The organism is Pseudomonas sp. MDT2-39-1 (assembly GCF_054898085.1).
This window is the reverse complement of the sequence record NZ_CM142716.1, coordinates 1470201-1526307: the sequence shown is the minus strand read 5'-3', so window position 1 is coordinate 1526307 and position 56107 is coordinate 1470201. Positions and strand designations below refer to the sequence as shown.

The window sequence follows — 56107 nt, the reverse complement described above, 5'->3', positions numbered from 1 at the left end:
GCGACAACGTGCGAGTGCTGAGCATGGGCGGTGATTTCTCCGTCGAGCTGTGCGGTGGCATCCACGCCAACCGTACCGGGGACATCGGCCTGCTGAAAATCATCAGCGAAGGCGGTGTGGCCTCTGGTGTGCGTCGTATCGAAGCAGTCACCGGTGCCGCGGCACTGGCTTACTTGAACGCTGCAGAAGAACAACTCAAGGAAGCGGCCAACCTGGTCAAGGGCAGCCGCGACAACCTGATCGACAAGCTGTCGGCTGTGCTGGAGCGCAACCGTCTGCTGGAGAAGCAACTCGAGCAGTTGCAGGCCAAGGCTGCCAGCGCGGCGGGCGACGATCTGTCGGCTTCCGCGCTAGACGTCAAAGGCGTAAAAGTGCTGGCCGTGCGTCTGGACGGTCAGGACGGCAAGGCGCTGCTGGCGCTGGTCGATCAGCTGAAAAACAAACTCGGCCGCGCAGTGATCCTGCTCGGCAGTGTCCATGAGGAAAAGGTCGTTCTGGTTGCAGGCGTAACCAAAGACCTGACTGGCCAACTCAAAGCCGGTGATTTGATGAAGCAAGCCGCTGCGGCAGTAGGCGGGAAGGGCGGTGGTCGTCCAGACATGGCGCAAGGCGGTGGTACTGACGCAGGCGCACTGGATGCGGCACTGGCCCTGACTGTTCCATTTGTAGAGCAGGGTTTATAAGGCAGAGTGTCCGGCCCGCAGTCTAGTGGCGGGCCAGAACGCTGTTTGAGTGATTATTTTGGGCGCCCTTCATGGGCAGAGGCGGCTTTGAAATGGCTTTGATCGTACAGAAATTTGGAGGCACCTCAGTCGGCACTGTCGAGAGAATCGAGCAGGTCGCCGACAAGGTTAAGAAATTCCGCGATGCCGGCGATGACCTGGTGGTTGTGCTGTCTGCAATGAGCGGCGAAACCAACCGTCTGATCGATCTGGCCAAGCAAATCAGTGGCGACGGCCAACCGGTTCCTCGTGAGCTGGATGTGATCGTCTCCACCGGTGAGCAGGTGACGATTGCGCTGTTGGCCATGGCGCTGATCAAGCGCGGCGTGCCAGCGGTGTCCTACACCGGTAATCAGGTGCGGATTCTGACGGACAGCGCGCACAATAAAGCGCGTATCTTGCAGATTGATGACCAGAAGATTCGCGGTGATCTGAAGGCAGGTCGTGTGGTGGTTGTCGCCGGTTTCCAGGGCGTCGACGAGCACGGCAACATCACCACCCTCGGTCGTGGCGGTTCCGACACCACCGGCGTGGCGCTGGCAGCAGCCTTGAAGGCTGATGAATGCCAGATCTACACCGATGTCGATGGCGTCTACACCACCGACCCGCGTGTGGTGTCCGTGGCTCAGCGCCTGGACAAGATTACCTTTGAAGAGATGCTGGAAATGGCCAGCCTCGGTTCCAAGGTATTGCAGATCCGTGCGGTGGAATTCGCCGGCAAGTACAACGTTCCGCTGCGCGTACTGCACAGCTTCAAGGAGGGTCCGGGCACCCTCATTACTATTGATGAAGAGGAAACCATGGAACAGCCGATCATTTCCGGCATCGCTTTCAATCGCGATGAAGCCAAGCTGACCATCCGTGGCGTGCCAGACACCCCGGGCGTTGCATTCAAGATTCTTGGCCCGATCAGTGCCGCGAACATCGAAGTCGACATGATCGTGCAGAACGTTGCGCACGATAACACCACCGACTTCACCTTCACCGTGCACCGCAATGACTTCCAGGCCGCACAAACCGTGCTGGAAAACACCGCTCGCGAGATCGGTGCCCGTGAAGTGGTGGGTGACATCAAGATCGCCAAGGTCTCGATCGTCGGCGTCGGCATGCGTTCCCACGCAGGCGTGGCCAGCCGCATGTTCGAATCCCTGGCGAAAGAAAGCATCAACATCCAGATGATCTCGACGTCGGAAATCAAAGTCTCCGTTGTGATCGAAGAGAAGTATCTGGAGCTGGCTGTGCGCGCTCTGCACACGGCTTTCGAACTGGACGCACCGGCCCGAACGGGCGAGTGATGCGTTTGCCAAAGGGCGCGGTCTGACCGCGCCCTTTGTCTTTTTTGAATAGCGCGACCCAGGAACTGTTCTTTTGCTCGCGCTGGTCAATACTCAGGCATGTAGGGTTGCGATCGTTCCGGTTGTAGGTCGAGTGCCTTTTTTTTGCAGACTGTTGTCCCTGAAATGAAATGCGTGAGGAGAAAGGTATGCTGATTCTGACTCGTCGGTGCGCAGAAAGCCTGATTATTGGTGATGGCGAAATCACCGTGACCGTGCTCGGCGTCAAAGGAAATCAAGTGCGTATTGGCGTTAACGCACCTAAAGAGGTTGCGGTTCACCGCGAGGAAATCTACTTGCGGATCAAGAAAGAGAAGGACGACGAACCAAGCCATTAATTTTTATCGTTTTTTATGTTTGCAAACGGGGAAGAAGCTGGTTAATATACGCCCCGTGTTGCGGAGAGCTGGCCGAGTGGCCGAAGGCGCTCCCCTGCTAAGGGAGTACACCTCAAAAGGGTGTCGGGGGTTCGAATCCCCCGTTCTCCGCCATTATTTGCGTAGTACGTTGTAATCTGGCTTTTTCGGTAAGTGTTTGAAATTACTAGAAAAAGTGCTTTACATAGAGATTAGACGGCCTATAATGCGCGGCAACAAATGCACTCGTAGCTCAGCTGGATAGAGTACTCGGCTACGAACCGAGCGGTCACAGGTTCGAATCCTGTCGAGTGCACCATTTAAGAGTTGTTTGCAGTAATGTGAATGACTTGGCTTCAGCCAGTTGTGATCTGGTATAAAAACACAAATGCACTCGTAGCTCAGCTGGATAGAGTACTCGGCTACGAACCGAGCGGTCACAGGTTCGAATCCTGTCGAGTGCACCAAACACCAAAAAGCCCGCGTTTAACGCGGGCTTTTTGCCGTCTGGGATTTGGCTTTTCCCTTGGTACATCCTTTCTCATCGAACTCGACGTGTGCGCTACGACCTCGCTTGATGTCGTAGCGGTAGCTCGTTGCTGAATTCCTGATACTGATCTTGTCGGGCTTGCCCAGAGCACTCTCGACGTCCTGTTGTGTCATGCCGGCGACTATCCGTTGATTGATGATTGCTTCGCGACGTTCCTTGGCAGTCATCAGGTTTCCACACTTGTCCTCAGACTGGCCGACAACGGTTGGCTCCTTCCTTTTGATTTTCATTACGGGTGTTTCCCGGGCGTTAGCCTCCGGCATGAGCGCTACCGGGTTGCCGGGCATGAAGGTGCGCACATCCTGGAGAGAGAGACTTTCATCGTCCGTGCAGCTCAAGGTCGTGAAGGTGAGGCGGCCGTCGGGTGCTTCGCAGCGGTGAATGGTGGCTGCATGCAGCCGGGGCGAAAGGCAGAGCAGGCCAAGCAGTAAAAAATAAACAGTAATCGATGGCATCAAACGTCCTCCATGACGGTCCATGTCAGGGTAGCCGCTACATTTTTCGACGGGGGTGTGTTTTCTTTTCAGAATGAGTCGTCGCAGTTGGAGAGATCAGGACTGCACTCGGCTTTGTCTTGCAACCGCTTGTTTCAGCCACGATTTTTTAACGTTTAAAACCGTCGGGCGGTGTATCATTGCGCCCGTCAGCCCCGCCGGGGCTTGTGGAATACCTCCATGGACTTACCCAGTAGTTACTCAGTATCCCGTTTTTCCAATCATGAATTGACTGATTGATCCTTCCGGCGTGCCCCGCTGCTGGGAGTGGAGTTCGCCTATGTCTGAAGTTGAAGTAAAGAAAACGCAGGAAAGCTTGCAGGACCGCCTCGCTCAAGTCGTTGAGCTGCTGCAACGCCAGCGGGTGGTCGAAGACCTGACTCATCGTCAGGAAGGTCCGCATCACGAACGGGTCGAGAACCTGGTTCACCGGCAAAACCTCGTCGAGCTGCAACGCAAGCTTGATGATCTGCACTCCGCCGACGTTGCCTACATTCTTGAAGCCTTGCCGCTGGACGATCGTCTGACGCTCTGGCAATTGGTCAAGGCTGATCGCGACGGCGACATCCTCCTCGAAGTATCCGACTCGGTTCGTGAAACCCTGATCGCCGACATGGACGATCATGAGCTCCTGGCGGCGGCCAAGGACATGGACGCCGACGAACTTGCTGACCTGGCTTCCGAGCTGCCGCGAGACGTCGTCCACGAGCTGATGGAAACCCTCGATGGTCAACAGCGTGAGCGCGTGCGCTCCGCGTTGTCCTATGACGAGGAGCAGGTCGGTGCGCTGATGGACTTTGAGATGGTGACCATCCGTGAGGATGTCAGTCTCGAAGTCGTTCTGCGTTACCTGCGTCGTCTCAAGGAGCTGCCGGGCCACACCGACAAACTGTTTGTGGTCGACTACGACGGCGTGCTCAAGGGCGTGCTGCCAATCAAGCGTTTGCTGGTCAACGACCCGGAAAAACAGGTTTCGGAAGTCATGGCTAGCGACCCGGTGAGTTTTCACCCGGACGAGGACGCTTACGACGCCGCTCAGGCCTTCGAGCGTTACGACTTGATCTCGGCGCCTGTGGTCGACAAGAACGGTAAGCTGATCGGCCGCCTGACCATCGATGAAATGGTCGACCTGATTCGTGAAGAGAGCGAGAACGAAGTTCTCAACATGGCGGGTCTGCGTGAAGAAGAAGACATTTTCGCCTCCGTCTGGAAATCCCTGCGTAACCGTTGGGCCTGGCTGGCGGTCAACCTGATCACCGCATTCATCGCATCCCGGGTGATCGGCCTGTTCGAAGGCTCCATCGAAAAACTGGTTGCGCTGGCGGCATTGATGCCGATCGTGGCCGGTATTGGTGGCAACTCCGGCAACCAGACCATCACCATGATCGTTCGAGCCATGGCTCTGGACCAGGTAAGCACCGGCAATACGTCACGACTGATGCGCAAAGAACTGGCCGTCGGTTTGATCAATGGCTTGGTCTGGGGCGGCGTGATTGGCGTCGTGGCCTATCTGCTTTATGGCAGTTGGTCCCTGGGCGTGGTGATGACCGCTGCGATGACGCTTAACCTGCTGCTTGCGGCGTTGATGGGTGTTTTGATTCCGATGACCCTGGCGCGGCTTGGACGCGACCCTGCGATGGGGGCCAGTGTGATGATCACCGCCATGACCGACAGCGGCGGGTTCTTCATCTTCCTCGGGCTGGCGACGATTTTCCTGCTCTGATTTCCAACTGAAACCCGCTAATCGATTGGTAAAAACGACACTGTAGGAGCCTGGCTTGCCGGCGAAGGCGATCTCAAGCACGCCTTCGCCGGCAAGCCTGGCTCCTACAAGAGCAACTAACCCGCCCAATTGGCGGGTTTTTTATTGGCAAATTTCAGGCAAAAAAAAGCCAGCGATTATGCTGGCTTGAGCGTTCGGGTTGAATCAGGAAGCGTCTGCGGCCATTTCGGCGTCATGGGCAATCAGCGAAACAAGAGCATTTTGCTGACGGTGGGAGAGTTGGCGGAAGCGCTGCAGCAGTTCACGTTCGTGCAATGACAGCTCCGGGCTGTCCAGGCGCATGCTCAATTCTTCGCCCAGTGCACCTTCCTGAATAAGACTCTGCTCAAGGCGCGCAATGATTTCGGAGTTCATGCTGCGATGATGATTGCGAGCCACCTCGGCAATGCGTTCACGCATTCCGTCTGGCAGACGTACGACGAACTTGTCAGCCGTACGGCTGGAATAAATTGCCTGTTTCAATGGGCGCATATATTTAACCGGTTAGTTCAGGGGAGCGGTTCTCGGGATTGGCCGCAGGATGTCTGATACGACAAGGTCTCTGGCCAAATGTTCAACCTGAATTGATAGAGGCTCGCATCATGCCTCAAAGCAGCCATATCATTGGCGTCAATTCTGTGACAAATATTGAGCCGGGTAAAGGCGTTATGCCAGCACAATTTTCAGAAATGAGGACTGGTTTGAAAACTTTTCCCCACATCCGTATCGCTGACCGCGTTCTCTGTCCGTCAGGAGATGCCCGTAGACGCCTGAAGGTGCATGCTATGCGGATTCGATCTTTGGTCCTTACCTTATACAGGATAGTGGCAAATGGCCGATTTACTAGGGGCGGACCCGCAATGAGGGATGATTCAGGATGGATGGCAGGTTGATTTACTTGATGGGGCCTTCCGGATCCGGCAAGGACAGTCTCATCGAAGCGGCACGACTACCTTTACGCTCCATGAGCGGCGAAGTGGTGCGACGTGTCATCACGCGTTCCGCCGAATCCGTGGGCGAAGACGCCATCGGAGTTTCCCCCGAGGAATTCGCGCAACGTCGAGACAAGGGTGACTTCGCGATGTCGTGGCACGCCAATGGCCTGGATTACGGTATTCCGATCCAGATCGACCATTGGCTGAAGGACGGCCGTCATGTGTTGGTCAACGGTTCTCGGGGCCACCTCGCGCAGGCGCTACAACGCTATCCCACGCTGTTGCCGGTGCTGTTGACGGTCAAGGATGAAGTGTTGCGCGAGCGCTTGCTGCGACGTGGCCGTGAGAGCGTTGAGGAAATCGAAGCGAGATTGCGCCGTAACGGGCTATTTGTGGCTGACGACTCACTCGGTGACACGAACATCCATCAACTCGACAACTCTGGCGAACTTGCTGTCACCGTTGAACATCTTCTGAATGTGCTGAAGCTCAGCGTAAAACCGGATCGAATTTGATTTTGCGCCCGACAATCAGCGCCAGCACGAACAGCGCGCCGAAAACGCCGCAGGCAATCAGGGGCGGGGTGGCGACCGCATCCGGGACCCATGACAAATGAACAATGCCGCTCAATAGGGCAAGGATCAAAAATCCTGCGGCTGATTTGGACATGCTGTGCTCCTGATAGGGTGATTCAAAATACCAAGCGTTCCGAAGACTGCGACACCAGCGGGTAATTGTGCTGACTTGCATCCTGGCCAACAAAGCCGCGCTGATCGTTCATGACGGCCAATTGCGGGGCTTTTTGCAGCTGGAGGTAATGGGGCATCCGTTGCGCAACCTGCACAGCGCCATTCTCGGGAGCAAAATGAGAACCGAGCAGAACGGTAAGCGCGATCGCATTCGAGAGTAAAAGGACGCTGTTCATGAGGCTGGCCTCGGTTGTTCGTGAGAACAGCTAAAGCAGCCCGCGTGCCAAGAGTCTAACGGCTATTAAATCCTTTAAAAACAAAGAATTAACTTATTATTTAAAGAGGCCGTCGTTGCAAATTGCAATGGTGGGATTTTGAGAGGGTGCAATTTGCACGGTAAATTAAGCCACGGTGATGAGGGGCGTCTGCCTACACTTAAAAAGCACTACGGACGACATGACAAAAGCAGGCCTGCCCGTTAACATGCACGCCGTCCATCGCACTGCATTCCTTGCGGGCGATTTGTGTCTCAGTAGCTCAATTGGATAGAGCATCCCCCTCCTAAGGGGAAGGCTGGCAGTTCGAACCTGCCCTGGGACACCATTTAAATCAATGAGTTAGCGGTTTTCTAGTTTGGTTCTTTGCTCATGCTTTCCATTTAGCCCCCACTTCTTTACGTGTTCAGCTTTACATTTGAGGTTGAGCCTCTTTCGTTCTCCCAAACTGGAGCCTTGCTCTTTCTCACGGTCATCTGCACCTTCCCCGCGAGCAACATCACTGACGTATCGATTTTTCCGACAAGCAGATGTATTGGAAATGACCGGTACGGCAAAACGTGACGGTCATTTACGCCGCTGCTGTTTTACTTTTTGATGGTCACAATTGTGGCTTTGCCGCCCTCTAGCCGAAACGAAAATGTCACGCGATCTCCCGTCGTCAGCCCTGTTAGCTGTTCTTCCGTTGCAGAAAAACCCATGGTCATCGGTGGCCATTGAACAGCTGGAACAGCGCCGTGAGAGATAGTCACCGTATGCTTCGTAGAATCGATAGCCTTAATCGTTCCGTCGGCGGTAGCGACTGGAGCCTGCTTTGTTTCCTGCTTCATCTGCATGCCCTCCATTTCGTCCATTTTCATGCCAGGCATATCCTCTGCGTGCGCCGAAAGAGATAACGTGAATAGGGTGCTTGCAACTGCAATCAGGGTCAGTTTCATACGACTTTTCCTTGAGGGTTGACGGGTTCAGATGAGAGGTGCCGGCGACGCATCAGGCGATAGGCTGCCGGAATGACAAACAGGGAAAGCAAGGGTGCCGTGATCATGCCGCCGACCATCGGCGCGGCGATGCGGCTCATCACTTCGCTACCAGTACCGCTGCCTAACAAAATGGGTAGAAGGCCGGCAATGATCACGGCCACGGTCATGGCTTTGGGTCGAACACGCTGCACGGCGCCTTCTCGAATGGCCTCAACGAGCCCGCGCTCAGTGTTGTCGCCGAGGTCTTCACGTTCGGCCCAAGCGTTCTTCAGGTAGAGCAGCATAATCACGCCAAATTCGGCAGACACTCCGGCCAGTGCGATAAAACCGACCCCGGTGGCGACTGACAGGTTGAATCCCAACAGATAGAGGAACCATGCTCCGCCAGTCAGTGCGAATGGCAGAGTGGCCATGATCAGCAGGGCCTCATCGAAGCGAGCAAAAGTCAGGTAGAGCAACACGAAGATGATCAACAGCGTGGCAGGCACCACTAGTTTAAGTCGTGCGTTGGCCCTTTCGAGAAACTCGAACTGCCCTGAATAACTCAGGCTCATGCCGGGCTGCAACTTGACCTGTGCATTGACGACCTGGCGTAGATCGGCGACTACCGAGGCAATGTCCCGGCCACGCACGTCGATATACACCCAGCCTGAAGGTCTTGCGTTCTCGCTCTTGAGCATCGGTGGACCGTCCGTGACCTTGACCTTCGCCACGGTGCCGAGGGTGATCTGGCTCCCCAGAGGGGTATAGATCGGCAATTGCTCCAGGGCGCCGAGTGAGTCACGCCATTCCCGTGGGTAACGTACGTTGATCGGGAAGCGTGCGAGCCCTTCAATGGTCTCGCCGACGTTTTCACCGCCGATAGCGCCGGCCACAATGGATTGCACATCGGCGATGTTCAGTCCGTAGCGGGCGGCGGCTTTGCGGTCGATATCCACATCGATATAGCGGCCACCGGTCAGTCGCTCGGCCAGAGCCGAACTGACACCGGGCACGCCCTTGGCCACTCGCTCGACGGCCTGAGTCGCGGCATCGATCTCCGATAGGTTGGTGCCGGCAACTTTTACTCCGATAGGACTCTTGATCCCCGTGGCAAGCATGTCGATACGGTTGCGAATCGGTGGTATCCAGATGTTCGTCAGCCCAGGGACTCGTACCACTCGATCCAGTTCTTCCACCAACTTTTCCGGGGTCATGCCTGGACGCCACTGCTCATGTGGTTTGAACTGGATCGTGGTTTCGAACATTTCCAATGGTGCCGGGTCGGTGGCGGTTTCAGCACGCCCCGCTTTACCGAAGACATGTTCGACCTCTGGAACGGTCTTGATCAGGCGGTCAGTCTGTTGCAGCAGTTGCGCGGCTTTCTGCGCCGATAATCCCGGCAGAGCAGAAGGCATATAGAGCAGGTCACCCTCGTCCAGCGGGGGGAGAAACTCGCCACCCAGTTGAGACATTGGCCATAGCGCACTGACAAAAACCAATAGCGCCACCAGCAGCGTGATCTTTGGTCGACGCAAGACTGCGTCCAGGGCTGGCTGATAAATCCGAATCAACCACCGGTTCAACGGGTTCTGTTGTTCACTGGGGATGCGCCCTCGAATCCAGTAGCCCATCAGCACCGGCACCAAGGTCACTGACAATCCCGCCGCTGCGGCCATGGCGTAGGTCTTGGTGAAGGCCAAAGGACCGAACAGCCGTCCCTCCTGAGCTTCCAGCGTGAACACCGGAATGAACGACAGGGTGATGATCAACAAACAGAAGAACAGCGCCGGGCCAACCTCTGCGGCCGCTTCGGTCATCACGTGCCAATGACGCTCACCTTTCAGTTCTTCCCCCGGATTGGCCGCGTGCCAAGCCTCAATCTTCTTGTGGGCGTTCTCGATCATCACTACGGCCGCATCGACCATGGCGCCGATGGCGATGGCTATCCCGCCCAAGGACATGATGTTGGCGTTGATGCCCTGGTAGCGCATGACGATGAAGGCAATCAGCACCCCCACCGGCAGCGAAATGATCGCCACCAGGGATGAGCGCAGGTGCCAGAGAAAGATCCCGCAGACCAGCGCGACAACGATGAACTCTTCGATGAGCTTGTGGCTGAGGTTTTCCACGGCGCGGTCGATCAGCTTACTGCGGTCGTAGGTGGTGACGATTTCCACACCAGCCGGCAGACTGCTTTTCAGTTCGTCGAGCTTGGTCTTGACCGCTGCAATGGTCTCGCGAGCATTCTTGCCGCTGCGCAAAATCACCACGCCGCCGACGGTCTCGCCTTCGCCGTCGAGTTCAGTAATGCCACGCCGCATTTCCGGTCCCAACTGAATCGTGGCGACATCGCCAAGGGTTACCGGTACACCGCCCGAACCCAGCTTGAGTGGGATCGCCCGAAAGTCATTGAGCGTCTTCAGGTATCCGGAAGCACGCACGATGAATTCGGTCTCTGCCATCTCCAGCACGGCACCACCGGTTTCCTGGTTGGCCTTGCCGATAGCTTCAGTCACCTCAGCCTGAGTGATACCGAGGCTGGCCAATTTGAGCGGATCGAGCTGCACCTGGTACTGCTTGACCATGCCGCCCACGGTGGCCACTTCCGCAACGTTTGGCAGGGTCTTGAGTTCGAACTTGAGGAACCAGTCCTGAAGTGCGCGAAGCTGTGCCAAATCGTGTCCGCCACTGCGATCCACCAGTGCGTACTGAAAGATCCAACCCACTCCAGTTGCATCCGGCCCCAACGCCGGCTTGGCACTGGAAGGCAACCGACTTTGTATCTGACTCAGGTATTCCAACACCCGCGAGCGGGCCCAATACAAGTCTGTGCCGTCCTCGAACAGCACGTAAACGAAGCTGTCACCGAAGAAGGAATAACCACGCACAGTCTTGGCGCCCGGCACTGAGAGCATGGTGGTGGACAACGGATAGGTCACTTGGTTCTCGACAATCTGCGGCGCTTGTCCCGGATAAGGAGTACGGATGATCACCTGAACATCGGAGAGATCCGGCAGCGCATCGATGGGCGTGCTCCGCACCGACCAAATGCCCCAAGCTGTGACAAACAGCGTCGCCAGTAGCACCAGGAATCGGTTGGCCACTGACCAACGAATCAGGGCAGCGATCATGGCTGGCTCCCCGATTTATCCAGACGCTCAACACGCAAACCATCATCGGTCTGGCTCACCGCAATCCGAACCTTATCGCCCGTTTTGAGGCCCTGCATCAGCGCCGGACTAGCGAGTGGGAACGTCATCGTCATACCCGGCATGCCCAGCGTCTTGAAGGGGCCATGGGCAAGTGTGACTTCTTTATCGTTGATCTCAACGATCTGCCCATCTGCTTCATGAAAGCTGGAGGCTGCTACACGGGGTGGTGACTCTTCCTCTGAGCGGGCAACAATGCCCTTTAGACTGGCCTCCGAATCGAGCAGGAACTGGCCAGAGGTAACCACCTTCTGTCCTTCTTCCAGACCTTTCAATATCGCCGTCTTGCCATCGCTTTCCTGCCCGAGTTGCACTTCCACGGGACTGTAGCGACCCGCATCTTCGGCGAGCATCACCAAGGCACGTCGGCCAGTGCGAATGACGGCCTCGCTCGGAACCCACAACACACTTTGCCCGGTCGAGCGGTTCAGGCGGACCTGCGCCGTCAAACCCGGCCTGAGGCGCCCGTCCGGATTGGGTAGTTCCACCCGCACACGAAGGGTGCGGCTGTCCGGATTGGTCTCGGGCAAAATCGCGCTGACCTTGCCATTAAGCATTGTCCCTGGGAAGGCCGGCAGACGCGCTTCGACCGCCTGTCCCACGGTGATCGATCCGGCATCCGATTCTGGAACAGCCACGGCTAACCAGACACTACTCAAGCCATTGACACGTGCCAGGGTGTCGCCGGTCGCCACGGTCATACCCGCGCGTACGTTCAGCTCTTGCAGCACACCGGCAATGGGACTGGTCAGAGTCAGGTACGGCTGAACCTTGCCGCCACGCTCCACCTGAGTAATCAGTGCTGCCGGCATCCCTGTGAGCCGCAGACGCTGACGCGCCGCAGCCAACAGGTCAGCATCACCGTTGCGCCTCAGGGCAAGAAACTCTGTCTGAGCAGCGGCCCACTCCGGCACCAGGATATCCGCCAACGCCGCATTGGCTTTGAGCACATCACCGGGAGCATGGGCATAGACCCGCTCCACAAAGCCAGTGGTGCGGGCCTGAATCACCGCGACATCACGTTCGTTGAACGTCAAGGCACCGGTCACGTCGAGGCTGGAATCAAAGATCCCACGGGTAACTGTCGCAAAACGCAGTCCGAGGTTTTGGGTGAGACTTGGATCGATACTGACGGCCGCCCGGTTCCCTGCGCTGCTGGCGTACTGAGGGACTAGTTGCATGTCCATGAAGGGGGACTTACCCGGCTTGTCGAACTTTTGTTGCGGGTACATAGGGTCGTACCAATACAGAGCCTTGCGGTCGTCCGGTGAATTGAGGCTCTGCTTCGGGGCGGTATTGGGTTCTTTGCTCATGCGCTGGTGAGCGAACCAGTAACCACCAGCAACACCCAATGCCAGCGAGATGCCTACCAGCAATGACCCGGTCCATTTTTTACCGATCATTGGCTGAACTCCCCATAAGCAAAATACAGACGCGCACTGGTCAGTGCTCGCTGCTCTTCGACGTCGATCTGTTTGAGGCGGGCTTCGATGAGTTCACGGCGGGCGGCAACAACAGCGTATAAATCGCCTTTGCCCGAGCGATAACTGGCCATGCTGAGTTCGACCTTTTCCTTGGCCAGCGGCAACAGACTTTCCTGGTTGCGACGCACGGCGCGATTCAGGCGCTCATAGTCAGCCAGTTCGTTTTCCAGTTGCTGGGTATGCTCACGTGACAGCGCTTCGCGCTCGGCCTCAAGCTGACTGAGTTCAGCCTGTTTGGCTGCAATTTTGGGGTTTTGGCGGGAGTCAGGAAACAGCGGCAGGTCCCAGGAAAATTGCACGCTGACCATATCGCCAAACTCCCGGCCTCGGCGCTGGTAATCCAGTTCCCAGCTCCAGTCCGACTGTTTCTCCGACACGGCTTCATGAACCTTGGCTTGCGCCTCTCGGGTCATCGGCGCAAACGCTGCCAACTCAGGGTGGTGTTGCAGTTTATGGAAGTAGCTTGAGGCATCGACGGGCCATTCTGGCAAGCTACCCACAGGCTTGTTGTTGGCGGCGGAGCCAATCCAGCGTTTGAGGGCTGCCCGGGCCTGCGCTCTCTGGAGAATCAGATCGTCCTGTTGCCCCGCCAGTTGTGCTGCTTCTTGCTTAGGTGTTACCGCGTCGGCGGGTTGAGCGCGGCCACCGGCAATCTGGGCCCGGACGATATCGCTCAGCAGGCGGTTTTCTTTGTAGAAGTCCTGGAACAGCGCATCTTTGCGCTCAATCGAGTAGCTACTGATCCAAGCTAACGCCGTGGACTGGCGTACCTTCAGACGTTCGACTCGACGCTCCGCAGCAGCGCGATCAACGGCCGCATCGGCGATCTCAATCCGTGCTTTGCGCTTGTCGCTGTTGGGCATCTCTTGCCTGACCCCGACCATTTGCATGGTCATGAAGTCCTGGTCAATGCTCCAGCGATCCGGACCGCCGATGGGGTAATTCTGCACACCCAGCAGCAGCTTGGGGTCAGGTAGCTCACCGGCCGGAATAGCTGCGCTGCTGGCAGCCTGAATTTTGGCGTCTTGTGCGGTCAGTGACGGTGCATTGTTTACGGCCAGCCGCAACGCTTCATCGAGTGTCAATGCGGCAGCGAAGCTTGGCAATGCCAGTACGCTTGCCGCCAGACCGGCCACGAGGGACCAGCCTGTGCAATAGCACTTAAAGTTCATGTTTACGATTCCTGTGATCATCCACTGCGTGCGTCAAAAGACATGCGCGCAGCTAGTCCATCCCGCTAATGCGGAATGAGGCTCAATGTGGGACAGGAATCAAACGCGAGGCGGGCGCCATACCCCGGACGGGGTCTGTACGGGCAGGGAATCACTAAAGAAGGAAAGCACTACGGGGCTGAATAAGGTTACAGGAGGTTTGAAGATCGAGACTTGCAGCATGCCGCCAGTCTTGCACTCCTGGCCCGGCTTGCAAGGTTTGCCGTGCTCGGAAGGGCTTTTCATATCGTTGCAGCAGTCCATCTCCATGTCGTCCATCATCGCCATGCCCATCGTTTTCATTGGGCAAGGTTCTGTCGGTGCCTGAACGCCCGCCATCCCGCTGAGGGGAAGCGCCAGGCTGATCATGAAGATGAGGCAAAACCGCAAATAGCGTTTCATGGGCTGGAGTGTAGTCGCTGAAAATGGCTCATACAATTGGATGCACGGCATAAACAATCTGCCGAAAGGAAGCTTGCTTAGCGCCAATGGCCGCCGCCGCACCGACGGATACCAATGTAAGCGCCAAACCAAGGCTGAAACACAGTACCAGCATGCCTCCCAAAGCAACTTCCTTGACCTGAAGGCAGAGCAGCAAAACGGTGATAGCCGCTGGGCAAGGAATCAGCCCCCCGGTCAACCCGAACATAATGATCTGGCCAGTGGTGACCTCACGATTGGTGAAGCGCTTACGGATATCGTGGCGGGTACGACGGCGCTCGGTGTGCTGGTGTCTGTCGCCAGCATGGTAATGATGGCGAGCGCCATGAGCGGGGAGTCGGACTTCGCTGAGTTGCGTCCGCATATTGAAATGATGGTATTTGAGACGGACGTAGGGCTGGCCTGGGTCGTGCGAATCATCGCGTTAGTTGTTGGCGGTTTAGCGGTGATGCTCAACCAGCGTGCGCCTGGCTTTAGCTTGGTGGTCGCAGCTATTGCTGGCGGGATCGCCCTCGCCAGTCTGGCATGGAGCGGTCATGGGGCGATGGATGAAGGCAGTCGTCGTTATTGGCATTTTGCGATGGACATATTGCACCTGCTGGCGGCAGGCGCCTGGCTGGGTGCATTAGTCGCTTTTGCCAGGATGGCAATGCTCGACACACTGCAAACCGAAGAGAGCATCAGTTTGCTGGCCCGGGCCGTCAACCGATTCGAATCGGTGGGCGCTTTGATCGTAGTCGTCATCACGGTCACAGGCGTCGTGAACTACCTGTTCATCGTGGGCCCAAAACTCGATGCCGTGCTTCTAAGCACCTACGGGACTTTGCTGATCATCAAAGTGGTGTTGTTTGCCGGGATGCTGGTGCTGGCCGCACTGAACCGATTTCACCTTGGCCCGCTTTTGGAGCGGTCGTTGCGGGAGGGGGAATATCGAGTGGCGGCGAATGCGTTAAGGCGCAGCGTGTTGGTCGAGTTATCGACAGCGGTTTTGATTGTGGGGCTAGTGGCTTGGTTGGGAACGTTAAGTCCTGATATGGAGATAACATCCAAATAGCGTTGCCAAAATTCGTTCATCATCGCTATTGCGAGCGAGCAGGAGCTTGACTTCCTGATTGGCCATGGGTACGTCGGGCTCATCCATGAAACCAAAGTGCAGGACAATCCCGTTTCTGAATAACACCTTCAAATATTTAGAGACACTTGAAAGGCGGGATTTCTCAAGGGAACTGCACTACTGGCCGATAACCCGAACGGTCATGGTCTTCTTCTCAAAATTGCCTGGAAATCTTCGATGCTGTCGTATCACCAAAAGAGTTTTCTGATCGTCGATGATTTCTCGGATTTCCGCAGTTCCGTCAGGTCCATGCTGCGTGAACTGGGGGTCAAGGACGTCGACACCGCGGATACCGGTGAGCAGGCGCTGCGCATGTGTTCGCAGAAGGCCTACGATTTCATCCTGCAGGATTTCCACCTCGGCGACGGCAAGAAGAACGGCCAGCAAGTCCTCGAAGACTTGATGATCGAGAAGCTGATCAGCCATGAAAGTGTGTTCGTCATGGTTACCGCCGAAACCAGCCAGGCCATGGTGCTCAGCGCGCTGGAACACGAGCCCGACGCTTACCTGACCAAACCGTTCAACCGTTCCGGCCTGGCCCAGCGCCTGGAGCGTCTGGAACAACGCAAGAATTTGCTCAGGCCGATCCTGCAAGCGCTTGATCGTGGCAAACCGCTCGAAGTACTCAATGCCTGCATCGAGCTGTGCAAGAAGGACATCCGTTATTCGCCGCTGTGCCTGCGTTACCGCGCGGACGCCTTGCGCGACCTGAATCAGAACGAAGCGCTGGAACGCCTCTACGACAGCATCATTGCCGATCGCCCCTTGCCGTGGGCGTTTGCCGGGCTGGGCAAGTTGCTGTTCAAGCGCGGCCAGGTTAGCCAGGCCAAGGGCATCTACGAAAAAGCCCTGAAAGTGTTTCCGATGATGCCGGCGCTGTATGACGGCATGGCCGACGTGCTGGTGGTCGAAGGGGATAACAAGGGCGCGCAGAAAGTATTGGAAGAGGCCATTCGCCTGTCGCCGCTGGCCGTGCGCCGGCAAGCGCTGCTGGGCAAACTGGCGATGGCCAACGAAGATTTCGACACGGCCTCCAAGGCGTACCGCCAGGCTGTGTCCCAAGGCGCTCAATCGCGTTTCAAGGATGCCGAAAGCAACCTCGGCCTGGCCCACGCCTTGATCAGCAAAGGCAGCGAGAAAGGTCTGGATACCCGCACTCGACTGGAAATCAACACGACCCTCAGTCTGGTGGCCAAGGAAAACCCCAGCGATCCCGGCTTGCAGATTCGTGCGCGCCTGATGAAAGCCACCAGCCTGTTGCTCAACGACGCAGAAACCGCCGAGAAGCTCACCGAGCAGGCGATGATGCGCCTCGATGGCATGGAGCAGTTCATGAGCGCCGAAGCGGCGCTGTTAGTGGCCAAGCAGCTGCAAATGCTTGGCCAGGCGAGCGCCGGCGCGTCGATGCTGAAAAACTGTGCGGAAATCTACGGTGACGATCCGGTGGTGATGCAAGGCATCGCCAAACTGACCGATGACCCGACGATTCTCAACCAGAGTAACGCGGCCTCCGACCTCAACCGTCAAGGCGTGCAGGTGTACAAGACCGGCAACCTGGTCGAAGCTCGAGCGGTGTTTCGCAAGGCCCTGCACATGCAACCGAAGAACATCAGTATCGCGCTGAACATGGCGCAGTCGCTGCTGCACGGCACGGACACTAGCGTACCGTCGGCCGAACTGGATGAATGCCGGGCCTGCCTGAAACTCGTCGGCATGATGCCCGACACCGACGCGCGTTATCCGCGCTACCAGAAACTGAAAATCAAGGCGTTCAGCGGATGAGCCAAGACAACTCTGCACTGGATTTTTCCACGGTGATTGCCTCCACCGTCCACGACATGAAGAACTCGTTGGCCATGCTGATGCAGGCTCACAGCCAATGGCTGGCGCGCTTGCCGGATCCCGAGCAGCACAGCCCGGAGCAGGGTGTCATCGAGTACGAGTTCGCTCACCTTAACGGCATGCTTGTGCAGTTGCTGGGGCTGTACAAACTGGGCGTCAATCAGATGCCGTTGCAACCGGCCTACCATGATCTGGATGACTTCCTCGAAGCGCAGTTGGCCTGTCATCAAGAGGTGTTCGCCAGTCGCGGCATTGTCGCGACCTACGAAGTCGACCCGTTGAGCCCCCTGGGTTTCTTCGACCGGGAGCTGGTGGCCTCGGTGCTGGCCAATACCATCACCAACGCCATTCGTTACGCCCGCCAGTCGCTGCTGATCAGCGTCAGCGATGAGGGCGGTCAACTGGTGCTGACCATCAACGACGATGGCGACGGTTATCCACCCGCGATGATCGAGCTTCAGTCGGATTATGTGCAGGGCATCAACTACAGCAGTAGCAGCACCGGTCTGGGCCTGTACTTCGCCGGACGGATCGCCGCGCTGCACCAGCGTAATGGCGTCGGCGGGCGCACCAAAATCAGTAACGGCGGCCCGTTGGGCGGCGGCCTGTTCAGTCTCTATCTGCCCTGACGTTCTTTTTGTGTGGCGCTGCTTGATATTCCGAACAGGCGGAGCCTATTTTGTACGGGTCGCCGTTCGCGGCTCCCACAATTACAAAGGATTGCGTCATGACAACCGATGGCCAGCGTTCACTCGCGCAGCGATTGACGGGCATTGATGAGATTGAATGTGTTACGCCGGATTTGAACGGCGTGCCTCGTGGCAAGGTAATGACGGCCGAGGGGTTTCTCGAAGGGCGGCGTTTGCAGATGGCGCGGGGTGTGCTGCTGCAATGCATCATGGGCGGATATCCGCCAGCACGTTTTTACGGCAGCGATGATGGCGACCTGGCACTGGTGCCTGACCCGACGCACATCCACCGCTTGCCCTGGAGCGATCAACCGCGGGCATTGGCCATTTGCGACGCCGATGAACTGACCGGTGAGAGCTCGAAGCTGTCGACCCGCGGCCAACTTAAAGCGGTCATCGCGCGTTACGCGGCCCTGGGCCTGGCGCCAGTGGTGGCGACCGAGCTGGAATTTTTCGTGTTCGCGCCCAATCCCGATCCGACGCAACCGTTCCAGCCGCCGCTGGGCCTGGACGGTCGGCGTGAGGAAGGGCATTCGGCGTTCAGTGTCAGTTCCAATAACGGCTTGCGGCCGTTCTTCAGTGAAGTCTATGCCTGCATGGCGGCGCTGGGCTTGCCCCGGGACACGTTCATGCACGAGATGGGCGTCAGCCAGTTCGAGATCAACTTGCTGCACGGCGATCCGTTGCTGCTGGCCGACCAGACGTTCCTGTTCAAGCATCTGCTTAAAGAAGTCGCGCTCAAGCACGGCCTGATCGTGGTCTGCATGGCCAAACCGCTGGCGCACACGCCGGGCAGTTCGATGCACATTCACCAAAGCATCGTCGAGATCGGCAGCGGGCGGAATGTGTTCAGCGACGAGATCGGTCAGCCGACGGCGACCTTCCGGCATTTCATTGGTGGTCAGCAGGCCGGGATGGCGGATTTCACCGCGCTGTTTGCGCCGAACGTGAATTCCTATCAGCGCTTGTGCCATCCGTTTGCCTCGCCGAACAATGCCTGCTGGTCCCACGACAACCGTGCCGCCGGATTGCGCATTCCGGCCAGTTCGCCGGCCGCTCGTCGGGTCGAGAACCGCTTGCCGGGTGCCGACGCGAATCCCTATCTGGCGATCGCCGCCAGCCTTGCCGCCGGTTTGCATGGTATCGAAAACGAACTGGAGCCGAGCGAGGCGATCCAGGGTGAATTCGACGTCCCGGATAATCTTGCGTTGCCGTGTACCTTGCATGCCGCTCTTGAACGTCTGAAACGTAGCCAATTGGCGAAGGAACTGTTTGGCAAGGAGTTCATCGAAGGCTACGTCGCTTCGAAGACCATGGAGTTGACCAGCTTCTTTGATGAAATTACTCCCTGGGAGCGCCGTGTCCTGGCCGCCCAGGCCTGACGACCTGTCGTCTTCGGGCTATCTTTTCGGATAGCCCGTTTCTCACCGCAAGGAGCCGCTCGGAACGCCGATGCGCCAAATCTGGAAACCTTTTCGAGCGCTTTATTTTGCCTCGCTGATGATGTTGATCGGCTCAGGCTTGCTGAGTACGTATCTGGGCTTGCGCCTGGCGGCGGATAACGTCGACAGTTTGTGGGTCGGTGCGTTGATGGCGGCCAACTATTTTGGCCTGGTACTGGGCGGCAAGATCGGTCACCGACTGATCGCCCGGGTCGGGCATATTCGTGCTTATTCAGCCTGCGCCGGGATTGTCGGCGCGGCAGTGCTGGGTCATGGCCTGGTCGACTGGCTGCCGGCCTGGATATTCCTGCGGGTGATCGTCGGCCTCGGCATGATGTGCCAGTACATGGTCATCGAAAGCTGGCTCAATGAGCAGGCCGAAGCCTCGCAGCGCGGCACGGTGTTCAGCGGCTACATGATCGCTTCCTACCTGGGGCTGGTGCTGGGTCAGCTGATTCTGGTCATGCACCCGGCCCTGGGCCTGGAGTTGCTGATGCTGGTCGCTTTGTGCTTCGCGCTGTGCCTGGTGCCGGTGGCCCTCACACGTCGTATTCACCCGGCACCGCTGCATCCTGCGCCAATGGAACCGCGATTCTTCATCAAGCGGGTGCCGCAGTCGTTGAGTACGGTGCTGGGAGCGGGGCTGATCATTGGCTCCTTCTACGGTCTGGCGCCGCTCTATGCCTCGCAGCAAGGGTTATCCACGGAGCAGGTCGGTCTGTTCATGGGTAGCTGCATTTTTGCCGGGTTGCTGGTTCAGTGGCCGCTGGGCTGGCTGTCCGACCGTTATGACCGGGCGTTGTTGATCCGCTGTTTTGCGGTGATCCTGGCCCTTACCGCGTTGCCGCTGGCAATCATGCAACAGGTACCGCTGGAGGTATTGTTTGTCACCGGGTTCTTCTGTTCGCTGGTAATGTTCTGCCTGTATCCGCTGGCGGTGGCGTTCTCCAATGATCACGTCGAAGGCGATCGTCGCGTGTCCCTGACCGCGATGTTGCTGGTGACCTACGGCGTTGGCGCCAGTATCGGGCCGTTGGTGGCCGGGGTGCTGATGAAGCTGTTTGGCAGCCACATGCTGTATGCCTTCTTCAGTTTCTTCGCGTTGGTGCTGGTGTGGCGGATTCGCCCGAAAGCGGTCACCAACCTGCATCAGGTCGACGATGCGCCGCTGCATCACGTGGCCATGCCGGACAGCATGTCGAGTTCGCCACTGGTGGCGTGCCTTGACCCGCGGGTCGATGAGCAGGTGGTGCAGGATCAGATGCAGAACCCGATCAACCCAGAACCTGCGCCTGAACCCGAACCGGAACCCGAAACCGATCCACCGCCCGAAGACCCGGGCGCGGGCCGCGAGCAAAGTTTTACCGAAGCCAGGCCTTAAAACCGGCGTATAAAAAACGGGCAGTCACCGCAAGGGACTGCCCGTTTTTTGTTGAAGCGTTGTATCAGATGTCGTCTTTGTCGAAGCGGCGCGCTTCACGCTGAAGCTGATAGACGAACCGTTCGACCTGGCGCTGCACCAGTCCGCTCATGTTGTGAAAGCGGATGCCGGCGAAGGTGGTGGAGATTCTTTCTTCGAAGTGCAGGTAACGCAGTTCCACCGGCGCGGTCATGCTGCCGAATGGCAGATTGGCAACAAAGCGGTCGTAGACCTGACCCAGTTGCAGCTTGGCGGTGATGTCACCTTCAAAGCGCAGCTTGCAGCCAGTGGCCGAGATGTCCAGCAACTTGCCCCTGATCGGGAACTTGAGCTTTTCACCGCCCAGTTCGACATCGATCAGTTGCGCCAGCTTCAATGCCGCCCGAAAAGCATTGCGGCGCTGGTGGTAGACCACTTCATCAGGGAGAGTGCCACGGTAGCAGCGATCACCGGATTCATCGATGGTCAGCAGGCCATTGCTTTCCCAGGCAATGCGCACGCCGTCGTGGAAGCCTTCAACGCGAAATGGCTCGCCGGCCAGCAGATAACGTTCGCCGTCGCGAGGCACCATTTCGTCCAGGGCAATGCTGTTGCCGTCACGGTCGACGTCCACCAGATAACTCTGGAAGCGCTGGCTGCGTTCGTGGAACGTTATGATCAGCGGGTCATGGCTCTCTTGCAGCTGCCGCAGGTTACCGGCGATTTCCATCGGCGTGGATAGCACCTTGGGTGGCTGCGGAGCATCTTCCGCGTTTAAGGCATTGAACACGGTTCATCATTCTCCAGACAAAATATGACTGCGACTTGCCAGCATACTGCCAGCATGTGAGGCGTCTTCATAGAGCGTGCTCATTAACAGGCTCAAGCCTGACTAAGCGGGCGCGGCTTCGCTAGCATGGAGGTTGATCCGCGGGCATCGTAAAGCGCTGGCGGTTCACCGCCGTTGAGGATTTTCAGCTGATTGGCCGTGGCGGCCTGCTGGACCAGGATCGACTGGCCATTTTTGATGTTGGCCACCTGGCATTGAGCCAGGAGATCGGTCAGTTTGTCGCTCTGCTCCCGCAATTGATCGCCGATGCTCGACTGGCTGGCAAGTTGTTCCAGGCCGTTGCGATTGGTCGGCAGATTGAGGCTGGCGAGGATTTCACTGCGCTTGCGGCCATGCTGATCGAGCAAAATGATCAATGCCTGTTTCTGCGCCAGAATCTCTTCGAGCAGTGGCATGTCGCGACCGTGCAAGGCGAGGGACTCGGTTTGCAGTAACTCCAGCAAGTGCTGTGCTGGGGCGAAATCGTCGGTGATCAGTTGCAGTAAATTAGTGTCGTGCATGGCTGGCCTTGGGGTTTAAGCGTCCAAAAGCCTGGCGCGGGCCTTGGCCTAGCGCTGGGCTTCGAAGTTGAGCAGTTTGTTGGCTACACGGTTGCTGTCGACTTTATAGCTGCCATCGGCAATAGCTGCTTTCAACTCGGCCACGCGGGCGTTGTCGACGGCAGGCTGATCGCGCAGCTTGTCAGTGACCTTCTGCAACTGTTGAGCCTCATTGCTGAGGTGTACCGATTCCCCGCTTTTGGCGGTACTGGCCTGTTCGGCCGGGGTATTCAGCGGCGCGGATTTGCCGGTTTCGGCAGTTTCCTTCGCGGTGCTGGTACGCGTACTACCGGTAAGTGACGAGGAGCTGTTCAAACGGCTGAAATCGATGACCATGATAAAAACCTCTGGGTATTTGGACGCTTGCCATGTTTTCGGCTATCCCTGCGAAAACTTTAGGCCCATTTATCAATGAGCTTGCATGCGCCAGCGCTAGTCCTGCCTGCGGCACAGTTTAGGGAACAGCCGGGCGGAGCGCCATCTCTTCACCAACAGATCGCTCTACATGGCCACTTCCACCTGGCCCGGCGCTGTGACTTGCGCCTTGATGACCCGCTGGGAGTTAAGGTTTTTCACACGAATCTGTTCACGCAGGCCGCCGTTGGACAGGGCTTCGCCCGGCATACGCACACTGAGCGTACCACTGCGGGCGGTAATCACCACTTGATCGCCCTTGCTGATGACTTCCGCCTGTTCGAGATGAACCAGCGTCAGCACCTGATTGGCGACCGTTGGTCGGGTAAGTTTCTGCCCGACGGCCTGATCCATGGAGGTGAAGTAACCCTGGTTGATCAGGCTGATATCCCGCTCGCGCAACATGACGTCGCCGGGCTCGATGACCCCGGCGCGTTTAAGCGGGCGCGTGGTCGTGACAACGTCTCGAAACAGGCGGACTTGAGCGGGCACGAAGACTGTCCAGGGGGACGTACTGTCGCAACGAACCTTGACCGTCACCCGCCCGATCGGGGTCGCCGGGCTCTCGAGGGTGGCTGTCAATTCCTTGTCGCACATGGGCATGCGCAGTCGCGGATCGAGCTGGTTGACCTCGATTTCGTAGCGTCCCTCCGTTTGACTGGTAGCCAAATAGTCTTCTACGGTGAATTCAAGAAAGCCCTGAGTGACGCCGATAAGCATGTCAGGCAAGGTAACCGCGTCAGCAAGGGCAGGGCTGCCAGCGTTGAACAGGCAAACGGCCGACATCGCGCAAAGCAATTTGCGGGAAGTTGATGTCAGGCGTCGGAAAAATGTCGGTTCTGTGTTCATAAGAGTTAAAAAGCAAGCGCCGTGCCGTTTAGCAATGAATGTGCGTCGCAACACACTTAAGCGTTGGTGTAGGAGTCTATGCATGGCTGGTGTAATGGATGCGGTAAACCAGCGCACGCAACTGGTTGGGCAGAATCGCCTTGAGCTGCTGTTGTTCCGTCTCGACGGCCAGCAGCTGTATGGGATCAACGTGTTCAAGGTTCGGGAAGTGCTGCAATGCCCCAAACTGACCGTGATGCCCAAGTCCAGTCCTGTCGTGTGCGGTGTGGCAAATATCCGGGGGGCGACCATTCCGATTCTTGATCTGGCAATGGCGACTGGCTCCGGCGCACTTAAAGATCAGAGCAATCCCTTCGTGATCATCACGGAGTACAACACCAAGACCCAGGGTTTCCTGGTGCGATCGGTGGAGCGCATCGTCAACATGAACTGGGAGGAGATACATCCGCCACCCAAGGGCACGGGACGCGATCATTACCTGACGGCTGTGACTCGGGTCGACAATCAGTTAGTCGAAATCATCGACGTCGAGAAAGTGCTGGCGGAAGTGGCGCCGACACCGGAAGCGATTTCGGTCGGCGTGGTGGATGTCGAAACCCAGCACAAGGCGCTGTCCCTGCGCGTATTGACGGTCGATGACTCGTCGGTGGCGCGCAAGCAGGTGAGTCGTTGCCTGCAGACGGTCGGCGTCGAAGTGGTGGCGTTGAACGACGGCAAGCAAGCGCTGGATTACTTGCGCAAGCTGGTCGACGAGGGTAAGAAGCCGGAAGAAGAGTTCCTGATGATGATTTCCGACATCGAGATGCCGGAGATGGACGGGTACACCCTCACGGCTGAGATCCGCAGCGACCCTCGCATGCAAAAGCTTCACATCATCCTGCATACTTCGTTGTCGGGTGTATTCAATCAGGCGATGGTCAAGAAAGTCGGTGCGGATGACTTCCTTGCCAAATTCCGTCCTGATGACCTGGCATCCCGGGTAGTCGACCGGATCAAAGCAGCAGATATCAGCTAGGGGCCTTCTGTCCCTGGTGGTTAACACGATTTAAGAGGCGGCATCTTTGTCTACGGGTAATTTGGATTTCGAACAGTTCCGGGTATTTCTGGAAAAAGCCTGTGGCATTTTGCTCGGTGAAAACAAGCAGTACCTGGTCTCGAGCCGTCTCAACAAACTGATGGAGCAGCAAGGCATCAAGTCCCTGGGTGAGCTGGTTCAGCGCATCCAGACCCAGCCGCGCAGCGGTTTGCGCGAGATGGTGGTGGATGCCATGACCACCAACGAAACCCTGTGGTTTCGTGACACCTATCCGTTTGAAGTCTTGAAGAACAAGGTGCTGCCCGAAGCGATCAAAGCGGCCCCCGGCCAGCGTCTGCGGATCTGGTCGGCGGCGTGTTCGTCGGGGCAGGAACCGTATTCGCTGTCGATGTCCATCGATGAGTTCGAGCGCGTCAACATGGGCCAGCTGAAGATGGGGGCGCAAATTGTGGCCACCGACTTGTCCGGCACCATGCTGACCAACTGCAAGACTGGCGAGTACGACAGCCTGGCCATCGGCCGTGGTCTGTCGCCCGAGCGCCTTCAGCGTTACTTCGACCCGAAAGGGCCGGGGCGCTGGGCCATCAAGGCGCCGATCAAGAGTCGCGTGGAGTTTCGCTCGTTCAACCTGCTGGACAGCTACGCGGCCCTGGGCAAGTTCGACATCGTGTTCTGCCGCAACGTGCTGATCTACTTCTCCGCCGAGGTGAAGAAAGACATCCTTTTGCGCATTCACAGCACGCTCAAGCCGGGCGGTTATCTGTTCCTCGGCGCCTCCGAAGCGCTGAACGGTTTGCCGGATCATTACCAGATGGTCCAGTGCAGCCCGGGGATCATTTACCAGGCGAAGTGATTTGTTGTCGTCATCCAAAAACGGGAGCCCTCATCGGCTCCCGTTTTTTTTGTCCTGATGAATTCCCACGAGCGCCGCAATCCCTGTAGGAGCGAGGCTTGCCCGCGAAGACGGTGTGTCAGTCAATGATGATGCTGTCTGACACACCGTCTTCGCGGGCAAGCCTCGCTCCTACAGTGGTCGGTGTTGCCAGTGATAAGCGGCAGAAAAGCGGCAGGCGGCGGAAAACGGTTGCCGCTTTTCTGGCATTGCCGCCTTGCCACTGCCGGCAAAGCCCCGGTTTACGGGCTTTTTTGAATTGGCACGCCGCTTGCTATGTCTCTGTTACGAAAAATCAGGTCACCCGAAGGTTTCCCGACATGAGCATCAGCTTCGAAAAAGCGCTCGGTATTCACGAACAAGCCCTGGGCTTTCGCGCGCAGCGTGCCGAAGTCCTGGCCAACAACATCGCCAACGCCGACACCCCGAACTACAAGGCTCGGGACCTGGAATTCTCCAAAGTGCTTGCCGCACAGAACGAGAAATCCAAGGGCGGCACTTTTGCCTTGAACATGACCAACAGCCGTCATATCGAAGCCGAAGGCCTGGGCAATGGCGACGAGTCGCTGATGTATCGCACGCCGATGCAGCCGTCGATCGACCAGAACACCGTGGATGCTCAACTGGAACAGTCGAACTACGCGGAAAACGCGGTTGGCTTCCAGGCCAGCTTCACCTTGCTCAACAGCAAATTCAAAGGGCTGGTATCAGCCCTGCGCGGAGAGTAATTCATGTCTCTATCCAGTGTTTTCAACATTGCCGGTAGCGGCATGAGTGCCCAGACCACTCGCTTGAACACCGTGGCTTCGAACATCGCCAACGCCGAAACCGTCTCTTCGAGCATCGACCAGACCTATCGCGCCCGTCACCCGGTATTCGCCACCATGTTCCAGGGCGGCCAGAGCGGCGGCAGCGATTCGCTGTTCCAGAACCAGGATGCCGCCGGTCAAGGCGTGCAGGTGCTGGGCGTGGTCGAAGACCAGAGCAACCTTGAAGCGCGTTACGAGCCGAACCATCCGGCCGCCGATGGCAAGGGCTACGTCTACTACCCGAACGTCAACGTCGTCGAAGAAATGGCCGACATGATTTCCGCCAGTCGTTCGTTCCAGACCAACGCCGAAATGATGAACACCGCCAAAACCATGATGCAGAAGGTCCTGACCCTCGGTCAGTGATAAGGGGCGACTCAGATGAGTGTTACCGATACCACCATCGGCGTAAGCATCAAGGACGTCTTGGCCAATTCTTCGGTCAAGAAAAACACCAGCGCTGACGGTCTGACGGTGGCGACAAACAGCGCCACTGGCAAGAAGGCGTTGGGCAAGGATGCGTTCCTGCAATTGCTGGTCACCCAGCTGAAGAACCAGAACCCGCTTGAGCCGCAGGACAACGGGGAATTCGTGGCTCAGCTGGCACAGTTCAGTAGCCTGGAAGGCATCACCACGCTGAACACTACGGTCAGCGGTATTGCCGGCAACTACAACTCCTCGCAGGCGTTGCAAGCGTCTTCGCTGGTGGGTCGCTCGGTGGTCGCGCAGACCGGCACGGCGGTCGTCGATACCTCCAAGAGTTTCAACGGCACGGCCGTGGTGCCGGCATCGGTGGATCCGGTCATGGTCAAGATCACCGACGCCGATGGCAAAGTTGTGCGCACCCTCAACCTGGGCAGCCAGAAAGCCGGCAACGCCAGTTTCATCTGGGACGGCAAGAACGATGCGGGCGAAGTGGCCAAGGCAGGCACGTACAAATTCGCCGCCACCGCGACTTACGACAGCAAGGCGACCTCGCTGGTTACTTACCTGCCGGCAACCGTCAACAGTGTGACCATCAGCCAGACCGGCGGTGAGTTGATGCTGAACCTCGCAGGCCTGGGCAGTGTTGCTCTGTCCAAAGTACAAACCATTGGTATATAGAGCCGGCTAACACGGCACAAAGGAGTGGAGTATGTCTTTCAATATCGGCCTTAGCGGTCTCTATGCAGCCAATAAACAACTGGACGTGACCGGCAACAACATCGCCAACGTCGCGACCACCGGTTTCAAATCGTCCCGTGCAGAATTCGAAGACGTGTACTCGGCCACTCGCCTGGGTACCGGCAGCAAGACCATCGGTAACGGCGTGCGTCTGGCCAACGTTTCCCAGCAGTTCGGCCAGGGCGACGTGAACAACACCGGCAACGTGTTGGACATGGGTATTCAAGGCAACGGTTTCTTCCTCCTCAGCGATAACGGTTCCCTGAGCTACACCCGTGCGGGTGCGTTCAAGACTAACGCTGAAAACTTCGTGGTCGACAACAACGGCAACCGTCTGCAAGGTTACGGCGCTGATGACAACGGCAAGATCATCAATGGCGTGCTGACCGACCTGAAAATCGACACCTCGAGCCTGTCGCCAAAGGCGACCACTCGCGTCGACCAGACGATGAACCTTAACTCCTCGGAAACCCTTCCGACCGTTACGCCGTTCACCCCGGCCGAGCCATTGAGCTATAACAAGCCAATCTCCACACCGATCTACGATAGCCAGGGTAACCAGCACACTCTGGATCAGTATTACGTAAAAACCGGTACTAACGCTTGGACCATATACTCCTATGTGGACGGTCGTTCGCCTTCCAACCCGGCCACCGAGCCACCGGTGCCAGTGACTGCCACCGTGACCTTCAACTCTGACGGTACCGTCAACACCATGACCGGCAGTGCCGGTTTTGCTGTGACCGGCAAAACCTTCAAGCTGACTGGCTGGGTGCCAGGCGTGGTAACCAATGCCAGCGTGACACCGAAAGTCTGGGGTCCTAACGGTTCGGTTCCGGCCACCGGTGGCCTGACCTTCGACATGACCAAAACCACCTCTTTCAACTCGGCGACTGCCCGTACCCAGCAGTATCAGGACGGCTACGCCACTGGCCAGATTTCCAGCCTGACCATCGACGAAAGCGGTGTCATGACCGCCAACTTCAGCAACCAGCAAACCAAGGCCATCGGCCAGGTAGCGGTCGCCAGCTTCGCCAACGAGCAAGGCCTGCAGCCAATCGGTGGTACCCGCTGGAAAGAAACCTTCGCCTCCGGCGTGGCCGGTGTCGATGCACCGAAAACCGGTACGCTGGGTGCGGTGGTGTCCAACTCCCTGGAAGAGTCCAACGTTAACCTGACCAACGAACTGGTTGATTTGATCAAGGCGCAGAGCAACTACCAGGCAAACGCCAAGACCATCTCCACCCAGAGCACCATCATGCAGACCATCATTCAGATGACCTGATGCTGGTTAGCTGAAAGCGCTGCACAAGGAGCCCCTCGCAAGAGGGGCTTTTTTGTGGTCGGGATTTTGTCAGGAGCGAAGGTGCTGGTTGTCTGTGCTGGCCTCTTTGCGAGCAAGCCCGCTCCCCCATTTAATCTGCTGTGAACACAAAACCTCTGAACACCGCAGACCCAATGGGGGCGCGGGCTTGCTCCGGGCGGCGTTCCGACGAAGGCGTCAGACCGACCACCACTTTCCTTCGGGCAAAAGAACCATATTTTTGCCTTCTCTGAACCAGTTCAGTTGTCGCAAGCAGCGACTGTAGCGATGATCGATCTGCAATATACTGTTAGGCAGCTATCTAAAAGAGATCCGTCATGTCTAAACTCGCAGAATTCCGCCAGCTCGAATAACACCTGGCCGAGCAACTTCAAGCGCTCGAAGCCCTGAAAGGCGATGCTGGCTTCAAGAAAGAAATCGAATTCGAGACCAAGCTGCGTGCTCTACTGGCCGAGTACGGCTACAGCCTACCGAACGTGATCAATCTGCTTGACCCGCAAGCGAGCCGTCGTGCTCCAGCTGCCGATTCCAGAACCGGTACCCGTAAGCCACGCCAAGTGAAGGTCTATAAAAACCCTCACACCGGTGAAGTCGTCGAAACCAAAGGCGGCAATCACAAGACTCTAAAGGCATGGAAAACTGAGCATGGCTCCGCGAGCGTTGAGTCCTGACTTACCAAGTGATTTCAGTTTGAGTACAAGCAAGGGCTCCTGCACTGGGCTCTTGTTGTTGGCGTGGTAGGGAACGCTTGGAAATCTTGAAATCAGAGAGACTGAAATCGCATCAGTTTGATGGGATCACGCGCTTTAGGCTTGATTCAGACCCTCAAGCGCTTCTTTCACAGCAACGTAGGATACTCATCGGGCGGCGTGTGATTACTTTCCGTCTGGTTGGCAGCGGCAATCTGGCTGAACTGCGATTGAGCAGAACCATAGATTCGTCTTGTTGTGATAGGCCGTGGCTGGTTAGCCCTAACGTAGTCGTCAATGGCTAGGATAATCAGCGACTACTTGATCGGTACCCGTTAGGGGCTGACCTATCACCTGATACGGCTGTTTGGTTTGGCCGTACTCCATTCCAGGCGATCCAGCGGGCATACCCGGCACCGCAACTCCGACGAGGTCGGGGTGATTCTTCAGGTCGAGGATCTGTGCTACCGGTACATGGCCTTCGACAAATTTTCCGTCAATCATCGCGGTATGACAGGAGGCCGAGCGCGGAGCGACGCCGAGGCGCTGTTTGACTTCGCTCATGTTGGGCTCGACATGGTCGCGCACGCTGAAGCCATTAACTTCAAGATACTTTATCCAGTCCTTGCAGCAGCCGCAGTTAGGATCGCGGTAAACGTCGATGACTTCAGCGGCTTGTGCCGCTCCGGTCATGAGTAGTGTCGTGAACGCAGCGATACGCAGACTGGTATTCATGGGAGTTCTCCAGTTTAAAAAGAATACTTACCGACAGCAGCAACCGCCGCCGTTCCCGCCACAACCTGAGGTTTTCTTACTTGCTACGCTTTCCACTGTCGCCAGCTGTGCTGGATAGCCCGCGTCCTGCAGGGCGGCAAGCAGCGCATGGTTGTCCGAATCGCCGCTGACCTTCACCCGTCCTGCTTGTAGATCCACTGTTACGTCACTGACTCCTTCAAGTGGGCGCAGCGCTTCGGTGACATGTTTGACACATGAACCACAGCTCATGCCCTGGACTTGCAGTTCAACAGTTTTCATTGGTGACTCCTCACAACAACGTTGATCGTGGAAAGACGGACGCATGAGGCTTTTCTGCGACTTTGGCTTATCCTCAACCTTGCTGCCATGGCAAGGTCAAGCAGTCGTTTCATTCAATCAATGGAAGCTTGGCGCAGACGCAAGGCGTTGATTACCACCGACGCCGAGCTCACGCTCATGGCCAGTGCGGCAATTAGTGGTGACAGAAGGTGACCGGTAAGTGGGAAGAACAAGCCGGCGGCCAGTGGGATGCCCATGGCGTTGTAAAGAAAGGCGAAGGTCAGGTTCTGGTGCATATTTCTCACCGTTGCTACTGACAGGCTGCGAGCACGCAGGATACCGAGCAGATCGCCCTTAACCAGGGTGACCTGAGCGCTGTTCATGCCACGTCAGTGCCTGTGCCCATGGCGATACCTGAGAGCCACCAGACGTTCTTTACCTTGTGGTTTGACCTCACCATGCACCTCCTCGATGCCCAACTGGCGAGCTACCGAGCGAGCGGTGGTAAGGCCGTCGCCAGTGGCCATGATGACCTTGATGCCATCCGCCTGCAGACGCTCGACGGCCAGCTTCGTGGTGGGTTTGATGGGGTCGGCAACAGCCAGCAAACCCGCGAGGGCGCCATTGACTGCCAGGTACATGATGCTCGTACCGTCGCCGCGTAGCTTCTCGGCATGCACTTGCAGGCTCTCGGTGGAAACGCCCGCCTTCCTGCATCAACGCGGTATTGCCTAGCATCAGGCGGCGACCCTCGACCTGACAGCTAACACCGATACCTGAGGCTGACTCGAAGGTTTCAGGTGTCACCAGTTTTAGCCCTGCGGCACGAGCCTGCTCGATGATGGCGTGGGCCAACCGATGCTCACTGCCCTGATCGAGACTAGCGGCCAGGCGCAGCACATCATCCGGAACAAATCCGGGTACGGCCTCGACGCTATGGAGCGCTGGTCGACCTTCAGTGAGGGTGCCAGTTTTGTCGACTATCAAGGTGTCTATTTTGCGCAGGTTTTCGATGGCGGCGGCATCGCGAAACAATACGCCGCTGCCAGCAGCCTTCCCGGTGGCGACCATGACTGACATCGGTGTCGCTAGGCCAAGGGCGCAGGGACAGGCGATGATCATGACCGCGACAGCGTTGATCAGTCCGAACACCCAACTTGGCTCGGGCCCCCACAGCCCCCCAACCGAGTAGAGTCAGCGCGGCGATAGTAATCACCACAATCACGAAGTAACTGGCAATCACGTCTGCCAGTCGTTGCATCGGCGCTTTTGAGCGTTGTGCCTGCACAACCATCTGTACAATCTGTGCGAGCAGGGTCGCCGACCCTATCTTCTGCGCCTGTATCACCAGACTGCCGTGGATGTTGAGGGTGGCTCCGATCAGCGCGTCCCCGGCCCTCTTCATGATCGGTATTGGTTCGCCGGTGAGCATCGACTCATCTACAGCGCTTTCGCCTTGCAACACCTGACCGTCGACAGGCACTTTTTCGCCCGGTCGCACACGTAACGTGTCGCCGCTGTGTACGTGGGTCAATGGGGTGTCTTCTTCGGTGCCGTCGGCATTGATCCGCCGGGCGTTTTTGGGTGCCAGTCCGAGCAGCGACTTGATGGCAGCCGAGGTTTGCGTGCGAGCCTTGAGTTCAAGCATCTGGCCGAGAAGGGTCAGTGAGATGATCGCAGCCGCTGCTTCGAAGTACACACCGATGCGGCCCTCCATCATGAAGTTGCTGGGGAATACATCGGGGGCCAGGGTGGCCACGACGCTGTAAAGGAAGGCCGCCGCCGTGCCGAGGCCGAGCAGCGTCCACATGTTCGGACTTCGCTGAATCACCGAACGCACACCACGCACATAAAACGGCCAGCCAGCCCAAAGCACCACGGGTGTGGCCAGTCCCCGCTCGATCCAGTTTTGCGTGGGGCCGTGAAACAGCACCAAGGCATGGCCGCCCATGGCCAGAACGGTGACTGATTATTGTCAGTGGCAATGTCCACCAAAAGCGCTGGGTGAAGTCCTTGAGTTCTAAGTTCTCTTCTTCCTCCAATTCGGGAATCACCGGCTCTAAGGTCATGCCGCACTTAGGGCAGACGCCGGGGCCGATCTGGCGAATTTTCCGGATGCATGGGACATGTGTATTCAGCGGCACCCGTTAACGGTTCTACTGTTGTCTGATGGACGTGTTCGATTTTCAGTTGAGATATTCGATAACGCTCGGGCGCTGCCCTGAAGATCGTTTGGCATTTCTGGCTGCAGAATTGGTAGGTTTGCCACTCATATTTCGTGCTGAACTGGCTGTCGTTACTGACGGTCATGCCACATGCCGGGTCATGGGAGCCGGTGAGTTGGGGTTCAGACTTCTGTAATGGGTCGTGCTCTGAACGAAGCTCAGGGGCGGGCATGAGCTAACTCCTGTTCGCATCCTTGGTTGAGGCTGAGGTTTCGCCGTGATGACTGTGACCACCGTGGTGGTGTCCGAAAAAATGCATCAGCGGGCACAACAGCAAAATCATGTAAGGCAGTAAGCCCAGCATATGGCCGTAGTGTTCTCTTGCCAGATAGAACAGCACGATCACCAGCAGCATGCCCAGCGCTATGCCGGGTTTGCTCCTCCAAAATGTTGGGGAGGTGTTAGCGGAATGTGGTGAATTCATCATGGTTCTGTACTCCTGAGGGACGTGCTGTTAGTGATACGTCGTATTGGTCAACGGGCGGAGGTTTTACCCTTGGCATATTGGCAAAGGTAAAACCGACGTTGCATTGCCTACAGGCTTGTACGCGTTACTTGCTCATCGGCATCTTCATCATGCTCGATTGCTGATCCATCATTTTCATCATCATGTTCATCATTCCCATCTCCATGCCGTCTTTGTTGCCGGCCATGCCCATGCCATGACAGTTCTTATGCATCATGGCCATGCTGTCCTTCATCGTCTGCATGCTCTCCTGCATGGCGGCGTGTCGCTCGGCAGGGGTCTTGGCGGCGGCTGCCTTGTCGTGTGCAGCCTGCATTTTTTGCATTTGCTCGGACATGACATCGTTTTGCATCGGCTTAGCTGCTTCGCTCGTCTGGGCGGGCGCGGTCGGCGTCTGCTCCGGGTGATGCTCATCGACTGCCGAGGCCATGAGTGGGCTGCTCACGAGCAGGGTGGCGAGGATACATTTCAATGAGGCATGCATGGCATTCTCCAAAGGGTGAGGACAACTCAGGTAATACCGAGCCGCACCAGGTTGGCGCAGTCAGACAATGCGCCGAAGATCGGCGCGCAGACGGTCGGATTAATCGTTGAAACGGACGAAAATCAGGCGGGCAGGCGGTCTGGCCGGTACAGGGCGCCGTAACGCAAGAAAGGCAAAAGCGGAGGGGTTGGCGGGATACAAAATCAGCAGCGCAGGGATCAGGAACAGAAACGTCCAGCTGGACAGGTTAAATATTTGAAGATGGAGCGAAGGACTTACAGCTATCGCCGCATCGGCGCAGTGCTGAAGGCAACCGAGGGCATGGGTGTCGTGGCTATCGTGATCTTGCGCGGTGTTCAGCGAGACATGAGTTGTAGCCGGATTGTGGCTGGGCTGTGCCAGACATCCCTGGCTCGCTGCCAGACCAAACGCTAACACCCACAGCACGATGGCTAGGCGTATGAACGCTGGTTGACGATGGCGAAACCAGAACATGGAGAATCTCCGGTACTGATTAACGGGCTTTGATTCAAAATACAGCGCATCGAAGTGCCAAGGTTGATCCACATCAATTTATGCAGCCGGGTGTCGGCTCTTGTGGTGTGGTCAAATTGTATGGTCTACGTCGACCTTTCAGATGTTTACCCCTCTTTGCCGCTCTTTACTAGCAGCTTGTGGTGCACTGCCCTTTGATTGTCCTTGTGATTAAAGGGGGCGTTGAGTGCAGCGGTCGCAGTGACCAAAGCTGCTTTTGAATCAAATAATCTGAGCTGACGCCGGTTTTGTGAAGAACGAATCCGACTGTCTGATCCTGAGTGGGCTGCTCAAGGAACTGTTGCTGGGTAACTAGCCTCATCTAGGTTCCATGGCGTAAGGCAGCTATCAGACGCTCGCGGGGTTGGCCATGAGCACGAGTCAGAAATGCTTCCGACGTTAGCGCAGTGTGAATATCGATGTTCCGGGAATGGGTCCACAGGTAGGTCATGCCGATGGTGCGAAGGACCTTTTCTGTGGTCGTAAGCGCTGCACCCCTGTCCCGGTATCGAACAGTCGCGTAGACATTGGGTAGGAAGGGGGGAGAGCCGTCCGCATCCACCAGTACGGCCATAGGTAGGCCGTCGGTGGCGATGAAGGATTTGATTCGGATGGCTTGCGATGTATACGTTCCCTGAACCTGTGATAGCAGGGCGGGGAGTATAGGAAGTTTGTATTGTACTGTTTACCAAAAACCCCCTTTGTTATCAGGGGGTTGATGGGGTTTTACAGACTAATGTATGCGTTTATTTGTACCTGAATTTCATTGGCAAGCTTCGCAATCCGGCTCGTCGATGGCGCAAGCTTTCGGCACTGGAGCAGGGCCGGCAGGTGCTGCCAGGACCGAATCTTCACCGTGGTTGCCGCCGCTGGAAACAGCGTTCAGCTTGCCGGTGTTGATGGTCGACTTCTCGGTGCTGGTCGCAGCCAGGGCACGGAGGTAGTAAGTGGTTTTCAGACCACGGTACCAGGCCATGCGGTAGGTCACGTCCAGCTTCTTGCCCGATGCGCCAGCGATGTACAGGTTCAGCGATTGAGCCTGGTCGATCCACTTCTGGCGACGGCTTGCCGCGTCAACGATCCACTTGGTGTCCACTTCGAAGGCAGTCGCGTAGAGCTCTTTGAGTTCTTGCGGGATACGCTCGATCTGTTGCACCGAACCGTCGTAGTACTTCAGGTCGTTGATCATGACCGAGTCCCACAGACCGCGAGCCTTCAGGTCGCGAACCAGGTACGGGTTGATCACGGTGAATTCGCCCGACAGGTTCGATTTCACGTAGAGGTTCTGGTAGGTCGGTTCGATCGACTGCGAGACGCCAGTGATGTTGGCGATGGTCGCGGTCGGTGCGATGGCCATGATGTTGGAGTTACGAATACCTTTCTGCACACGGGCACGAACCGGTGCCCAGTCCAGGGATTCGTTCAGGTCAACGTCGATGTACTTCTGGCCACGCTGTTCGATCAGGATCTGTTGCGAATCCAGCGGCAGGATGCCCTTGGACCACAGCGAACCCTGGAACGTCTCGTAGGCGCCGCGCTCGTCGGCCAGGTCGCAGGAAGCCTGGATCGCGTAGTAGCTGACCGCTTCCATCGACTTGTCGGCGAACTCGACGGCAGCGTCCGAACCGTAAGGGATGTGCTGCAGGTACAGCGCGTCCTGGAAGCCCATGATGCCCAGACCGACCGGACGGTGCTTGAAGTTGGAGTTCTTGGCTTGTGGCACCGAGTAGTAGTTGATGTCGATCACGTTATCGAGCATGCGAACGGCGGTGTTCACGGTGCGTTCCAGCTTGGCGGTGTCCAGCTTGCCGTTGACGATGTGGTTCGGCAGGTTGATCGAGCCCAGGTTGCAAACAGCGATCTCGTCCTTGTTGGTGTTCAAGGTGATCTCGGTGCACAGGTTCGAGCTGTGGACCACGCCCACGTGCTGCTGCGGGCTGCGCAGGTTGCACGGGTCTTTGAAGGTCAGCCATGGGTGGCCGGTTTCAAACAGCATGGACAGCATTTTGCGCCACAGGTCTTTGGCCTGGATGGTCTTGAACAGCTTGATCTTGCCCGGGTACTCGGACAGGGCTTCGTAGTACTCGTAACGTTCTTCGAAAGCTTTACCGGTCAGGTCGTGCAGGTCCGGTACTTCGGACGGCGAGAACAGGGTCCACTTGCCGTCATCGAAGACGCGCTTCATGAACAGGTCAGGGATCCAGTTGGCGGTGTTCATGTCGTGGGTACGACGACGATCATCACCGGTGTTCTTACGGAGTTCGATGAACTCTTCGATGTCCATGTGCCAGGTTTCCAGGTAGGCACAGACAGCGCCTTTGCGCTTGCCACCCTGGTTAACGGCGACGGCGGTGTCGTTCACCACTTTCAGGAACGGAACAACGCCCTGGGATTTGCCGTTGGTGCCCTTGATGTACGAACCCAGCGCACGAACCGGCGTCCAGTCGTTGCCCAGGCCGCCCGCGAATTTCGACAACATGGCGTTGTCGTGGATCGCGTGGTAAATGCCCGACAGGTCATCCGGCACGGTGGTCAGGTAGCAGCTGGACAACTGTGGACGCAGGGTGCCGGCGTTGAACAGGGTTGGGGTCGAGGACATGTAGTCGAAGGACGACAACAGGTTGTAGAACTCGATCGCACGGTCTTCTTTGTGCTTCTCTTCGATCGCCAGGCCCATGGCCACGCGCATGAAGAAGATTTGCGGCAGTTCGAAGCGGATACCGTCCTTGTGGATGAAGTAACGGTCGTACAGGGTTTGCAGGCCCAGGTAGGTGAACTGCTGATCGCGCTCGTGGTTGATCGCCTTGCCGAGTTTTTCCAGGTCGAAGGTGGCCAGGATCGGATTCAGCAATTCGAATTGGATACCCTTGGCGATGTACGCAGGCAAGGCCTTGGCGTACAGGTCGACCATTTCGTGGTGGGTCGCGCTTTCTGCGACTTCCAGGAAGTTCAAGCCTTCTGCACGCAGGGTGTCCATCAACAGGCGAGCGGTCACGAACGAGTAGTTCGGCTCACGCTCAACCAGCGTACGGGCGGTCATCACCAACGCGGTGTTGACGTCGGTCAGGGCCACGCCGTCGTACAGGTTTTTCAGGGTTTCGCGCTGGATCAGGTCGCCGTCGACTTCTGCAAGGCCTTCGCACGCTTCGGTGACGATGGTGTTCAGGCGGCCCATGTCCAGGGGCGCAAAGGTGCCATCGGCGCGGGTGATGCGGATCGACGGGTGAGCGTTGACTGCTTCTTCGGCCGGTGCGTGGGCAGCGCGTTCTTTCGAACGACCGTCACGGTAGATCACGTAGTCACGGGCTACTTTCTGCTCGCCGGCACGCATCAGGGCCAGTTCAACCTGGTCCTGGATTTCTTCGATGTGGATAGTGCCGCCCGACGGCATGCGACGCTTGAAGGTCGCGGTGACTTGTTCGGTCAGGCGGGCAACGGTGTCATGGATTCGCGACGAGGCGGCAGCGGTGCCGCCCTCAACTGCGAGAAACGCTTTGGTGATCGCGACGGTGATTTTGTCGTCGGTGTAAGGAACGACAGTGCCGTTACGCTTGATCACGCGCAGTTGGCCAGGCGCGGTGGCGGACAGATCCGAAGTCGAATCAGCGGCCTGCGGCAAGGTGCCCTGCGGGTTCTCGCGAGTTGTGTCGGTTTGCATGGGGGGTTGTCTCCACATTCTCTATGTTTGTTTGGGCACCATCACGGTGCCCACCGTTCTGTCCTGAAGCACTACAACCGACGGGCGTCGGGCATAACAACTTCGGGACAGTAGGAAAAGGCTAATGATGCCGCTTCCTTGCCGAAGTCTTTAGTCGCGAGCCTGGGCTCGAAACCGGATTCCATTCAGGGTGACAGTAATGACTGCAACACCCGTACCGTTCTGGCTGTTCCGGCCTTAAAAAACGGTGCCATCCGCAGGTGCGGTTTGGGCTTGTAAAATCACGCTTGGTTCAACCGGAAACAGCAATAAAGCGCTTGAGTTTCTGGTCTGAAATGTGGTTGGGCTTTTTAAGCCAAAACCCTACATGTAGGGTTTTTTTGGCGCCGTGCTACAAGATAATGCGTTTTGGAGGGTGTTGCAACGTACTACCTGTGGATAAACCTGTGCGTAAATTGTGTGTGAAAGAGGGAACAGGCGTGTAGGCCGCGACCTAGCTGGAGCGGACCGTTTTTCACTGATTTTCAGCGATTGAAAACAGTCATTCGGATTTTTAAGGGCGCGAACCCTACCACAAAAAACCGGGTTGTCCGAACGCATTTGCCGGCTTGTGTTCTCGGCGTTCGGCGTTTATACAATCGGCCAGTGTGTATGCTTTCTTATCCTCCCCAATCATTACAAAAAGACGGGCGGATCCTTCCTTATTCGTGTTGTTGGCAAGCAGAGGTCACCGTGGAGCAAGAAGCCTGGCAGATATTGATTGTGGAGGACGACCAGCGACTGGCCGAACTGACCCGCGATTACCTGGAAGCCAATGGCCTGCGCGTATCGATCGAGGGCAATGGCGCCCTGGCCGCGGCTCGCATCATTAATGAAAAGCCGGACCTGGTGATCCTCGACCTGATGCTGCCGGGCGAAGATGGCCTGAGCATCTGCCGCAAGGTCCGAGACAAATATGACGGCCCGATCCTGATGCTCACCGCGCGCACCGATGACACTGATCAGATTCTTGGCCTCGACCTGGGCGCTGACGATTACGTGTGCAAACCGGTTCGTCCACGCCTGCTGCTGGCGCGCATCCAGGCCCTGTTGCGCCGCAGTGAAGCCCCTGAGGTGGCCCCGGAAAAACAACGGCGCCTGCAATTCGGCCCGCTGGTGGTGGACAACGCATTGCGCGAGGCCTGGCTGAATGACAACGGTATCGAACTGACCAGCGCCGAGTTCGACCTGCTGTGGCTGCTGGTGGCCAACGCCGGGCGCATCCTGTCCCGGGAAGAGATTTTCACCGCGCTGCGCGGCATCGGCTATGACGGCCAGGATCGCTCCATCGACGTGCGCATCTCGCGCATCCGCCCGAAAATCGGCGACGACCCTGATCATCCGCGACTGATCAAAACCATCCGCAGCAAAGGTTATCTGTTCGTTCCGGAAGCCTGCACCCTGTGAACTCGATCTTCCTGCGCATCTACGGCGGCATGTGCGCGGCGCTGATTCTGGTCGCGGTGCTCGGCGTACTGGCGTTGCACCTGCTCAATCAGGTGCGCAGCGAGCAATACCGCGAACGCCTGGCCCACGGCACCTTTTCGCTGATGGCCGACAACCTGCAACCAATGAACGAAACCGAGCGCCACCGGGCCTTGCTGGTGTGGGAACGTTTGCTGGGTATTCCGTTGGCGCTGAAGTCCTTTGCCCAGACCGATCTCGACCTGACGCAGCGCACCCGCGTGCTGCGCGGCCAGGCGCTGGTGGAGCAGACCGGCCCGCACGCGGCAAGGGTTTATCGCTTGGTCAGTGACAAGGAGCAGCTTGTTCTCACGGGCGAGGTGCAGCAGATCAGCGAGCAACTGGCGCGAGCGACCATTTACCTGCTGGCCGACGAACTGGTGCGCGTGCCGGTGGCCGACCAGCCCAAGCGCCTGGCGCAATTGAAACAAGACAAGGGCTTTGGTTTCGACTTGCGGCTGGTCACCGTCGAGCAGGCGGACATGGACGAAGACCAGAGCCGCCGGATCTCCGAAGGCGACACGGTGATGGCGCTGGGCAAGGGCGGCGACTCGATCCGGGTATTCGCCGGTATGGTCGGCACGCCCTGGGTCCTGGAAATCGGCCCGCTGTATCAGATGAATCCTTATCCACCCGAGTGGCTGGTGCTGATCGCGGCCCTCGGTTTGAGCCTGATCGGTTTGATCGTCTATCTATTAGTGCGACAACTTGAACGACGTTTACGTGGCCTCGAAGCCGCTGCCACGCGCATCGCCAAGGGTAGCCTGGAAACCCGCGTGCCGGCGCGCGGCGCGGACTCGGTGGGGCGACTGGCCTCGGCGTTCAACGGCATGGCCGAGCACTTGCAGCAGTTGCTGGCGATCCAGCGTGAACTGGTGCGCGCGGTATCCCACGAATTGCGCACCCCGGTGGCGCGCCTGCGTTTTGGCCTGGAGATGATCGGCTCGGCCACCACGCCGCAGGCCCTGGAGAAATACCGCGAAGGTATGGACCACGACATCGAGGACCTCGACAAACTGGTGGACGAAATGCTGACCTACGCGCGTCTGGAGCAGGGCTCGCCGGCGCTGAATTTCCAGCGGATCGATCTGGATGCGTTGGTCAATCAGGTGATCGAGGAGCTGGCACCGCTGCGCGCCGACGTCACTGTGCAGCGCGGGTTGTGCCTGTCCGCCGCCGATTGCGACGACGCCTGGGTCGAGGCCGAGCCGCGCTATTTGCACCGGGCGATCCAGAACCTGGTGAGCAACGCCATGCGCCACGCCTCGTCGCGGGTGACCGTCAGTTATCAGGTGGGGCAGCAGCGTTGCCGGGTGGACATCGAAGATGACGGACCGGGCGTGCCGGAGTCGGCGTGGGAGAAAATCTTCACCCCGTTCCTGCGTCTTGATGACAGCCGCACCCGGGCGTCGGGCGGGCATGGATTGGGGTTGTCGATCGTGCGGCGGATCATCCATTGGCATGACGGGCGGGCGTTGATCAGCAAGAGCCAGAGTCTGGGCGGGGCGTGCTTCAGCCTGAGTTGGCCGAGGAATCAGGAGAAGCGGTGAGATGTGCGGCGATCCGACTTGCCCGCGAAGAGGCCCGAACCGACACTAAAGATCTCAGGCCTTGATACTGACCAGACTCAACAACTGTCCGTCCACCACCCCAAACTGCGCATCCAGCTCAGCGCCATTGCGCCATTCGCTGGACAGATCAGTCAGCAGCCGCAACCGCACTTCACCCGCCTCGGTCCATTCCAACACCTCGGCATGTTCAAAATAGAACCGCTGCTGAACAATCGGATACAGCGCCTTGAACAAACTTTCCTTCACCGAAAACGTCAGCGTCACCAGCATCGCCAGCTGATCACGAGGGGCCGCCGCCATGCGCTGCAACTCTTGCGGGGTGAGGATTTCCCCGGCCAGGCGTTCGGCCCGTTCAGGGTTGAGCAGGTTTTCCAGGTCCATCCCCAAACCACGCCAATCGGCTTTCTTCGCCACAATTGCCGCAGCCCGGCCGGTGCTGTGGGTGATTGAGCCGCTGATATGCGCGGGCCACACCGGGGCCCGGTCTTCACCGATGGCCGGGGTAAAACTCAGCCCCTCCAACTGCTGCAACGCCGCCCGGGCGCAGACCCGGCCGGCCAGAAACTCGGCCTGACGCTTGGCGACCGAGCGCTGAATGCTCGCCGGCGGTTCGATGGCGCTGCGCTGGAAGTCATCGTTGGCCAGTTGCGAGGTATCGAAGTGCGTACTCAACAGCACCGTATCGGGCAGCACAAACGGCAGCGGCCAATGGGCATCGAGCGGGGAGCAGCAGACGGGTAGGGCGGGGACGGGATTCATGACGGGCATTTTGCCGGGTTGCCTTGGTGCTGGGTAGTGGCAGCGGGCTTTTGTGGTGAGGGGATTTAGCGAAACGTCGCACCGCCCCGTTGGGTGGCGAAGCCGCCCCAAAACCTGCAACCTCGGTATATCAGATACACCGAGTTCGCCGGTTTCACGACTGCTGCGCAGCCGAACGGGGATAAATCCCCTCGCCACAACGCCCCTTGCGACAGGGGCTAACTGTTCAACCAAAGATCTTCTTGAAGAACGCCTGCATATCCGCCCAGGACTTTTCATCCGCCGCCTTGCTGTAGCCAATATCCGGCCCACCATGATCGCCATGGCCCAACCGATCCGCATCCGGATCACTGAGCCCATGCTTATACCCTCCCGAGGGCGAGGAAAACGCGCAGGGTCGGATCTCCTGCATAAAAGTCATTAAAACAGCCGAGTCGATTTGATTCAGCTCAGGTTCAGAGTGCGTTCAGGGGGAGTTCAGGGGTGGTTGCGTAACCTTGCCCCGTACCCAAAAAGCAAATAGCGCATGAGGAAACTCCCCAATGACTAGCTTCAAAAAACTGCTTCTGGCTTTCACCGTCCTAAGCGCGAGCACCGCCGCTTTCGCCTCCGACGACAATTTCGCCAGCCTTACGCTTGGACAGACCAGCGACAAGATCAAAAAGTCCCACGCCCTGAACGACAACCTCAACAGCCCGAACGCCGACGGCGTGATCGGCAAGGACACCACCTGGGGTGTGCGTCTGGGCCAGCAAAACAGTCAGGGCCGTTACTACGCCACTTACGACAACGTGTCGGGCTCGCACAATGGCATAAAGCTGCGTCAGGAAAACCTTCTGGGCAGCTACGATCTGTTCTACCCGGTGGGCGGCAGCACCAAACTGTTCGGCGGTGCCACGGCCGGTCTGACCAAAATGACTCAGGAGTCCCCGGGCTTCAGCCGCGACAGCAACATCGGTTACGCCATCGGCGGCCAGGTTGGCGTGTTGCAGCAAGTGTCGCAAAATACCTCGGTCGAGATGGGTTACCGTTACCTGCGCAGCAACGCCAGCACCGAGATGAGCGAGCGCGGTGGCAGCAAACAAGGTTCGCTGGACCTGACCAGCAGCGCCCAGACTTACCTGTCGGCGAACTACGCTTTCTGACAAAGGGATGCGCGAATGCCAGTCAGTTAAGCGCAATCCCTGTGGGAGCGGGCTTGCTCGCGAAGACGTAGTCTCAGTCGACATCACTGTTGCCTGACACACCGCTTTCGCGAGCAAGCCCGCTCCCACAGGTTCCGCGGCCTGACTGGCTGGCATCGCCCTGTCCCGCATAGAGGTGCGAAACTGTGCTGCTGGAGATAACGATTTGCCTAGGAGAGCGTTATGAAACTGCTGGTCGTCGAAGATGAAGCGCTGTTGCGCCATCACCTGCAAACCCGCCTGACGGACAGCGGCCACGTGGTCGAGTCCGTGGCCAACGCCGAGGAGGCGCTGTACCAGACCGAGCAGTTCAACCATGACCTGGCGGTGATCGACCTCGGCTTGCCGGGCATGGGCGGGCTCGACCTGATCCGTCAACTGCGCTCGAGCGGCAAGACCTTCCCGATCCTGATCCTCACCGCGCGCGGCAACTGGCAGGACAAGGTCGAAGGCCTCGCCGCCGGCGCCGACGATTACGTAGTCAAGCCGTTCCAGTTCGAAGAGCTCGACGCGCGCCTGAATGCCTTGCTGCGCCGCTCCAGCGGATTCACCCAGTCGACCATCGTCGCCGGGCCGCTGCTGCTGGACCTCAACCGCAAACAGGCGTCCCTTGATGAACAACCGCTGGCGCTGACCGCGTACGAATACCGAATCCTCGAGTACCTGATGCGGCATCACCAGCAGGTGGTGGCCAAGGATCGCTTGATGGAACAGCTCTACCCGGACGACGACGAGCGCGATCCGAACGTCATCGAAGTGCTGGTCGGCCGTCTGCGCCGCAAACTCGAAGGCCCGGCCGGTTTCAAACCGATCGATACCGTGCGTGGTCTCGGCTACCTGTTCAATGAGCGCTGCACTTGATTCGTTCTCTTCGTGTCCGGTTGATGCTCGCCGCCACGATCCTGGCGGTGCTGTTCATGCTGGCGTTGCTGCCAGCGATGCAGGGCGCGTTCAGCCTGGCGTTGCAGGATTCCATCGAGCAGCGCCTGGCATCGGACGTCACCACGCTGATCTCCGCCGCGCGAGTGGAAAACAACTCTTTGCAGATGCCGGCGCAGTTGCCCGATGAACGCTTCAACCTGACCGACAGCCGCTTGGTTGGCTACATCTATGACCGCGAAGGTCACCTGGTGTGGCGCTCGAAGGCCACCCGCGAAGAGAAGATCAACTACAAACCGCGTTACGACGGACGCGGCAACGAATTCGCGCGCATTCGCGAGGCCGACGGTCAGGAATTCTTCGTCTATGACGTCGAGGTCAAACTGCTCGGCGGCAAAAGCGCGGCGTTCAGCATCGTGGCCCTGCAACCGGTGCGCGAATACGAAGTCACCCTCGAAGGCCTGCGCGAAAACCTCTACCTCGGTTTTGGCGCCGCATTGCTGGTGCTGCTGGCGCTGCTGTGGATCGGACTGACCTGGGGTTTGCAGGCCTTGCGTCGGCTCAGTCAGGAACTCGACGAAATCGAAAGCGGCGCCCGCGAAAGCCTCAGCGAACAACACCCACGCGAACTGCTGCGCCTGACCGGCTCCCTCAACCGCTTGCTGCACAGCGAACGCGAACAGCGCAGCCGCTACCGTGATTCCCTCGACGACCTGGCCCACAGCCTGAAAACCCCGCTGACCGTGTTGCAAGGCGTCAGCGAAGACATGGCTCAACGCCCGGAAAATCGCGATCAGGCCTGGGTGCTGCAAACCCAGATCGAACGCATGAGCCAGCAGATCGGCTATCAACTGCAACGTGCCAGCCTGCGCAAAAGCGGTCTGGTACGCCACCAGGTGCGCCTGCGTCCGGTGCTGCAAAGCCTGTGCGACACGCTGGACAAGGTCTACCGCGACAAACGCGTGCGCGTCGCTTTCGATCTGCCGGATCAGTGTTACGTGCCGATCGAGCAAGGCGCGCTGCTGGAAATGATGGGCAACCTGCTGGAAAACGCCTATCGCCTGTGCCTGAGCGAAGTGCGCATCAGCGTGCGCGAAACCCTGAGCGGGGTTGAGTTGTGCGTTGAAGATGACGGGCCGGGCGTGCCACCGGACCAGCGGGCGCGGATTCTGCAAAGGGGCGAGCGACTGGATCGCCAGCATCCGGGGCAGGGGATTGGGTTGGCGGTGGTGAAGGACATTATCGAGAGCTACAGCGCGAAGCTGACGCTCGGGGATTCGCCGATGGGCGGGGCGGCGTTCCGGATTCATTTTTCGGTGGTTTGATCTGAATTCTTTAGCGTTCTTACGGGCCTCATCGTCGGATCGCCGCCCGGAGCCGGCTCGCTCCCACAATTGGATCTGCGGCGTTCGCGAAAAGTGGATACTCCGCAGATTCCCTGTGGGAGCGAGCCGGCTCCGGGCGGCGATCCGACGATGAGGCCAGCCCCTAAAACGCAAATCTCACAGATTCTCTGCAATAAACAACGCTGTTTAAAACACATCTCCAGACACTCACTCAGGCTACACATCCTTGCGCCGTTGCCTACGACTACGCCAGAATCCGCCGGCTTGTGCGCCTGGGGCGTGGGTTCTATCGTTTCCGGGTCGCTGACGAATCAGCGATCGGGTTTAGCAGCCCAGGTCTCTCTAGACGCACAACGTCCGTCGTTCATGTCATGGCGGCTTTGCGTGGGGCACTTCGGTGCGCCGGGTTCTAGAGTCCTGGTCTGCTAACCCGCGTACAGCCGCCACCTCTTTTTCGTTTAGCAGCGATGTGGCGGCTCCATAACTCTAGGAGCTTCATATGTTCAAAATCACACCCAACCCACCCGAAACCGACGACGTCTCGCCCTACGATTCCACCGACTCCAAAAAGCTCAACGAAGCCGCCGACCGCGCCCTCGATTACTACCTCAAACCGGTCATCCCCAAAGACTCGCCACGTAAACCCAGCACGATCTACTTCGTCGCCCCTGATACCGATGACGAAACGTTGCTGGTCAACGCTTGTGAGTCCATGGCATCAGCAAGTGTGATGCTGAGTAATTTTGCGGGGTTGATGGAGGGGCCGCATCGCAACACCGTGTTGGGGATTCAGCAGGTTGTAATGCTGGGTGAGCTGGCGGTGAATCGGATGCTGGACAGGCTTGATCCGCCTTAGCCACCAGTCAGGTAGACCGCGTCATCGTTCTTCGCGAGCAGGCTCACTCCTACAGGGATCTTCAGCGAACACACTATTTGTGTACGCCCTAGATCAACTGTAGGAGTGAGCCTGCTCGCGAAGGGGCCAGTCAATTCAACCCAAAATCAGTTCTCTTGTGCGCGATAAGCCCCAGGTGTAAGGCCAGTCCACTTCTTGAACGCCCGATGAAACGCCGAAGGCTCGGAAAACCCCAACTGCTCGGCAATCTGTTGCAACGACAGATCCGCCCGGCCCAGGTGATAAATCGCAATGTCCCGTCGCAACTGATCCTTCAATTCCTGAAAACTCGACCCTTCCTCCCGCAAATGCCGGCGCAAGGTCTGCGGGCTGATGTGCAGGTGCGCAGCCACGGCCTCAAGATCCGGCCAGCGTGTACTGTCGCGGCTGAGCAAACGGCGCAACTGGCTGCTCAGGCTGTCGCCGTCATCCGGGCGCGACAGCAGGTCGGCGGGGGAGTATTGGAGGAAATGTTTGAGGGTGCGTTCGTCCTGTAACAACGGCATGTGCAGGTAGCGGCTGTGAAACAGCAGGCTGCTCTGGGTTGCGGAAAACACCATGGGGCAGGGGAACAGCAAGTCGTATTCGGCACCGTGCTCGGGCCTTGAATAACTGAACGTCGCCTGCTCCAGCCGAATGCGCTGGCCGATCAGCCAGCTGCCGAGGCGATGCCACACCATCAGCTGGCTTTCGGTGAGGAAATGGTCCGGGTCCTGGAATTTCGAGTCATCGAGGCTCAGGCGGATCATGTCGTCTTCGTGGGTCAGGGTCAGGCGGGGACCGTCGGGGAACAAGCTATAAAACAATAATCCGCGATGCAGCGCCTTATCGAGGTTGCGGCAGTGGATCACGGCGTGGCACATCATCGCGAAGGTGCCGGTTTTACTCGGCGTCGGCCCGAAACCGAGGTACTCGTCGTCGAGCGCAAGCCACAAACCCTGGATCAATCGCGTGAACTGCTCCGGCGCAATCCGCGCCCGTGGCTCGTCGAGCAATTCGGGGCTGATCCCCAATTGCTGCAACAACTCTGAATAGTCATAACCCAACCGGCGCGCGCCACCGAGGACGGCACGGGCGAAATGACTGGCGATGGTGCGTTCGCGCATAGAAGGCAGGTCCGTCCATTGAGCGTCGGATGGTAGCCGTGGTGGCCGACGATGAACAAGGCGGATATCCGCCAAATTGCAGGATGTGATTTAGTCGAAGGGCGGAAATCCGCCACACCAATGTAACCGGACAGTGACCCAGAAAAACCTGTAACCCTTGATGTCAAAAGGCTTACAGGCTTTTTGACGAAGGTGGCACGGGGCTTGCGATACAAGTCGCAGAGGTCTGCCGTCGCGCAGCTCGACAAAACAAATCCCTCCAGTGCAGGAGGGTTCGCAAATGAGGTGTCGTTGACAACAGATGGATGTTGTCGCGGGACGCTCTTGAGGAACTTTGCAATGACGACTCGTCAGCCACTGTACAAATCCCTGTATTTCCAGGTGATCGTTGCTATTGCCATCGGCATCCTGCTCGGTCACTTCTACCCGCAGACCGGTGTGGCCCTCAAGCCGCTGGGTGACGGGTTTATCAAACTGATCAAAATGGTCATTGCGCCAATCATCTTCTGTACGGTCGTCAGCGGTATCGCCGGCATGCAGAACATGAAGTCGGTCGGCAAAACCGGCGGCTATGCGCTGCTGTACTTCGAAATTGTTTCCACCCTTGCCTTGCTGATCGGTCTGGTCGTGGTCAACGTCGTGCAACCGGGCGCCGGCATGCACATCGACGTGACGACCCTGGACACCAGCAAAATCGCTGGCTTCATCTCGGCCGGTAAAGACCAGAGCATCATCGCCTTTGTCCTCAACGTGATCCCGAACACCATCGTCGGCGCCTTCGCCAACGGCGATATCCTGCAAGTGCTGATGTTCTCGGTGATCTTCGGTTTCGCCCTGCATCGCCTGGGTGCGTACGGCAAGCCGGTGCTGGACTTCATCGATCGCTTTGCGCACGTGATGTTCAACATCATCAACATGATCATGAAGCTCGCTCCAGTCGGCGCATTCGGCGCGATGGCCTTCACCATCGGTGCCTACGGTGTCGGCTCGCTGGTGCAGCTGGGTCAGCTGATGATCTGCTTCTACATCACCTGCATCCTGTTTGTGCTCCTGGTACTGGGCGCCATCTGCCGCGCGCACGGTTTCAGCGTCATCAAACTGATTCGCTACATCCGTGAAGAACTGTTGATCGTGCTGGGTACTTCCTCTTCGGAATCGGCTCTGCCACGCATGCTGATCAAGATGGAGCGCCTGGGCGCGCAGAAGTCGGTTGTGGGTCTGGTGATCCCAACGGGCTACTCGTTCAACCTCGACGGTACGTCGATCTACCTGACCATGGCCGCTGTGTTCATCGCTCAGGCGACTGATACCCCAATGGACCTCACCCACCAGATCACTCTGCTGCTGGTGCTGTTGCTGTCCTCCAAAGGTGCTGCGGGCGTGACCGGCAGTGGCTTCATCGTGTTGGCGGCCACCCTGTCGGCCGTAGGTACTCTGCCGGTGGCCGGTCTGGCGCTGATCCTCGGTATCGACCGCTTCATGTCCGAAGCCCGTGCACTGACCAACCTCGTTGGTAATGCTGTTGCGACCCTGGTCGTGGCCAAGTGGGTGAACGAGCTGGACGAAGACAAGCTGCAAGTCGAGCTGGCTTCCGGCGGTCGCGGTATCTCCGACGAACGTGAAGAAGACGACTTGGGCGTGGCCGAAGGCCCAACCCCAAGCAACGTCAAGTAAGACTCTCTGCATTGAAAAACCCGCTTCGGCGGGTTTTTTCATGCCTGGGATTTGAGCGTAACGGTCACCGTTGCTGACACTTCAGGTGATTGCTGCAATGGGTTTGCCTGCCTAGGCTGGAAGCATCGTTCACGGAGGTCGCTCATGCCCGGTCCACTGGCATCACTCAAGGTTCTGGATTTCTCGACACTGCTGCCGGGGCCGTTTGCTTCATTGCTGCTGGCAGACATGGGCGCAGAAGTCTTGCGCATCGAATCGCCGACCCGCATGGATTTGCTGCGGGTGTTGCCGCCGCACGATCACGGGGTGTCGGCCAGCCACGCGTACCTCAATCGCAACAAGCGCAGCCTGGCGCTGGACCTCAAGCAGCCCGAGGCGCTGGAAGTGATCAAGCAGTTGCTGGCGGACTATGACATCGTACTGGAGCAGTTCCGTCCCGGCGTGATGGAACGCCTGGGCCTGGGTTATGAAGCCTTGAAGGCGATCAATCCGCGGTTGATCTACGTGTCGATTACCGGCTATGGCCAGACCGGCCCCTACAAGGACCGCGCCGGCCACGACATCAACTACCTGGCGCTGGCGGGACTGGCAAGCTACACCGGCCGTACCGAGAGTGGGCCGTTGCCGTTGGGCATGCAGGTGGCGGATGTCGCCGGAGGTTCGCTGCACGGCGTGATCGGGCTGCTGGCGGCGGTGATCGCTCGGCAGCAAAGCGGGGTCGGGCAGCATCTGGATGTGAGCATGACCGATTGCGCCTTCAGCCTGAACGCCATGGCCGGCGCCGGGTATCTGGCCTGTGGCGTGGAGCCGGGCAGGGAAGATCAGATGCTCAATGGCGGCAGCTTCTACGACTATTACCGTTCGCGGGACGGGCGTTGGTTATCGGTGGGCAGTCTGGAGCCGGTCTTCATGCAGCAACTGTGTACGGCGCTGGGGCGGCCGGAACTGGCGGCCAAGGGCCTGTCGTCCAAGCCCGCCGAGCAACAGGCGCTGAAAAATGAGTTGAAAGCCGAATTCGAGAAGCATGACTTTGCGCAGCTGTGCGAGTTGTTTGCCGGGGTTGATGCGTGTGTCGAGCCGGTGCTGAGTTTGGGTGAGGCAGTGCGGCATCCGCAATTGCAGGCGCGGGAGTTGGTGACGGAGGTGCCGCGGGGGGACGGTTCTACGCAGGCGCAAATGGCCTGTCCGTTGAAGTTCTCAGAGGGGTTGCCAGCGCCCCGGCATATTGGTGCGGTGTTGGGGCAGCATACGGATCAGGTGTTGGGGGAGTTGGGGTTTGGTGCTGCGCGGATCGAAGAACTGCGGCGTAACAAAGTGGTTCTTTAGCGGTTGTACTGGCCTCTTCGCGAGCAAGCCCGCTCCCACATTGGAACGCATTTCAAATGTGGGAGCGGGCTTGCTCGCGAAGAGGCCGGCACTGGCACCAAAAATCCGACTTACTCGACCCGCATCTCCCCACTAAACACCAACGTGCTCCGGCACCTGCGACACAAATACCGCCGCCCCTGCCGCACCAGTCCATGGCGCTGCGCGGAAAACGGGAAATCGCTGTCAACGCACGGGCATTTGTAGATATAGCGAGTCACGCTGCGGCGTTTGACGTCGTAGGTGTGGCAGCGATTGGGCGGCAGTTCGTACACGCCACGCATGATCAATTGCCACTCTTCACCGTGCGGCTGAATGCGGTCGCCAAACAGTTGATGGGCGATCAGGTGCGCCACTTCATGGGCCACGGTCTGCTTGAGGAAGTCTTCAGTGTTTTCCCGGTACAGCTGCGGGTTGAAGCGCAGCAGGTTCTCGTGCAGATGCGCGACACCGGCTTTTTGACCGCGCAGCTTGAGGCTCACCACGGGGCGTTTGAAAGGTCGTTTGAAAAAGGATTCGGCTAATTTGTAACAGTCTTCGACGCGGGTATTGAGTTGCTCGGGCATGCTTGATGGATCTCCAGAGACGTCGAGTATGCCGCAACGCCGGGGCCTTGCGAATCGTCGAGGCGCCGAATGGTCGTTACCCCCTCACACATTAGAAGGCCGCCTTGCGGCGGCCTGTGTTGGCAGATCTTGTTTTTGGGTGATGTGTTACTAATTGGTATAGACCGGCCCCACGCCGAGTCCCCAGACAATCACTGTAAACGCCATGATGGCGACCAGCACCACCAAGCCTACGGCAAGCACCGAACTGGAAAACAGGAAGCCCTCGTCGGATGGAATGTTCATGAAAGTGGGTAGCCCCACATACAGTAAATACACCGTGTAGCAGATGGCCGCCGTCCCGACGATCATCCCCAGCCACATGTGTGGGTACAGCGCCGCCAGACCGCCGATGAACAGCGGGGTCGCGGTATAGGTCGCAAATGCAACGCAGCGGGCCAGACTTGGATTGGCGTCATAGGTACGGGCCATCCAGTGGATGAATGCGCCCATGACCGCGACACCGCCGAGCATCGCCAGGTAAGACATGATCGTCATCCATAGCGCGCTTTCCTGGGTCAACATCACCGGCGCCCGGCTGCCGATGACCCAGCCGACCTGAGTGGTGCCGATAAACGCCGACACAGCGGGGATCGCCGCCAGAATCAGCGTGTGAGTCAGGTACATGTGGCTGATGCTTTCCTCTTGGTCGCCACGGATTTCTTTCCATTCCTGGTCGGGGTGGGTGAAGAGCCCCACTACGTGATGGATCATGCCAGTCACTCCTCTTGTTTTTACCGTCGCCCCCCAGTGGAGCGCCTACAGGCCAACGTGGCCAAGTAAGTAAAAGGTCTGGATATGTGTGCGACCTTATGTCGCAGTATAGAAAGGTCTTAACGGCGCAGGTGTGAGGGCGTTAGAGCAAATTGCGCTGTAAACACTGCTGTTAATCGCCGCAAGGTCTGTCACCACAATCCCTGTGGGTGGGCTCTTCGCCGACGAGGAGTTTTTGCGTAAAATGCCGCCTTTCGTCACACCTCACGGATCTCGCGTCATGGGCACACTCACGGTCAACCAGAACAAACTGCAAAAGCGCCTTCGCCGCCAGGCAGGTGAGGCTGTTGCCGATTTCAACATGATTGAAGACGGCGACAAGGTCATGGTCTGCCTGTCCGGTGGCAAGGACAGCTACACCATGCTCGACGTGCTCTTGCACTTGCAGAAGGTCGCTCCGATCAAGTTCGAGATCGTGGCCGTGAACATGGACCAGAAACAACCAGGCTTTCCTGAGCACGTGCTGCCGGTCTACCTCAAAGAATTGGGCATCGAGTACCACATCGTCGAAAAAGACACCTACTCGGTGGTCAAGGAGCTGATCCCGGAAGGCAAGACCACCTGCTCGCTGTGCTCGCGCCTGCGTCGCGGCACGCTCTACACCTTTGCCGACGAAATCGGCGCGACCAAAATGGCCCTCGGTCATCACCGTGACGACATCGTCGAGACGTTCTTCCTCAACATGTTCTTCAACGGTTCACTCAAGGCCATGCCGCCCAAGCTGCGTGCCGACGACGGCCGCAACGTGGTGATTCGCCCGCTGGCCTACTGCAACGAAAAAGACATTCAGGCCTACGCGGACTTCAAGCAATTCCCGATCATCCCGTGCAACCTCTGCGGTTCCCAGGAAAACCTGCAACGTCAGGTGGTCAAGGACATGCTGCAAGAGTGGGAGCACAAAACCCCGGGCCGTACCGAAAGCATTTTCCGCAGCTTGCAGAACGTGCAACCGTCGCAACTGGCGGACCGCAACCTGTTCGACTTCACCAGCCTCAAGATCGACGCAACCGCCGCTTCGCGGTTCGTCAACGTGGTCAACCTCTAATCAGAAACTGTAGGAGTGAGACCGGCTTGCCGGCGATTGCGTCGTGTCAGTCGACATCAACGTTGAATGACACACCGCTATCGCGAGCAGGCTCACTCTACATTTGTTTTTTGTTTCAACCTCCAGGAGAGGGCATGCGCGATTACAAGTGGCTGCACGAATACTGTCTGAACCGCTTCGGTTCAGCGGCTGAACTGGAAGCCCATCTGCCCGTTCCCAAGACCCCGGCGCAATTGCGCAAGATCAGCGACGACCGCTACCTCTCGACCATGGCACTGCGCGTGTTCCGCGCCGGGCTCAAGCACAGCCTGGTGGACGCCAAGTGGCCGTCGTTCGAAGAAGTGTTCTTCAAGTTCGACCCGGAAAAGGTTGTGCTGATGAGCGCTGAACACCTTGAACGCCTGATGCAGGACGCGCGGATTATCCGCCATCTGGGCAAGCTCAAGAGCGTGCCGCGCAATGCGCAGTTCATCCTGGACGAGGCGCATGAGAGGGGCAGCTTCGGCGCGTTGATCGCCGATTGGCCAGTGACGGATATCGTCGGGTTGTGGACGTACCTGAAAAAGCGCGGCCATCAATTGGGCGGGTTGTCGGCGCCGCGCTTCTTGCGCATGGTCGGCAAGGACACGTTTGTGCCGAGTTACGACGTGGTGGCGGGGTTGAATGCGCAGAAGATTGTCGACAAGGTGCCAACCAGTCTACGGGACCTGGCGTTGGTGCAGGATGTGTTCAACCAGTGGCATGAACAGAGTGGCGGGCGGGCGATGAGCCAGATTTCGATGATGCTTGCGTACACAGTGAATCATTAACACCGAGTCGATCCCTTCGCGGGCAAGCCTCGCTCCTACAGGTACGGTGGTGCCGTTGTAGGAGCGAGGCTTGCCCGCGAAGGCGTCAGATCAGGCGACGGAAATCTCACCTTCGCCTGCAAGTTTGCGATTCAACTGAAACCGCCACCGCACATACAACAGCGCCGAACAGAACACCGCCAGGCTAGCGCCCATTTCCAGCAAGCCAAACAGCTGCCGGTTCGGGTCATACGCGGCCAGTGCGCCCTTGATGAAATACAGATTCACCACAAAACACATCCACGAGTGCCCACGTGCGCTACCGATGATCATCCCCGGCGCCAGCAACAGCAGTGGCACCAGTTCGATCAGCAAAATCACCCATGGCCGCGCGCCGTGCAGGTCGGCAAATACCAGGTAATAGGCGCACAGCAGCCCCACCAGCCCGAAAAAGCACAGCAGGCTGATCACCCGCATCGCCCGGACCCGTGGTTCGAGCCATTGGATCGAGGGCAGAATCTTCGGCTTTTTCGCCACGTCAGTTCCCCAGTTTTTGCGCAGTCTTCGCCAGACGCAGGCCCAACGCCCGGCACAGCGCGACTTCATGTTCATTCAAACCGCTTTTGCCATCCGCCCCGGCGTGATGACTCGCGCCATACGGCGTGCCGCCGCCACGGGTTTCCAGCAGGGCTGATTCACTGTAAGGCAGGCCGGTGATCAGCATGCCGTGGTGCAGCAGCGGCAACATCATCGACAGCAGCGTGGTTTCCTGACCGCCGTGCAGGCTCGCGGTGGAGGTGAACACCCCGGCCGGTTTGCCCACCAGGGCGCCCGTCAGCCAAAGATTGCTGGTGCCGTCGAGGAAGTACTTGAGCGGCGCCGCCATGTTGCCGAACCGGGTCGGGCTGCCCATGGCCAGGCCTGCGCAGTTCTTCAGGTCGTCGAGGCTGGCGTACAGCGCGCCTTCGTCGGGAATGTCCGGCGACACGGCTTCGCATTCGGTAGAGATCGGCGGGACCGTGCGCAGACGCGCTTCCATCCCGGCCTGCTCGACGCCTCGGGCAATCTGCCGGGCCATCTCATTGGTCGAACCGCTGCGGCTGTAATACAGAACCAGAATGTACGGCGCACTCACGGCAGCAACTCCAGCACGTTCTCCGGCGGACGGCCGATGATGGCTTTGTCGCCGACTTCGAGAATCGGTCGCTCCATGAGTTTCGGATTGGCGGCGATGGCAGCGATCAATTGCGCCTCGCTCAGACTGCTGTCGGCCAGATTGAGGGTTTTGTACTCATCCTCGCCGGTGCGCAGCAGTTGCCGGGCGCTGATGCCGAGCTTGGTCAGCAGGCTCTGGATTTGCGCGGCGTCCAGCGGGGTGTCCAGGTAGCGGACCACGGTCGGGGCCAGGCCACGGGCTTCCAGCAGTTCGAGCGCACCGCGGGATTTCGAGCAGCGCGGATTGTGATAAAGCGTCAGATCGGTCATGTGCGGGTCGCATCTTGCGTAAGGTGGCGGCTATTCTAACTGTGCAGCGCGCAATCCAGAACCTCGGGAGGCGATGGGTCGCAGGCGCATTCAATTTTGAACAAGGATTACGACATGACAAGACGACTGGCAGCGGCATTGGCGATCATGGGTACGTTGATGCTGGGGGGCTGTGGCAACGACTATGGCATCGACCAGAACGGCCACAAAGTCGCCGCCGAACGTCTGGACAAACAATGGGTGGTGCTCAACTACTGGGCCGAATGGTGTGGCCCGTGCCGTACCGAGATCCCGGAGTTGAATGCGCTGGCCGATCAGCTGAAGGACAAAAAAATCGGTGTGTTCGGGGTCAATTTCGACAATGTGCAGGGGGAAGAGCTGAAAAACGCCAGCGAGAAACTGGGGATCAAGTTCACCGTACTGGCGTCGGACCCGGCGGATCTTTTCGAGTTGCCACGCAGCGAGGCGTTGCCAGTGACGTACATCATCGATAACAAGGGCAAGGTGCGCGAGCAGTTGATGGGTGAGCAGACCGCGGCAGGGGTGATGGCCAAGCTGGAGGCGTTACAGGCGCTCAACTGACTGCGTATGGCTCTTGTTGTTAAGAAGCTTCTATGGTGAGGGGCTTTTGTGGCGAGGGGATTTATCCCCGTTGGGTTGCGCAGCGACCCCAAAAATGGGACCGCTGCGCAGTCCAACGGGGATAAATCCCCTCGCCACAAAAGCTCCTCGCCACAGGTATTCACTTGGCCAGAGGCCGGGGTTATCAACCCTCTTCAAGCCACCAACGCAACGGCTTGCCTTCCGCCGGCCAGAAGCGCATCTGCTCGATCGGCGAAACATCCCAGCGCTGCACATTTTCCAGGGCCTGCATGAAGCGTTTTTCCTGCTCCATCACGGCCGGCGGGCACATTTTGCGGGTGCTGCCGATCTTGCCGAAGCTCAGTTTGTCGCCTTCCAGCGTGTACGGCGCAAACCAGTGGTTGCAGCCGCCATTGCCGTAAGCCCGGCCGTCTTCACCAAGAGTAATGGTCAGGTGGCTGTAGTCCATCAACGGACGTTCGCCGATCCATTCCAGAATGTAGCTGCGGTTTTGTTGCAATTTCACCGGCTCGGCGGCGCAGCCCAGCAGGCTGGCACCGACCAGGGCGGTCAGGGCGAGGCGTTTCATCACGCGGGCTCCTGGCATTTCGGGCACAGGTGCTTCTCGCCAACGGTGGTCCAGCCCAACTCGGCAATCCGCGCGGTGG

Annotated in this window: 56 protein-coding genes, 4 tRNA genes and 2 pseudogenes (2 of these 62 only partly in view); 32 read left to right on the top strand and 30 right to left on the bottom strand. The window is 58.1% G+C overall.

What is annotated here, in order from left to right; all coding sequences use genetic code 11:
- The 6 genes from alaS to ACYZTM_RS07530 all read left to right on the top strand — a co-directional run.
- A protein-coding gene (gene alaS / locus ACYZTM_RS07555) for an alanine--tRNA ligase (RefSeq protein ID WP_461987923.1) crosses the window boundary here: on the top strand, positions 1–683 show its final stretch. 1936 nt of this gene lie to the left of the window's left edge; the window shows 683 of its 2619 coding nt (coding positions 1937–2619); the start codon falls outside the window, past its left edge; the stop codon is at positions 681–683.
- Between the two features lie 92 nt (positions 684–775).
- Entirely contained in the window at positions 776–2017 is a 1242-nt protein-coding gene (locus ACYZTM_RS07550; RefSeq protein ID WP_008033100.1) for an aspartate kinase, read from the top strand.
- A gap of 188 nt (positions 2018–2205) precedes the next feature.
- On the top strand, positions 2206–2394 hold the full coding sequence (gene csrA, locus ACYZTM_RS07545) for a carbon storage regulator CsrA (RefSeq protein WP_003178872.1): 189 nt from the start codon (positions 2206–2208) through the stop codon (positions 2392–2394).
- Positions 2395–2456: 62 nt separating this feature from the next.
- Positions 2457–2547: transfer RNA gene (locus tag ACYZTM_RS07540), tRNA-Ser, on the top strand.
- A 107-nt stretch (positions 2548–2654) separates the two neighbouring features.
- A tRNA-Arg gene (locus tag ACYZTM_RS07535) sits at positions 2655–2731 on the top strand.
- Between the two features lie 71 nt (positions 2732–2802).
- Positions 2803–2879, top strand: a tRNA-Arg gene (locus ACYZTM_RS07530).
- Between the two features lie 19 nt (positions 2880–2898).
- On the opposite strand, the gene ACYZTM_RS07525 is transcribed toward ACYZTM_RS07530, so the two are convergent.
- Positions 2899–3417 carry a cell envelope protein SmpA gene (locus ACYZTM_RS07525; protein ID WP_131059682.1) on the bottom strand — a complete coding sequence of 173 codons (519 nt, stop codon included), beginning with the start codon at positions 3415–3417 and terminating at the stop codon, positions 2899–2901.
- 319 nt (positions 3418–3736) lie between these two features.
- Here ACYZTM_RS07525 and mgtE point away from each other — a divergent pair, with 319 nt between their 5' ends.
- Positions 3737–5179, top strand: coding sequence for a magnesium transporter (gene mgtE, locus ACYZTM_RS07520; protein WP_131059681.1), 1443 nt, complete (start codon positions 3737–3739; stop codon positions 5177–5179).
- Between the two features lie 204 nt (positions 5180–5383).
- Here the strand turns inward: mgtE and ACYZTM_RS07515 are convergent, their stop codons facing one another.
- Positions 5384–5710 carry an Arc family DNA-binding protein gene (locus tag ACYZTM_RS07515; protein ID WP_003178899.1) on the bottom strand — a complete coding sequence of 109 codons (327 nt, stop codon included), beginning with the start codon at positions 5708–5710 and terminating at the stop codon, positions 5384–5386.
- A 385-nt stretch (positions 5711–6095) separates the two neighbouring features.
- Here ACYZTM_RS07515 and phnN point away from each other — a divergent pair, with 385 nt between their 5' ends.
- Positions 6096–6668, top strand: a complete 573-nt coding sequence (gene phnN, locus ACYZTM_RS07510; RefSeq protein ID WP_461987921.1) for a phosphonate metabolism protein/1,5-bisphosphokinase (PRPP-forming) PhnN — start codon at positions 6096–6098, stop codon at positions 6666–6668.
- Here the strand turns inward: phnN and ACYZTM_RS07505 are convergent.
- The gene (locus ACYZTM_RS07505; RefSeq protein WP_131059679.1) at positions 6643–6822 is read right to left on the bottom strand and encodes a PA3371 family protein; all 180 of its coding nucleotides are present in this window, start codon (positions 6820–6822) and stop codon (positions 6643–6645) included. The genes phnN and ACYZTM_RS07505 overlap by 26 nt on opposite strands.
- Positions 6823–6844: 22 nt before the next feature.
- Positions 6845–7078, bottom strand: a complete 234-nt coding sequence (locus ACYZTM_RS07500; protein ID WP_461987919.1) for a hypothetical protein — start codon at positions 7076–7078, stop codon at positions 6845–6847.
- A 290-nt stretch (positions 7079–7368) separates the two neighbouring features.
- Here ACYZTM_RS07500 and ACYZTM_RS07495 point away from each other — a divergent pair.
- A tRNA-Arg gene (locus ACYZTM_RS07495) sits at positions 7369–7445 on the top strand.
- A gap of 259 nt (positions 7446–7704) precedes the next feature.
- Here ACYZTM_RS07495 and ACYZTM_RS07490 read toward each other — a convergent pair.
- The 5 genes from ACYZTM_RS07490 to ACYZTM_RS07470 form a co-directional block, all read right to left on the bottom strand.
- Entirely contained in the window at positions 7705–8055 is a 351-nt protein-coding gene (locus ACYZTM_RS07490) for a copper-binding protein (RefSeq protein WP_131059677.1), read from the bottom strand.
- Positions 8052–11210, bottom strand: a complete 3159-nt coding sequence (locus ACYZTM_RS07485) for an efflux RND transporter permease subunit (protein WP_131059676.1) — start codon at positions 11208–11210, stop codon at positions 8052–8054. Before ACYZTM_RS07485 ends, ACYZTM_RS07490 begins: the two co-directional genes overlap by 4 nt.
- Positions 11207–12691 (bottom strand): efflux RND transporter periplasmic adaptor subunit, encoded by a 1485-nt coding sequence (locus tag ACYZTM_RS07480; protein WP_131059675.1) that lies wholly within the window; start codon positions 12689–12691, stop codon positions 11207–11209. Before ACYZTM_RS07480 ends, ACYZTM_RS07485 begins: the two co-directional genes overlap by 4 nt.
- Positions 12688–13944, bottom strand: coding sequence for a TolC family protein (locus ACYZTM_RS07475; protein WP_131059674.1), 1257 nt, complete (start codon positions 13942–13944; stop codon positions 12688–12690). The genes ACYZTM_RS07480 and ACYZTM_RS07475 overlap by 4 nt, the downstream gene beginning before the upstream one ends.
- A 99-nt stretch (positions 13945–14043) precedes the next feature.
- Positions 14044–14385, bottom strand: a complete 342-nt coding sequence (locus ACYZTM_RS07470) for a hypothetical protein (protein WP_461987916.1) — start codon at positions 14383–14385, stop codon at positions 14044–14046.
- Between ACYZTM_RS07470 and copD the strand changes: the two genes are divergently transcribed.
- The 5 genes from copD (at position 14384) to ACYZTM_RS07445 (ending at position 20892) form a co-directional block, all read left to right on the top strand.
- On the top strand, positions 14384–15478 hold the full coding sequence (copD, locus tag ACYZTM_RS07465) for a copper homeostasis membrane protein CopD (RefSeq protein ID WP_461987914.1): 1095 nt from the start codon (positions 14384–14386) through the stop codon (positions 15476–15478). The two genes, ACYZTM_RS07470 and copD, sit on opposite strands and share 2 nt — an antisense overlap.
- Positions 15479–15715: 237 nt before the next feature.
- Positions 15716–17320: a tetratricopeptide repeat-containing response regulator gene (locus ACYZTM_RS07460; RefSeq protein WP_131060257.1), complete on the top strand. Its 1605-nt coding sequence runs from the start codon at positions 15716–15718 to the stop codon at positions 17318–17320.
- On the top strand, positions 17317–18009 hold the full coding sequence (locus ACYZTM_RS07455) for a sensor histidine kinase (protein ID WP_131060258.1): 693 nt from the start codon (positions 17317–17319) through the stop codon (positions 18007–18009). The genes ACYZTM_RS07460 and ACYZTM_RS07455 overlap by 4 nt, the downstream gene beginning before the upstream one ends.
- Positions 18010–18209: 200 nt before the next feature.
- Positions 18210–19451: a glutamine synthetase family protein gene (locus tag ACYZTM_RS07450; protein ID WP_461989110.1), complete on the top strand. Its 1242-nt coding sequence runs from the start codon at positions 18210–18212 to the stop codon at positions 19449–19451.
- A 70-nt stretch (positions 19452–19521) separates the two neighbouring features.
- On the top strand, positions 19522–20892 hold the full coding sequence (locus ACYZTM_RS07445; protein ID WP_131060260.1) for an MFS transporter: 1371 nt from the start codon (positions 19522–19524) through the stop codon (positions 20890–20892).
- 64 nt (positions 20893–20956) lie between these two features.
- Here ACYZTM_RS07445 and ACYZTM_RS07440 read toward each other — a convergent pair whose 3' ends face one another.
- The 4 genes from ACYZTM_RS07440 to flgA form a co-directional block, all read right to left on the bottom strand.
- On the bottom strand, positions 20957–21700 hold the full coding sequence (locus ACYZTM_RS07440) for a flagellar brake protein (protein WP_131060261.1): 744 nt from the start codon (positions 21698–21700) through the stop codon (positions 20957–20959).
- 92 nt (positions 21701–21792) lie between these two features.
- The gene (locus ACYZTM_RS07435) at positions 21793–22260 is read right to left on the bottom strand and encodes a flagella synthesis protein FlgN (protein ID WP_131060262.1); all 468 of its coding nucleotides are present in this window, start codon (positions 22258–22260) and stop codon (positions 21793–21795) included.
- Between the two features lie 48 nt (positions 22261–22308).
- Positions 22309–22635, bottom strand: a complete 327-nt coding sequence (gene flgM / locus ACYZTM_RS07430) for a flagellar biosynthesis anti-sigma factor FlgM (protein ID WP_131060263.1) — start codon at positions 22633–22635, stop codon at positions 22309–22311.
- A 165-nt stretch (positions 22636–22800) separates the two neighbouring features.
- Positions 22801–23562 (bottom strand): flagellar basal body P-ring formation chaperone FlgA, encoded by a 762-nt coding sequence (gene flgA, locus ACYZTM_RS07425; protein ID WP_461989109.1) that lies wholly within the window; start codon positions 23560–23562, stop codon positions 22801–22803.
- 82 nt (positions 23563–23644) lie between these two features.
- On the opposite strand from flgA, the gene ACYZTM_RS07420 reads away from it, so the two are divergent.
- The 7 genes from ACYZTM_RS07420 (at position 23645) to ACYZTM_RS07390 (ending at position 29458) form a co-directional block, all read left to right on the top strand.
- Positions 23645–24577 (top strand): chemotaxis protein CheV, encoded by a 933-nt coding sequence (locus ACYZTM_RS07420; RefSeq protein WP_461987910.1) that lies wholly within the window; start codon positions 23645–23647, stop codon positions 24575–24577.
- Positions 24578–24623: 46 nt separating this feature from the next.
- The gene (gene cheR / locus ACYZTM_RS07415; RefSeq protein WP_010457158.1) at positions 24624–25451 is read left to right on the top strand and encodes a protein-glutamate O-methyltransferase CheR; all 828 of its coding nucleotides are present in this window, start codon (positions 24624–24626) and stop codon (positions 25449–25451) included.
- 359 nt (positions 25452–25810) lie between these two features.
- The gene (gene flgB / locus ACYZTM_RS07410) at positions 25811–26218 is read left to right on the top strand and encodes a flagellar basal body rod protein FlgB (RefSeq protein WP_461987908.1); all 408 of its coding nucleotides are present in this window, start codon (positions 25811–25813) and stop codon (positions 26216–26218) included.
- Positions 26219–26221: 3 nt separating this feature from the next.
- Positions 26222–26665, top strand: coding sequence for a flagellar basal body rod protein FlgC (flgC, locus tag ACYZTM_RS07405; protein WP_007899122.1), 444 nt, complete (start codon positions 26222–26224; stop codon positions 26663–26665).
- A 15-nt stretch (positions 26666–26680) separates the two neighbouring features.
- Positions 26681–27403, top strand: a complete 723-nt coding sequence (gene flgD / locus ACYZTM_RS07400) for a flagellar hook assembly protein FlgD (protein ID WP_461987905.1) — start codon at positions 26681–26683, stop codon at positions 27401–27403.
- A 31-nt stretch (positions 27404–27434) separates the two neighbouring features.
- Entirely contained in the window at positions 27435–28748 is a 1314-nt protein-coding gene (gene flgE / locus ACYZTM_RS07395) for a flagellar hook protein FlgE (RefSeq protein ID WP_131060268.1), read from the top strand.
- 395 nt (positions 28749–29143) lie between these two features.
- On the top strand, positions 29144–29458 hold the full coding sequence (locus ACYZTM_RS07390) for a histone-like nucleoid-structuring protein, MvaT/MvaU family (protein WP_461989108.1): 315 nt from the start codon (positions 29144–29146) through the stop codon (positions 29456–29458).
- A 312-nt stretch (positions 29459–29770) separates the two neighbouring features.
- Here the strand turns inward: ACYZTM_RS07390 and ACYZTM_RS07385 are convergent, their stop codons facing one another.
- From ACYZTM_RS07385 to ACYZTM_RS07355, 7 genes and pseudogenes are all read right to left on the bottom strand, one after another.
- Entirely contained in the window at positions 29771–30211 is a 441-nt protein-coding gene (locus ACYZTM_RS07385) for a DUF411 domain-containing protein (RefSeq protein WP_461987903.1), read from the bottom strand.
- A gap of 27 nt (positions 30212–30238) precedes the next feature.
- On the bottom strand, positions 30239–30511 hold the full coding sequence (locus ACYZTM_RS07380; RefSeq protein WP_461987901.1) for a heavy-metal-associated domain-containing protein: 273 nt from the start codon (positions 30509–30511) through the stop codon (positions 30239–30241).
- A gap of 113 nt (positions 30512–30624) precedes the next feature.
- A pseudogene (locus tag ACYZTM_RS07375) lies at positions 30625–32821 on the bottom strand (heavy metal translocating P-type ATPase).
- A 90-nt stretch (positions 32822–32911) separates the two neighbouring features.
- Positions 32912–33163, bottom strand: coding sequence for a DUF2933 domain-containing protein (locus tag ACYZTM_RS07370; RefSeq protein WP_101209380.1), 252 nt, complete (start codon positions 33161–33163; stop codon positions 32912–32914).
- Positions 33164–33287: 124 nt separating this feature from the next.
- Positions 33288–33686 (bottom strand): hypothetical protein, encoded by a 399-nt coding sequence (locus tag ACYZTM_RS07365; RefSeq protein ID WP_461987898.1) that lies wholly within the window; start codon positions 33684–33686, stop codon positions 33288–33290.
- Between the two features lie 99 nt (positions 33687–33785).
- A complete protein-coding gene (locus tag ACYZTM_RS07360) occupies positions 33786–34181 on the bottom strand; it encodes a hypothetical protein (RefSeq protein WP_461987896.1) in 396 nt (131 codons plus the stop codon).
- Between the two features lie 802 nt (positions 34182–34983).
- Entirely contained in the window at positions 34984–37878 is a 2895-nt protein-coding gene (locus ACYZTM_RS07355; RefSeq protein ID WP_461987894.1) for a ribonucleoside-diphosphate reductase subunit alpha, read from the bottom strand.
- Positions 37879–38610: 732 nt separating this feature from the next.
- Between ACYZTM_RS07355 and ACYZTM_RS07350 the strand changes: the two genes are divergently transcribed.
- Complete coding sequence (locus tag ACYZTM_RS07350) at positions 38611–39324, top strand: response regulator (RefSeq protein ID WP_131060275.1); 714 nt, start codon at positions 38611–38613, stop codon at positions 39322–39324.
- On the top strand, positions 39321–40931 hold the full coding sequence (locus ACYZTM_RS07345) for an ATP-binding protein (RefSeq protein ID WP_131060276.1): 1611 nt from the start codon (positions 39321–39323) through the stop codon (positions 40929–40931). The genes ACYZTM_RS07350 and ACYZTM_RS07345 overlap by 4 nt, the downstream gene beginning before the upstream one ends.
- 54 nt (positions 40932–40985) lie before the next feature.
- Here ACYZTM_RS07345 and ACYZTM_RS07340 read toward each other — a convergent pair whose 3' ends face one another.
- Both ACYZTM_RS07340 and ACYZTM_RS07335 read right to left on the bottom strand, forming a co-directional pair.
- Positions 40986–41711, bottom strand: coding sequence for a 4'-phosphopantetheinyl transferase family protein (locus tag ACYZTM_RS07340; protein ID WP_461987891.1), 726 nt, complete (start codon positions 41709–41711; stop codon positions 40986–40988).
- A gap of 226 nt (positions 41712–41937) precedes the next feature.
- Positions 41938–42081, bottom strand: a pseudogene (locus ACYZTM_RS07335) (dienelactone hydrolase family protein); the annotation flags it as partial.
- Positions 42082–42253: 172 nt separating this feature from the next.
- Between ACYZTM_RS07335 and ACYZTM_RS07330 the strand changes: the two are divergent.
- The 4 genes from ACYZTM_RS07330 to ACYZTM_RS07315 all read left to right on the top strand — a co-directional run bounded on the left by ACYZTM_RS07330 (position 42254) and on the right by ACYZTM_RS07315 (position 45976).
- Complete coding sequence (locus ACYZTM_RS07330) at positions 42254–42856, top strand: hypothetical protein (protein ID WP_461987889.1); 603 nt, start codon at positions 42254–42256, stop codon at positions 42854–42856.
- Between the two features lie 222 nt (positions 42857–43078).
- Positions 43079–43756 (top strand): response regulator, encoded by a 678-nt coding sequence (locus ACYZTM_RS07325; RefSeq protein WP_449646224.1) that lies wholly within the window; start codon positions 43079–43081, stop codon positions 43754–43756.
- Positions 43753–45099 (top strand): ATP-binding protein, encoded by a 1347-nt coding sequence (locus tag ACYZTM_RS07320; RefSeq protein WP_461987887.1) that lies wholly within the window; start codon positions 43753–43755, stop codon positions 45097–45099. Before ACYZTM_RS07325 ends, ACYZTM_RS07320 begins: the two co-directional genes overlap by 4 nt.
- A 520-nt stretch (positions 45100–45619) precedes the next feature.
- Positions 45620–45976: a DUF6124 family protein gene (locus ACYZTM_RS07315; RefSeq protein ID WP_461987885.1), complete on the top strand. Its 357-nt coding sequence runs from the start codon at positions 45620–45622 to the stop codon at positions 45974–45976.
- Between the two features lie 146 nt (positions 45977–46122).
- Here the strand turns inward: ACYZTM_RS07315 and ACYZTM_RS07310 are convergent, their stop codons facing one another.
- Entirely contained in the window at positions 46123–47121 is a 999-nt protein-coding gene (locus tag ACYZTM_RS07310; protein WP_461987883.1) for an AraC family transcriptional regulator, read from the bottom strand.
- Between the two features lie 339 nt (positions 47122–47460).
- On the opposite strand from ACYZTM_RS07310, the gene ACYZTM_RS07305 reads away from it, so the two are divergent.
- On the top strand, positions 47461–48795 hold the full coding sequence (locus tag ACYZTM_RS07305) for a dicarboxylate/amino acid:cation symporter (protein WP_131060284.1): 1335 nt from the start codon (positions 47461–47463) through the stop codon (positions 48793–48795).
- A 144-nt stretch (positions 48796–48939) separates the two neighbouring features.
- On the top strand, positions 48940–50121 hold the full coding sequence (locus ACYZTM_RS07300) for a CaiB/BaiF CoA transferase family protein (protein WP_461987881.1): 1182 nt from the start codon (positions 48940–48942) through the stop codon (positions 50119–50121).
- 110 nt (positions 50122–50231) lie between these two features.
- Here ACYZTM_RS07300 and ACYZTM_RS07295 read toward each other — a convergent pair whose 3' ends face one another.
- Positions 50232–50726 carry a SprT family zinc-dependent metalloprotease gene (locus ACYZTM_RS07295; protein WP_461987879.1) on the bottom strand — a complete coding sequence of 165 codons (495 nt, stop codon included), beginning with the start codon at positions 50724–50726 and terminating at the stop codon, positions 50232–50234.
- Between the two features lie 150 nt (positions 50727–50876).
- Positions 50877–51479: a Yip1 family protein gene (locus ACYZTM_RS07290; RefSeq protein WP_131060286.1), complete on the bottom strand. Its 603-nt coding sequence runs from the start codon at positions 51477–51479 to the stop codon at positions 50877–50879.
- Positions 51480–51759: 280 nt separating this feature from the next.
- Here ACYZTM_RS07290 and ttcA point away from each other — a divergent pair, with 280 nt between their 5' ends.
- Both ttcA and ACYZTM_RS07280 read left to right on the top strand, forming a co-directional pair.
- Entirely contained in the window at positions 51760–52584 is an 825-nt protein-coding gene (ttcA, locus tag ACYZTM_RS07285; protein ID WP_461987877.1) for a tRNA 2-thiocytidine(32) synthetase TtcA, read from the top strand.
- Between the two features lie 134 nt (positions 52585–52718).
- A complete protein-coding gene (locus ACYZTM_RS07280) occupies positions 52719–53393 on the top strand; it encodes a DNA-3-methyladenine glycosylase I (protein ID WP_131060335.1) in 675 nt (224 codons plus the stop codon).
- 90 nt (positions 53394–53483) lie between these two features.
- Here the strand turns inward: ACYZTM_RS07280 and ACYZTM_RS07275 are convergent, their stop codons facing one another.
- From ACYZTM_RS07275 to arsC, 3 genes are read right to left on the bottom strand one after another with little or no spacing between them, the layout of a single operon-like run.
- Positions 53484–53909 (bottom strand): DUF2069 domain-containing protein, encoded by a 426-nt coding sequence (locus ACYZTM_RS07275; RefSeq protein WP_131060336.1) that lies wholly within the window; start codon positions 53907–53909, stop codon positions 53484–53486.
- A 1-nt stretch (position 53910) separates the two neighbouring features.
- Positions 53911–54507: an NAD(P)H:quinone oxidoreductase gene (gene wrbA / locus ACYZTM_RS07270; RefSeq protein ID WP_109633953.1), complete on the bottom strand. Its 597-nt coding sequence runs from the start codon at positions 54505–54507 to the stop codon at positions 53911–53913.
- A complete protein-coding gene (gene arsC, locus ACYZTM_RS07265) occupies positions 54504–54857 on the bottom strand; it encodes an arsenate reductase (glutaredoxin) (RefSeq protein WP_131060337.1) in 354 nt (117 codons plus the stop codon). Before arsC ends, wrbA begins: the two co-directional genes overlap by 4 nt.
- 114 nt (positions 54858–54971) lie before the next feature.
- Here arsC and ACYZTM_RS07260 point away from each other — a divergent pair, with 114 nt between their 5' ends.
- Complete coding sequence (locus ACYZTM_RS07260) at positions 54972–55439, top strand: TlpA disulfide reductase family protein (protein ID WP_131060338.1); 468 nt, start codon at positions 54972–54974, stop codon at positions 55437–55439.
- Between the two features lie 184 nt (positions 55440–55623).
- Here ACYZTM_RS07260 and ACYZTM_RS07255 read toward each other — a convergent pair whose 3' ends face one another.
- Positions 55624–56028: an META domain-containing protein gene (locus ACYZTM_RS07255; RefSeq protein WP_131060339.1), complete on the bottom strand. Its 405-nt coding sequence runs from the start codon at positions 56026–56028 to the stop codon at positions 55624–55626.
- On the bottom strand, positions 56028–56107 hold the end of the coding sequence (locus tag ACYZTM_RS07250) for a hypothetical protein (RefSeq protein ID WP_131060340.1). Its footprint extends 355 nt past the window's final position; the window shows 80 of its 435 coding nt (coding positions 356–435); its start codon lies beyond the right edge, outside the window; its stop codon occupies positions 56028–56030. Before ACYZTM_RS07250 ends, ACYZTM_RS07255 begins: the two co-directional genes overlap by 1 nt.

Excerpts from the sequence above, each read along its gene's own strand:
- ACYZTM_RS07480 (WP_131059675.1), bottom strand. The coding sequence starts at position 12,691 with ATGATCGGTAAAAAATGGACCGGGTCATTGCTGGTAGGCATCTCGCTG.
- ACYZTM_RS07290 (WP_131060286.1), bottom strand. The coding sequence starts at position 51,479 with ATGATCCATCACGTAGTGGGGCTCTTCACCCACCCCGACCAGGAATGG.
- ACYZTM_RS07445 (WP_131060260.1), top strand. The coding sequence starts at position 19,522 with ATGCGCCAAATCTGGAAACCTTTTCGAGCGCTTTATTTTGCCTCGCTG.
- ACYZTM_RS07505 (WP_131059679.1), bottom strand. The coding sequence starts at position 6,822 with ATGTCCAAATCAGCCGCAGGATTTTTGATCCTTGCCCTATTGAGCGGC.
- ACYZTM_RS07330 (WP_461987889.1), top strand. The coding sequence starts at position 42,254 with ATGACTAGCTTCAAAAAACTGCTTCTGGCTTTCACCGTCCTAAGCGCG.
- ACYZTM_RS07525 (WP_131059682.1), bottom strand. The coding sequence starts at position 3,417 with ATGCCATCGATTACTGTTTATTTTTTACTGCTTGGCCTGCTCTGCCTT.
- ACYZTM_RS07260 (WP_131060338.1), top strand. The coding sequence starts at position 54,972 with ATGACAAGACGACTGGCAGCGGCATTGGCGATCATGGGTACGTTGATG.
- flgA (WP_461989109.1), bottom strand. The coding sequence starts at position 23,562 with ATGAACACAGAACCGACATTTTTCCGACGCCTGACATCAACTTCCCGC.
- ACYZTM_RS07355 (WP_461987894.1), bottom strand. The coding sequence starts at position 37,878 with ATGCAAACCGACACAACTCGCGAGAACCCGCAGGGCACCTTGCCGCAG.
- ACYZTM_RS07255 (WP_131060339.1), bottom strand. The coding sequence starts at position 56,028 with ATGAAACGCCTCGCCCTGACCGCCCTGGTCGGTGCCAGCCTGCTGGGC.
- ACYZTM_RS07475 (WP_131059674.1), bottom strand. The coding sequence starts at position 13,944 with ATGAACTTTAAGTGCTATTGCACAGGCTGGTCCCTCGTGGCCGGTCTG.
- flgE (WP_131060268.1), top strand. The coding sequence starts at position 27,435 with ATGTCTTTCAATATCGGCCTTAGCGGTCTCTATGCAGCCAATAAACAA.
- arsC (WP_131060337.1), bottom strand. The coding sequence starts at position 54,857 with ATGACCGATCTGACGCTTTATCACAATCCGCGCTGCTCGAAATCCCGC.
- ttcA (WP_461987877.1), top strand. The coding sequence starts at position 51,760 with ATGGGCACACTCACGGTCAACCAGAACAAACTGCAAAAGCGCCTTCGC.
- ACYZTM_RS07370 (WP_101209380.1), bottom strand. The coding sequence starts at position 33,163 with ATGATGAATTCACCACATTCCGCTAACACCTCCCCAACATTTTGGAGG.
- ACYZTM_RS07455 (WP_131060258.1), top strand. The coding sequence starts at position 17,317 with ATGAGCCAAGACAACTCTGCACTGGATTTTTCCACGGTGATTGCCTCC.
- ACYZTM_RS07280 (WP_131060335.1), top strand. The coding sequence starts at position 52,719 with ATGCGCGATTACAAGTGGCTGCACGAATACTGTCTGAACCGCTTCGGT.
- ACYZTM_RS07450 (WP_461989110.1), top strand. The coding sequence starts at position 18,210 with ATGACGGCCGAGGGGTTTCTCGAAGGGCGGCGTTTGCAGATGGCGCGG.
- flgD (WP_461987905.1), top strand. The coding sequence starts at position 26,681 with ATGAGTGTTACCGATACCACCATCGGCGTAAGCATCAAGGACGTCTTG.
- ACYZTM_RS07485 (WP_131059676.1), bottom strand. The coding sequence starts at position 11,210 with ATGATCGCTGCCCTGATTCGTTGGTCAGTGGCCAACCGATTCCTGGTG.
- ACYZTM_RS07460 (WP_131060257.1), top strand. The coding sequence starts at position 15,716 with ATGCTGTCGTATCACCAAAAGAGTTTTCTGATCGTCGATGATTTCTCG.
- ACYZTM_RS07435 (WP_131060262.1), bottom strand. The coding sequence starts at position 22,260 with ATGCACGACACTAATTTACTGCAACTGATCACCGACGATTTCGCCCCA.
- ACYZTM_RS07300 (WP_461987881.1), top strand. The coding sequence starts at position 48,940 with ATGCCCGGTCCACTGGCATCACTCAAGGTTCTGGATTTCTCGACACTG.
- ACYZTM_RS07550 (WP_008033100.1), top strand. The coding sequence starts at position 776 with ATGGCTTTGATCGTACAGAAATTTGGAGGCACCTCAGTCGGCACTGTC.
- ACYZTM_RS07490 (WP_131059677.1), bottom strand. The coding sequence starts at position 8,055 with ATGAAACTGACCCTGATTGCAGTTGCAAGCACCCTATTCACGTTATCT.
- ACYZTM_RS07365 (WP_461987898.1), bottom strand. The coding sequence starts at position 33,686 with ATGCATGCCTCATTGAAATGTATCCTCGCCACCCTGCTCGTGAGCAGC.
- ACYZTM_RS07385 (WP_461987903.1), bottom strand. The coding sequence starts at position 30,211 with ATGAATACCAGTCTGCGTATCGCTGCGTTCACGACACTACTCATGACC.
- csrA (WP_003178872.1), top strand. The coding sequence starts at position 2,206 with ATGCTGATTCTGACTCGTCGGTGCGCAGAAAGCCTGATTATTGGTGAT.
- ACYZTM_RS07305 (WP_131060284.1), top strand. The coding sequence starts at position 47,461 with ATGACGACTCGTCAGCCACTGTACAAATCCCTGTATTTCCAGGTGATC.
- copD (WP_461987914.1), top strand. The coding sequence starts at position 14,384 with ATGGGCTGGAGTGTAGTCGCTGAAAATGGCTCATACAATTGGATGCAC.
- mgtE (WP_131059681.1), top strand. The coding sequence starts at position 3,737 with ATGTCTGAAGTTGAAGTAAAGAAAACGCAGGAAAGCTTGCAGGACCGC.
- ACYZTM_RS07380 (WP_461987901.1), bottom strand. The coding sequence starts at position 30,511 with ATGAAAACTGTTGAACTGCAAGTCCAGGGCATGAGCTGTGGTTCATGT.
- ACYZTM_RS07470 (WP_461987916.1), bottom strand. The coding sequence starts at position 14,385 with ATGAAACGCTATTTGCGGTTTTGCCTCATCTTCATGATCAGCCTGGCG.
- ACYZTM_RS07315 (WP_461987885.1), top strand. The coding sequence starts at position 45,620 with ATGTTCAAAATCACACCCAACCCACCCGAAACCGACGACGTCTCGCCC.
- ACYZTM_RS07500 (WP_461987919.1), bottom strand. The coding sequence starts at position 7,078 with ATGAACAGCGTCCTTTTACTCTCGAATGCGATCGCGCTTACCGTTCTG.
- flgM (WP_131060263.1), bottom strand. The coding sequence starts at position 22,635 with ATGGTCATCGATTTCAGCCGTTTGAACAGCTCCTCGTCACTTACCGGT.
- ACYZTM_RS07310 (WP_461987883.1), bottom strand. The coding sequence starts at position 47,121 with ATGCGCGAACGCACCATCGCCAGTCATTTCGCCCGTGCCGTCCTCGGT.
- ACYZTM_RS07420 (WP_461987910.1), top strand. The coding sequence starts at position 23,645 with ATGGCTGGTGTAATGGATGCGGTAAACCAGCGCACGCAACTGGTTGGG.
- phnN (WP_461987921.1), top strand. The coding sequence starts at position 6,096 with ATGGATGGCAGGTTGATTTACTTGATGGGGCCTTCCGGATCCGGCAAG.
- flgC (WP_007899122.1), top strand. The coding sequence starts at position 26,222 with ATGTCTCTATCCAGTGTTTTCAACATTGCCGGTAGCGGCATGAGTGCC.
- ACYZTM_RS07340 (WP_461987891.1), bottom strand. The coding sequence starts at position 41,711 with ATGAATCCCGTCCCCGCCCTACCCGTCTGCTGCTCCCCGCTCGATGCC.
- ACYZTM_RS07295 (WP_461987879.1), bottom strand. The coding sequence starts at position 50,726 with ATGCCCGAGCAACTCAATACCCGCGTCGAAGACTGTTACAAATTAGCC.
- flgB (WP_461987908.1), top strand. The coding sequence starts at position 25,811 with ATGAGCATCAGCTTCGAAAAAGCGCTCGGTATTCACGAACAAGCCCTG.
- ACYZTM_RS07325 (WP_449646224.1), top strand. The coding sequence starts at position 43,079 with ATGAAACTGCTGGTCGTCGAAGATGAAGCGCTGTTGCGCCATCACCTG.
- ACYZTM_RS07515 (WP_003178899.1), bottom strand. The coding sequence starts at position 5,710 with ATGCGCCCATTGAAACAGGCAATTTATTCCAGCCGTACGGCTGACAAG.
- ACYZTM_RS07360 (WP_461987896.1), bottom strand. The coding sequence starts at position 34,181 with ATGTTCTGGTTTCGCCATCGTCAACCAGCGTTCATACGCCTAGCCATC.